The sequence below is a fragment of the Herbaspirillum sp. CF444 genome (genome assembly GCF_000282135.1).
In the GTDB taxonomy this organism is placed as follows: domain Bacteria; phylum Pseudomonadota; class Gammaproteobacteria; order Burkholderiales; family Burkholderiaceae_D; genus Herbaspirillum.
The window spans coordinates 1-56,501 of record NZ_AKJW01000083.1 but is presented as its reverse complement, the minus strand read 5'-3'; the positions used below and the strand labels follow the sequence as shown (position 1 = coordinate 56,501).

The 56,501-nt window shown below is 58.1% G+C and carries 57 protein-coding genes (1 of these 57 running past the window's edge); 16 read left to right on the top strand and 41 right to left on the bottom strand.

What is annotated here, in order from left to right:
• From PMI16_RS19270 to flgL, 4 genes are all read left to right on the top strand, one after another.
• Positions 1-1,070: the 3' portion of a flagellar basal body P-ring protein FlgI gene (locus PMI16_RS19270; protein ID WP_007882602.1), read on the top strand. 70 nt of this gene lie to the left of the window's left edge; only the last 1,070 of its 1,140 coding nucleotides appear in the window; the start codon falls outside the window, past its left edge; its stop codon occupies positions 1,068-1,070.
• 13 nt (positions 1,071-1,083) lie between these two features.
• Entirely contained in the window at positions 1,084-2,034 is a 951-nt protein-coding gene (flgJ, locus tag PMI16_RS19265; RefSeq protein WP_007882601.1) for a flagellar assembly peptidoglycan hydrolase FlgJ, read from the top strand.
• A 163-nt stretch (positions 2,035-2,197) separates the two neighbouring features.
• On the top strand, positions 2,198-4,459 hold the full coding sequence (flgK, locus tag PMI16_RS19260; protein WP_007882600.1) for a flagellar hook-associated protein FlgK: 2,262 nt from the start codon (positions 2,198-2,200) through the stop codon (positions 4,457-4,459).
• 19 nt (positions 4,460-4,478) lie between these two features.
• Positions 4,479-5,612 carry a flagellar hook-associated protein FlgL gene (gene flgL, locus PMI16_RS19255; RefSeq protein WP_007882599.1) on the top strand — a complete coding sequence of 378 codons (1,134 nt, stop codon included), beginning with the start codon at positions 4,479-4,481 and terminating at the stop codon, positions 5,610-5,612.
• A 49-nt stretch (positions 5,613-5,661) separates the two neighbouring features.
• Here flgL and PMI16_RS19250 read toward each other — a convergent pair whose 3' ends face one another.
• From PMI16_RS19250 to fliF, 16 genes are all read right to left on the bottom strand, one after another.
• On the bottom strand, positions 5,662-7,110 hold the full coding sequence (locus tag PMI16_RS19250) for an efflux transporter outer membrane subunit (protein ID WP_007882598.1): 1,449 nt from the start codon (positions 7,108-7,110) through the stop codon (positions 5,662-5,664).
• Positions 7,110-9,065: a MacB family efflux pump subunit gene (locus PMI16_RS19245; RefSeq protein ID WP_007882597.1), complete on the bottom strand. Its 1,956-nt coding sequence runs from the start codon at positions 9,063-9,065 to the stop codon at positions 7,110-7,112. Before PMI16_RS19245 ends, PMI16_RS19250 begins: the two co-directional genes overlap by 1 nt.
• Positions 9,066-9,076: 11 nt before the next feature.
• A complete protein-coding gene (locus PMI16_RS19240) occupies positions 9,077-10,291 on the bottom strand; it encodes an efflux RND transporter periplasmic adaptor subunit (RefSeq protein ID WP_007882596.1) in 1,215 nt (404 codons plus the stop codon).
• Between the two features lie 139 nt (positions 10,292-10,430).
• Positions 10,431-11,234 (bottom strand): flagellar biosynthetic protein FliR, encoded by an 804-nt coding sequence (gene fliR / locus PMI16_RS19235; RefSeq protein ID WP_007882595.1) that lies wholly within the window; start codon positions 11,232-11,234, stop codon positions 10,431-10,433.
• A 41-nt stretch (positions 11,235-11,275) separates the two neighbouring features.
• Complete coding sequence (gene fliQ, locus PMI16_RS19230; protein WP_007882592.1) at positions 11,276-11,545, bottom strand: flagellar biosynthesis protein FliQ; 270 nt, start codon at positions 11,543-11,545, stop codon at positions 11,276-11,278.
• Between the two features lie 9 nt (positions 11,546-11,554).
• Positions 11,555-12,301: a flagellar type III secretion system pore protein FliP gene (gene fliP, locus PMI16_RS19225; protein ID WP_007882590.1), complete on the bottom strand. Its 747-nt coding sequence runs from the start codon at positions 12,299-12,301 to the stop codon at positions 11,555-11,557.
• A 7-nt stretch (positions 12,302-12,308) separates the two neighbouring features.
• The gene (gene fliO / locus PMI16_RS19220; RefSeq protein WP_034381361.1) at positions 12,309-12,716 is read right to left on the bottom strand and encodes a flagellar biosynthetic protein FliO; all 408 of its coding nucleotides are present in this window, start codon (positions 12,714-12,716) and stop codon (positions 12,309-12,311) included.
• 53 nt (positions 12,717-12,769) lie between these two features.
• On the bottom strand, positions 12,770-13,216 hold the full coding sequence (gene fliN / locus PMI16_RS19215) for a flagellar motor switch protein FliN (protein ID WP_007882588.1): 447 nt from the start codon (positions 13,214-13,216) through the stop codon (positions 12,770-12,772).
• Complete coding sequence (fliM, locus tag PMI16_RS19210; RefSeq protein ID WP_007882587.1) at positions 13,209-14,222, bottom strand: flagellar motor switch protein FliM; 1,014 nt, start codon at positions 14,220-14,222, stop codon at positions 13,209-13,211. The genes fliN and fliM overlap by 8 nt, the downstream gene beginning before the upstream one ends.
• Before the next feature lie 4 nt (positions 14,223-14,226).
• Positions 14,227-14,751: a flagellar basal body-associated protein FliL gene (fliL, locus tag PMI16_RS19205; RefSeq protein WP_007882586.1), complete on the bottom strand. Its 525-nt coding sequence runs from the start codon at positions 14,749-14,751 to the stop codon at positions 14,227-14,229.
• Positions 14,752-14,893: 142 nt separating this feature from the next.
• Positions 14,894-16,138 (bottom strand): flagellar hook-length control protein FliK, encoded by a 1,245-nt coding sequence (locus tag PMI16_RS19200; RefSeq protein WP_007882584.1) that lies wholly within the window; start codon positions 16,136-16,138, stop codon positions 14,894-14,896.
• A 28-nt stretch (positions 16,139-16,166) separates the two neighbouring features.
• Positions 16,167-16,607, bottom strand: coding sequence for a flagellar export protein FliJ (gene fliJ / locus PMI16_RS19195; RefSeq protein WP_007882583.1), 441 nt, complete (start codon positions 16,605-16,607; stop codon positions 16,167-16,169).
• 37 nt (positions 16,608-16,644) lie between these two features.
• The gene (fliI, locus tag PMI16_RS19190; RefSeq protein ID WP_007882582.1) at positions 16,645-18,048 is read right to left on the bottom strand and encodes a flagellar protein export ATPase FliI; all 1,404 of its coding nucleotides are present in this window, start codon (positions 18,046-18,048) and stop codon (positions 16,645-16,647) included.
• Between the two features lie 42 nt (positions 18,049-18,090).
• Positions 18,091-18,789, bottom strand: coding sequence for a flagellar assembly protein FliH (gene fliH, locus PMI16_RS19185; RefSeq protein ID WP_007882581.1), 699 nt, complete (start codon positions 18,787-18,789; stop codon positions 18,091-18,093).
• An 83-nt stretch (positions 18,790-18,872) separates the two neighbouring features.
• Entirely contained in the window at positions 18,873-19,868 is a 996-nt protein-coding gene (gene fliG / locus PMI16_RS19180) for a flagellar motor switch protein FliG (protein ID WP_007882580.1), read from the bottom strand.
• Positions 19,861-21,624: a flagellar basal-body MS-ring/collar protein FliF gene (gene fliF, locus PMI16_RS19175; RefSeq protein WP_007882577.1), complete on the bottom strand. Its 1,764-nt coding sequence runs from the start codon at positions 21,622-21,624 to the stop codon at positions 19,861-19,863. Before fliF ends, fliG begins: the two co-directional genes overlap by 8 nt.
• Positions 21,625-21,892: 268 nt before the next feature.
• On the opposite strand from fliF, the gene fliE reads away from it, so the two are divergent.
• Entirely contained in the window at positions 21,893-22,234 is a 342-nt protein-coding gene (gene fliE, locus PMI16_RS19170) for a flagellar hook-basal body complex protein FliE (protein ID WP_443134899.1), read from the top strand.
• 139 nt (positions 22,235-22,373) lie between these two features.
• On the opposite strand, the gene PMI16_RS19165 is transcribed toward fliE, so the two are convergent.
• From PMI16_RS19165 to lexA, 10 genes are all read right to left on the bottom strand, one after another.
• On the bottom strand, positions 22,374-23,129 hold the full coding sequence (locus tag PMI16_RS19165) for a flagellar brake protein (protein WP_007882572.1): 756 nt from the start codon (positions 23,127-23,129) through the stop codon (positions 22,374-22,376).
• Between the two features lie 81 nt (positions 23,130-23,210).
• Positions 23,211-23,498: an EscU/YscU/HrcU family type III secretion system export apparatus switch protein gene (locus PMI16_RS19160; protein WP_007882571.1), complete on the bottom strand. Its 288-nt coding sequence runs from the start codon at positions 23,496-23,498 to the stop codon at positions 23,211-23,213.
• A complete protein-coding gene (fliK, locus tag PMI16_RS19155) occupies positions 23,485-24,663 on the bottom strand; it encodes a flagellar hook-length control protein FliK (protein WP_007882570.1) in 1,179 nt (392 codons plus the stop codon). The genes PMI16_RS19160 and fliK overlap by 14 nt, the downstream gene beginning before the upstream one ends.
• Before the next feature lie 2 nt (positions 24,664-24,665).
• Complete coding sequence (locus PMI16_RS19150) at positions 24,666-25,001, bottom strand: flagellar protein FliT (protein WP_007882569.1); 336 nt, start codon at positions 24,999-25,001, stop codon at positions 24,666-24,668.
• Positions 25,002-25,049: 48 nt separating this feature from the next.
• Entirely contained in the window at positions 25,050-25,469 is a 420-nt protein-coding gene (gene fliS, locus PMI16_RS19145; RefSeq protein ID WP_007882568.1) for a flagellar export chaperone FliS, read from the bottom strand.
• 27 nt (positions 25,470-25,496) lie between these two features.
• Positions 25,497-27,569 (bottom strand): flagellar filament capping protein FliD, encoded by a 2,073-nt coding sequence (gene fliD / locus PMI16_RS19140; RefSeq protein ID WP_007882567.1) that lies wholly within the window; start codon positions 27,567-27,569, stop codon positions 25,497-25,499.
• Positions 27,570-27,807: 238 nt separating this feature from the next.
• Entirely contained in the window at positions 27,808-28,167 is a 360-nt protein-coding gene (locus PMI16_RS19135) for a flagellar protein FlaG (protein ID WP_007882566.1), read from the bottom strand.
• A gap of 82 nt (positions 28,168-28,249) precedes the next feature.
• Positions 28,250-29,338 (bottom strand): flagellin N-terminal helical domain-containing protein, encoded by a 1,089-nt coding sequence (locus PMI16_RS19130; RefSeq protein ID WP_007882564.1) that lies wholly within the window; start codon positions 29,336-29,338, stop codon positions 28,250-28,252.
• Positions 29,339-29,670: 332 nt separating this feature from the next.
• Entirely contained in the window at positions 29,671-31,635 is a 1,965-nt protein-coding gene (locus PMI16_RS19125; RefSeq protein ID WP_007882563.1) for a tetratricopeptide repeat protein, read from the bottom strand.
• A gap of 193 nt (positions 31,636-31,828) precedes the next feature.
• Complete coding sequence (gene lexA / locus PMI16_RS19120; RefSeq protein WP_007882562.1) at positions 31,829-32,488, bottom strand: transcriptional repressor LexA; 660 nt, start codon at positions 32,486-32,488, stop codon at positions 31,829-31,831.
• A 253-nt stretch (positions 32,489-32,741) separates the two neighbouring features.
• On the opposite strand from lexA, the gene rpsF reads away from it, so the two are divergent.
• The 7 genes from rpsF to PMI16_RS19085 all read left to right on the top strand — a co-directional run bounded on the left by rpsF (position 32,742) and on the right by PMI16_RS19085 (position 37,673).
• Positions 32,742-33,110, top strand: a complete 369-nt coding sequence (rpsF, locus tag PMI16_RS19115) for a 30S ribosomal protein S6 (protein ID WP_007882559.1) — start codon at positions 32,742-32,744, stop codon at positions 33,108-33,110.
• Positions 33,111-33,144: 34 nt separating this feature from the next.
• On the top strand, positions 33,145-33,438 hold the full coding sequence (gene priB / locus PMI16_RS19110) for a primosomal replication protein N (RefSeq protein ID WP_034381299.1): 294 nt from the start codon (positions 33,145-33,147) through the stop codon (positions 33,436-33,438).
• A gap of 34 nt (positions 33,439-33,472) precedes the next feature.
• Complete coding sequence (gene rpsR, locus PMI16_RS19105) at positions 33,473-33,757, top strand: 30S ribosomal protein S18 (protein WP_007882558.1); 285 nt, start codon at positions 33,473-33,475, stop codon at positions 33,755-33,757.
• Between the two features lie 26 nt (positions 33,758-33,783).
• Entirely contained in the window at positions 33,784-34,236 is a 453-nt protein-coding gene (gene rplI / locus PMI16_RS19100; protein ID WP_007882556.1) for a 50S ribosomal protein L9, read from the top strand.
• Positions 34,237-34,416: 180 nt separating this feature from the next.
• Complete coding sequence (locus PMI16_RS19095) at positions 34,417-35,823, top strand: replicative DNA helicase (RefSeq protein WP_007882555.1); 1,407 nt, start codon at positions 34,417-34,419, stop codon at positions 35,821-35,823.
• 126 nt (positions 35,824-35,949) lie between these two features.
• Complete coding sequence (locus PMI16_RS19090) at positions 35,950-36,576, top strand: DUF47 domain-containing protein (RefSeq protein ID WP_007882554.1); 627 nt, start codon at positions 35,950-35,952, stop codon at positions 36,574-36,576.
• Between the two features lie 89 nt (positions 36,577-36,665).
• Positions 36,666-37,673 carry an inorganic phosphate transporter gene (locus PMI16_RS19085; protein WP_007882552.1) on the top strand — a complete coding sequence of 336 codons (1,008 nt, stop codon included), beginning with the start codon at positions 36,666-36,668 and terminating at the stop codon, positions 37,671-37,673.
• A gap of 83 nt (positions 37,674-37,756) precedes the next feature.
• Here the strand turns inward: PMI16_RS19085 and PMI16_RS19080 are convergent, their stop codons facing one another.
• On the bottom strand, positions 37,757-39,436 hold the full coding sequence (locus PMI16_RS19080; protein ID WP_007882551.1) for a PhoH family protein: 1,680 nt from the start codon (positions 39,434-39,436) through the stop codon (positions 37,757-37,759).
• 13 nt (positions 39,437-39,449) lie between these two features.
• On the opposite strand from PMI16_RS19080, the gene PMI16_RS26525 reads away from it, so the two are divergent.
• Positions 39,450-39,767 (top strand): hypothetical protein, encoded by a 318-nt coding sequence (locus PMI16_RS26525; protein ID WP_237719894.1) that lies wholly within the window; start codon positions 39,450-39,452, stop codon positions 39,765-39,767.
• 114 nt (positions 39,768-39,881) lie between these two features.
• Here PMI16_RS26525 and PMI16_RS19075 read toward each other — a convergent pair whose 3' ends face one another.
• The 9 genes from PMI16_RS19075 to PMI16_RS19035 form a co-directional block, all read right to left on the bottom strand.
• Positions 39,882-40,361 (bottom strand): peroxiredoxin, encoded by a 480-nt coding sequence (locus tag PMI16_RS19075; protein WP_272942502.1) that lies wholly within the window; start codon positions 40,359-40,361, stop codon positions 39,882-39,884.
• A gap of 51 nt (positions 40,362-40,412) precedes the next feature.
• Positions 40,413-41,357, bottom strand: a complete 945-nt coding sequence (locus PMI16_RS19070; protein WP_034381297.1) for a polysaccharide deacetylase family protein — start codon at positions 41,355-41,357, stop codon at positions 40,413-40,415.
• Positions 41,358-41,624: 267 nt separating this feature from the next.
• Complete coding sequence (locus PMI16_RS19065; RefSeq protein ID WP_007882548.1) at positions 41,625-42,680, bottom strand: bifunctional UDP-4-keto-pentose/UDP-xylose synthase; 1,056 nt, start codon at positions 42,678-42,680, stop codon at positions 41,625-41,627.
• Between the two features lie 14 nt (positions 42,681-42,694).
• The gene (locus PMI16_RS19060; protein WP_007882545.1) at positions 42,695-43,612 is read right to left on the bottom strand and encodes a formyltransferase; all 918 of its coding nucleotides are present in this window, start codon (positions 43,610-43,612) and stop codon (positions 42,695-42,697) included.
• On the bottom strand, positions 43,609-44,565 hold the full coding sequence (locus tag PMI16_RS19055; RefSeq protein WP_007882544.1) for a glycosyltransferase: 957 nt from the start codon (positions 44,563-44,565) through the stop codon (positions 43,609-43,611). The genes PMI16_RS19060 and PMI16_RS19055 overlap by 4 nt, the downstream gene beginning before the upstream one ends.
• A gap of 136 nt (positions 44,566-44,701) precedes the next feature.
• Entirely contained in the window at positions 44,702-45,823 is a 1,122-nt protein-coding gene (locus PMI16_RS19050) for a DegT/DnrJ/EryC1/StrS family aminotransferase (RefSeq protein WP_007882543.1), read from the bottom strand.
• Between the two features lie 148 nt (positions 45,824-45,971).
• Complete coding sequence (locus PMI16_RS19045; RefSeq protein WP_007882542.1) at positions 45,972-46,343, bottom strand: EamA family transporter; 372 nt, start codon at positions 46,341-46,343, stop codon at positions 45,972-45,974.
• A 15-nt stretch (positions 46,344-46,358) separates the two neighbouring features.
• A complete protein-coding gene (locus PMI16_RS19040; protein ID WP_007882541.1) occupies positions 46,359-48,086 on the bottom strand; it encodes a glycosyltransferase family 39 protein in 1,728 nt (575 codons plus the stop codon).
• A gap of 83 nt (positions 48,087-48,169) precedes the next feature.
• On the bottom strand, positions 48,170-48,544 hold the full coding sequence (locus PMI16_RS19035; RefSeq protein WP_007882540.1) for an Mth938-like domain-containing protein: 375 nt from the start codon (positions 48,542-48,544) through the stop codon (positions 48,170-48,172).
• 200 nt (positions 48,545-48,744) lie between these two features.
• Here PMI16_RS19035 and PMI16_RS19030 point away from each other — a divergent pair, with 200 nt between their 5' ends.
• On the top strand, positions 48,745-49,974 hold the full coding sequence (locus PMI16_RS19030; RefSeq protein WP_007882539.1) for a pyridoxal phosphate-dependent aminotransferase: 1,230 nt from the start codon (positions 48,745-48,747) through the stop codon (positions 49,972-49,974).
• A gap of 94 nt (positions 49,975-50,068) precedes the next feature.
• Positions 50,069-51,379, top strand: coding sequence for a homoserine dehydrogenase (locus PMI16_RS19025; protein ID WP_034381354.1), 1,311 nt, complete (start codon positions 50,069-50,071; stop codon positions 51,377-51,379).
• A 165-nt stretch (positions 51,380-51,544) separates the two neighbouring features.
• On the opposite strand, the gene PMI16_RS19020 is transcribed toward PMI16_RS19025, so the two are convergent.
• From PMI16_RS19020 to PMI16_RS19000, 5 genes are all read right to left on the bottom strand, one after another.
• Complete coding sequence (locus tag PMI16_RS19020; protein ID WP_157212708.1) at positions 51,545-51,967, bottom strand: surface-adhesin E family protein; 423 nt, start codon at positions 51,965-51,967, stop codon at positions 51,545-51,547.
• Between the two features lie 248 nt (positions 51,968-52,215).
• Positions 52,216-53,067, bottom strand: coding sequence for a hypothetical protein (locus PMI16_RS19015; protein ID WP_007882536.1), 852 nt, complete (start codon positions 53,065-53,067; stop codon positions 52,216-52,218).
• 39 nt (positions 53,068-53,106) lie between these two features.
• Positions 53,107-53,706 (bottom strand): penicillin-binding protein activator LpoB, encoded by a 600-nt coding sequence (lpoB, locus tag PMI16_RS19010; RefSeq protein ID WP_007882535.1) that lies wholly within the window; start codon positions 53,704-53,706, stop codon positions 53,107-53,109.
• An 87-nt stretch (positions 53,707-53,793) separates the two neighbouring features.
• Complete coding sequence (locus PMI16_RS19005; RefSeq protein ID WP_007882532.1) at positions 53,794-54,216, bottom strand: YcfL family protein; 423 nt, start codon at positions 54,214-54,216, stop codon at positions 53,794-53,796.
• A gap of 58 nt (positions 54,217-54,274) precedes the next feature.
• Complete coding sequence (locus tag PMI16_RS19000; protein ID WP_007882531.1) at positions 54,275-55,915, bottom strand: COG3014 family protein; 1,641 nt, start codon at positions 55,913-55,915, stop codon at positions 54,275-54,277.
• 179 nt (positions 55,916-56,094) lie between these two features.
• Here PMI16_RS19000 and PMI16_RS18995 point away from each other — a divergent pair.
• Positions 56,095-56,501: hypothetical protein (locus PMI16_RS18995; RefSeq protein WP_007882529.1), on the top strand; the 407-nt coding region annotated here is incomplete at its 3' end.

Here is a 56,501-nt window from a genome sequence, read left to right as displayed (position 1 = left end):
TGCTCAGCGCCGGCGTGGCGCATGCCGAGCGTCTCAAGGATCTCGCCAGCATCCAGGGCGTGCGGCAGAATCAACTGGTCGGTTACGGCCTTGCCGTCGGTCTCGACGGCAGCGGCGACCAGACCACGCAAACACCGTTTACGGTGCAAAGCGTCGTCAGCATGCTGCAGCAATTGGGCGTTAATCTTCCCAGCACCTCGACCAGCAACATGCAGTTGAAGAACGTCGCCGCCGTGATGGTGACGACGTCCTTGCCGGCATTCGCGCAACCGGGCCAGACGCTGGACGTCACCGTATCGTCCATCGGCAACGCCAAAAGCATTCGCGGCGGCACCTTGCTGATGGCGCCGCTCAAAGGCGCGGACGGTCAGATCTATGCAATCGCTCAAGGCAACATCGTGGTCGGCGGCGCCGGCGCTTCTGCCGCGGGCAGCAGCACCACCATCAATCAGCTGAGCGTGGGCCGTATTTCCGCCGGCGCGACGGTGGAACGCGCCGTGCCATCGGCATTGGGCCAGGGCGATGTCGTCAATCTGGAATTGAACGACAACGACTTCTCTACCGCCAGCCGCGTGGTGGATGCCGTCAACAAGCGTTTCGGCTTTGACACCGCGGTTGCCCAGGACGGTCGCGTGATTCGTATTCGCGCGCCGATAGGCAGCGGCGAGCGGGTCGCCTTCCTCGGTGCATTGGAAAATATCGATGTCATCCCGGCGCGTGTCAGCGCCAAGGTGATTCTCAATGCCCGTACCGGCTCGGTCGTGATGAACCAGTCCGTGACGCTGGACACGTGCGCCGTATCGCACGGCAATCTGTCGGTGGTGATCAATGCCGAAAACAGCATCAGCCAGCCGGGTGCATTGTCCGGCGGGCAGACGGCGGCAAATCAGAATGCCCAGATCTCGATCAATTCAGCGCCTGGCAAGGTGATGTACCTGAGGGGCGGCGCTTCGTTGGCCGATGTGGTCAAAGCGCTCAACGCCATCGGTGCGACGCCGCAGGATTTGCTGGCGATTCTGCAAGCAATGAAGGCCGCCGGTTCGCTGCGCGCAGAGCTGGAAATCATCTAATCGAGGCCTGTTCATGATCAACAACATCAAGCCGGGAAATCCGACTGAAAGCCTCGCTGTCGATGCCAACAGCCTGAACAGCCTGAAGTCGTCGGCGGCTCAGCAGTCGCCGGAGTCGCTCAAGGGAGCCGCCAAGCAATTCGAGGCTTTGTTCCTGAACATGATGATGAAGAGCATGCGTGACGCGACGCCGCAAGACGGCATGTTCGACAGTCAGCAGACCAAGATGTTTACCAGCATGCTGGATCAGCAGCTGAGCCAGAACATGGCGCAACGCGGCGTCGGCCTGGCCGACATGCTGGTGCGCCAGCTGTCGCACAGCCTCAACAAGCCATTGCCGACCGATGACGAAACATCGCAATCCGGATTGCCGCTCGATATCCCGTTGCTCAACGGTCTGAGCGACCAAGACAAGGCTCGCCTGGTGCAAGGCATCGGCAGCAATACCGACGATGCCTCGCAGGGAGGAGGCGGCAAGCGCAACAAGGGCGGGCAGCAGCGTCCGGCGCATATCGAGGCGTTCCAGAACCGTCTGCAGGCCGATGCGGAAGCCGCCAGCCAGGTGACGGGCATTCCGGCCAAGTTCATGCTGGCGCAAGCCGCCCTGGAAACCGGATGGGGCAAGAAAGAAATCCGCGCCCGCGACGGCAGCTCGGCACACAATCTGTTCGGCATCAAGGCAACCGGAAACTGGACCGGCAAGGTGGTCGAGGCCACTACGGTCGAATACGTCAATGGCGTGGCGCAACGCAAGGTTGAGAAATTCCGTGCTTACGACTCCTACTCGGAAGCCTTCCAGGATTATGCCAAGCTGCTGCGCAGCAACCCACGCTACGAAAAAGTCTTGGCAAACGCGCAAGACGCTCATGGTTTCGCCTACGGCCTGCAACGCGCAGGCTATGCAACCGACCCGCATTATGCGGAAAAGCTATCGCGTATCATCCGGCAATCCCTGTCGGCCTGATCGGGCATTCACATCGCAGTCGCCGGGGACGATAGCGTGCATGAATTTGCATGCGCCAGGGAACGTCGTCATCCCCGGACGCTCTCAAATTCATTGGCGATGGCTCCTAAAGTTTCGCTGCCGACTGCCGTTGACTAGGATATTCCGTTAAAGAAAATATCGTATGGCTACCAGTATCTTCAGTATCGGGCAAAGTGCACTCGCCGCGGCTCAGGCTGCACAGGCGACGACCAGCCACAATATTTCCAATGCGACAACCCCGGGTTACAACCGGCAGGTGGTGGTGCAAAGCACGGCCGGCGGCATCAATTACGGTTATGGTTTTGTCGGGCAGGGCACCCAGGTCGCGGAAATCAAACGCGTCTATGACGACTTCCTGTACAAGCAAGTGCTGTCCTCCCAGACGAGCGCCAGTTCGCTGGATTCCTACTATACGCAGATCAGCCAGATCAATAATCTGGTCGCGGATACGTCGGCAGGCCTGTCGCCGGCATTGCAAGATTTTTTCGCAAGCACGCAAAACCTGGCGTCGACGCCGAACAATGACGGCGCACGTCAGTCGGTGATTTCGGCAGGACAGACTCTGGCCGCGCGCTTTCAGAGTCTGAACGATCAACTGACGCAGAGCCGTAACGGCGTCAACAGCCAGATTACTTCAAGTGTCGACACGATCAATACTTACGCCAGCCAGATCCAGGCGCTCAACAATGCGATCCTGAAAGCTTCCGGCGGCAGCGGCGTGGCTCCCAACGACTTGCTGGACCAGCGCGACCAGGCGATTGCGGACCTCAACAAGATCGTCAAGGTCACGACCGTGCCGCAAGACAACGGTTCTCTGAGCGTGTTCATCGGCAGCGGCCAGCCGCTGGTGCTGGGCGATACCGTATCGACGCTGGTGACCACACCCGCATCCAACGATCCGACACGCCTGCAGATCGCTTACCAGACCAATGGCCAGAACGTCGTGATCCCGGATACGGCATTCAGCGGCGGCAGCCTCGGCGGCATCCTGCAATATCGCAGCGACACGCTGGATACGGCGCAAAATTCGCTCGGCCGCATCGCTATCGCCATGGCGACGGCATTCAATACACAGCACAAACTGGGGCAGGATCAGAACGGCAACCTTGGCACCGACTTCTTCAATGTCGGCGCACCGGTGGTGTATAGCGACACCAAGAATGCGGCTGGTTCCGCAGCGACCGCGACCATTACGGATCCGTCCAAGCTCACGACCAGCGATTACAAGCTGAGCTACGACGGCACCAAATACACATTCACCCGGTTGTCCGATAACACCAAGACCATCGTTGATCCAACCGCGACGCCGGCAGGCACGTTCCCGGTGACGATTGACGGCGTGACCTATGCTGCACCGACCATGTCGGCAGGCGACAGCTTCCTGATCAAGCCGACCGTGGCGGGCGCCGGCGCGATGAGCGTGGCGATCACCAATACGCAACTGATCGCGGCGGGTACGCCGGTGTTGACCTCCAGCAATGCTGTGACCGACATGGGGCTCGTCACTACGGGCAATACCGGTACCGGCGTGATCACGTCGGCGACGGTCGACAAATCGACATTTACGCCTGGCGCCACTCAAACCTATACGTATACCTCCGGCACGACTTCATTAGCTTTGGTGCCGGCAGCGGCGGTGACGGTAACGACGACCGCCGGCGTGACGACGACGTATGCGGCTGGTGCGGCAATTCCTTATTCGGCCGGTGCGACCATTTCCAGCGGCGGCGTCAGTTTCGTGCTGAGCGGGACTCCCGCCAACGGCGACGCGTTCAAGTTCTCTCCGGTTCCGGCCAATACCGGTACCGCGACAATTTCGTCCGGCACGATCGACTCGACCTATACGCCATTGGCGGCAGGCACCAAGTTTGCCTTCACGTTCAACAGTGCCACCAGCCAGTTCACGCCATCGGCGTCAGTCGGCGCCGTGGTGGTGACGCATACCGACGGCACGACGACCAGCTATGCAGCCGGTGCAGCGATCAACTACACGACCGGCGACACGCTCACCACCGCCGGCGCCAGTTTCAAGATCACCGGCCAGCCGGCCAACGGCGACCAGTTCTATCTCAGTCCGAACACCAACGGCGTCAACGACAACCGTAACGCGCAGGCATTGAATGCGTTGCAAACGGCCAATACCATCGGCAACACGTCATTCCAGGGATCGTATTCGCAACTGGTTGCCACCATCGGCAACAAGACCAATGAAATCAGCGTCACCAACAAGGCCGAAAACGCTCGTCTGACGTCCATTCAACAGCAACAACAATCCGAATCCGGGGTCAACCAGGATGAGGAGTTGTCGAACATGATCAAGAATCAGACCGCCTACCAGGCCGCAGCCAAAATCATCCAGGCTGCCAGTGACATGCTGAACGTCTTGTTCACTCTTGGCAGTTAAAGTTTGAAGGAAAATTAAAATGCGCATCAGCACCAACATGCTTTATCAGTTGAGCAATACCGATCTGACCAATATGCAAGGATCGATATTGAAGCTCACGCAACAGATCAATGCAGGCCAGACAGTCCTGTTGCCGTCGGATAGTCCGATTGCAGCCGCACGCGCTTTGGATCTGGCGCAGACGCAAGCCCTGAATACGCAGTTTGCGACCAACCGCAACAACGCCAACAGCTCGCTGGCGACGGTGAGCAATGCGCTGACCAGTGTGACTAACATGATGACCAAGCTCAAATCGGACATCATTCAGGCAGGCGACGCATCGTTCTCCAACGCCGAACGCGCCAACATGGCGACGGAACTGAAGGGCAATCTCCAGGAAATGCTGGGTTTTGCCAACTCGACCGACGGTCTGGGCAATTACGTGTTCGGCGGTTACAAGAGCGGCAGCGCGCCGTTCTCGTTCGATGACTCGGGCAATATCGTCTACAACGGCGACCAGGGCGCACAGACATTGCAGGTCGATTCGACGCGCCAGATGGAAGTCAGCGTGTCGGGACAGGCCGTGTTCCAGGGCAACGGCCAGGACACGTTCAAGATGATGCAGAATCTCATCACCTTGTTGGCCGTGCCGACCACCGAAGCCGCGAATAACGCCGACACCCAGGCGGCCAATACGTTTGAATATCCGGCCGGTTCAGGTTTGTTCCCGATTGCCGCGTACAATACTGCACAAGCTGCGCTGGATGCGGCTCAACCGACGGATCCTAATTACGCGACGCTGCTGACGCAGGCTGCCAACGCCAAGCTGGCGTCCGATAAGGCTGACGCGGCGCGTACGCCGATTGCCGGCAGCCAGGCCTCGCTGACGCGCAGTTTGAACACGCTCCATGCGTCGATCACTTCGCAGATGAGCAACATCGAATCCGCGACGGCATCGGTAGGTGCGCGCCAGAACGAGCTGGATAATCTCGACGCGCAAGGCAAGGTGCTGGATCAGCAATACACCCAGACCACCAATGATTTGTTGGGTCGCAACCTGAGCGATACCACTGCGCTGGTCAGCCAATTGAGCCTTCAGCAGCAATATCTGCAGGCTGCACAGAAAGTGTTTGTGTCGACCAGCAGCCTGACGTTGTTGAACTACCTCAAGTAATTCCCTCTGCCGGGTGGGCGCGCGCTCACCCGGTGTCTCGATTTTTCTTTCAGTTTCGCCCGTCCTGCAGCGTGTCTTGGGTGTCTTGCGGCGACATCGCTGCATGATTTTCATCTTGCATATCGCCGCCCAGCGCCTGGTACAGCGTCATCTGGTTATTCAGCCGGTTCAGGCGATTCTGCGTCAGCGACACTTCCGCCGTGCGACGTTTTTCCTGGGCATCCAGCCAGTCTTTCAGGGCGACATAACCGGTGCGATAGCGCAGCTCATAGAGGCGCTCGGTGGTCTGGGCTGCTTTCAGATTCTTTTCCAGCAAGGCTCCCTGAGTCGCATATTGCTCGCGCGCCGAGAGCGCGTTTTCGACGTCGGCGAGCGCCGTGTAAAGCGTCTGGCGGAAACTTACTACCGCGCTCTCGTAGTCGGCTTGCGAGGACTTGATGTTCAGCTGCATCTGATTCCACTGCAGAAACGGTAGCACCAACCCGGCGCCGAGCGTGCCGATGGGGTTCAGCAGCACGTTGCGCAGGTCCGGGCTGCTGCCTCCCGCCGCTGCCGTCAATGTCAGGCTGGGGTAGTAACTTGCACGGGTGTAGTCGACCGTGGCAAGCGATTCGCGCAGGCGCAATTCCGCTGCGCGCAGGTCAGGACGGCGACCCAACAGATCAGCGGGCAAGCCGGACTGCAAGCGCGGCAAGGCTTGCTCGGGCAGACGTTGCGGCGCCGGATAGCTTTTCCCGGGCGGGCCGTCGAAGAGCAGGGCCAGCGCATTGGCCGTTTCGACTTGCTGCTGCAGGAGTTCGGTATGCGTCGACTGTTGGGTGGCAAGGTTTTGTTCCGCTTCCAGCACTTCCAGCGACGACACGGCGCCGGATTGGTATTGCGTGCGGATCAGCGCGAGCGTCTTTTCTGCGTAGGCGATGCTTTCCAGGCTCAAGGCAACGCGCTGATTCAGATACGCGGTTTTCCAGTACAGATTGGCGGTGGTGCCGATCAAGGTCAATGCCGTACTCTCGCGATCCTGTTCGGTGGCGAGCGCCTCCCATTTCTTTGCGTCGTACTGGCTGCCCAGCTTGCCCCAAAGATCGGCTTCATAGCTCAGCGTCACTGCTGTGGAACTGTTCTTGTAGCTGCTGCGATCATTGCGCAGATAGCGGTTGTAGGTGGTGGAGGTGTTGGAGCTCAATGCGGGCAGACGTTCGTCGGCGGCAATGCCGGCTTGCAATTGGGCGCGGCGCACTTTGATGGTGGCGGCCGCCAGGTCGTTGTTGCGGCGCAGGGCTTCATCGATCAGGCGATCCAGATTGGCGTCGCCAAAATGCCGCCACCATTTTCCGCCATCGACTTCCGCACGGTTGTCGTCGTGGGCCCAGGTCGCGGGGATGGCCGTCCTGGGGGGGGCGTAGGGCGTCTGCACCAGTGAACCGCAGGCGCCGAGCAGGCCGGCGGACAACAGAATGACGACCATGGCCGCGGGGCGAAAGGGCGAGTGTTTCTTCATTATTCTCTCGACAGCGCGTCGACCGGATCCAATTGAGCGGCATTGCGCGCGGGAAGGAAACCGAATACGACGCCGATCATGGTGGAGCAGACAAAGGCGGAGACGATGGAGGTGATGGAATAGAGCATCGCGAAATTCTTGCTGAAGCTGGCGAAGAGGACGCCGAACGACAAGGCCAGCAAGACGCCGAGCAGGCCGCCCGACAGGCACACCAACATGGCTTCAATCAGGAACTGTTTCATGATGTCGCTCTGGCGTGCGCCGACGGCCATGCGCACGCCGATTTCACGCGTGCGTTCGGAGACCGAGACCAGCATGATGTTCATCACGCCGATGCCGCCCACGATCAGCGATATCACGGCAATCATCGACACCAGCAAGGTCAGCGTGGCGGTTGTCTTTTCGATGGTCTGGCGGATGCTGTCGGTATTGAAGACATAGAAATCCTTGGTGCGATGACGCATCGTCATCAGCTTGACGATGCCTTGTTCGGCGGCGGCAGGCGCGACGCTGTCGCTGATGCGCACCGTGATGCCTTTGAGGTAGTTTTGCCCCAGCAGGCGGCTCATGGCGGTGGTGTAGGGAACCCAGACATTGAGGCTGTCATTGTTGCCGAAGCCGCTTTCCTGCTTCTTGGTGACGCCGATGACGCGACAGGGAACGCTGCCGAGAAGGATCACCTCGCCCAGCGGATTGACGCCGTCTGCAAACAGTTTCGTGCGCGTGTTGGCGTCGATGACGACTTCCTGCGCGCGGCTTTCCACACTGGCGCGGCCGAAGCTTTGTCCGGCCGTCATGGCCAGTCCGCGCACGCGGAAATACTGTTCGCCGACGCCGCTGATCTGTGCGTTGACCGAGACGTTGCGATAGCGTACCGATGAGCTTGTCGACACGCTTGGCGTGACGCTGTCGACATAGCCTTGCTGCGCCAGCGCGTCTGCATCGGCCGGCATCAGCGTACGGATGGACGAGGCTTTCATGTCGCCGAAGTCGCTGCCGGGAAAGACGTCGATGGTATTGGTGCCCATCGCGCTGATGTCCTGGAGGATGCGTTCGCGCGAGCCGGCGCCGAGCGCCACCACCGACACCACCGAGGCAATGCCGATAATGATGCCCAGCATGGTCAGGAAAGTGCGCAGGCGATGCGCATTCATCGCCAGCAGCGACATATGAAAGGCTTCCGACAGACGATCGAGTCCGGCGCGCCAGGCACCGACGACGGGGGCCGTCTTTGCCGCCGGCGATGAGACGGCAGCCGGAGCCGCACTATCTTTGCGGCGATCGCCGATGATGACGCCATCGCTGATTTCGATGATGCGCTGTGCGTGTGCTGCCACTTGCATGTCGTGCGTCACGATGATGACGGTATGACCTTCGGCGTGCAGTTCCTTGAGGATGTTGATGACCTCCTGGCCGCTGTGGCTGTCGAGGGCGCCGGTCGGCTCATCGGCGAGGATCACCTGGCCGCCGTTCATCAAGGCGCGCGCAATGCTCACGCGTTGCTGCTGTCCGCCCGACAGCTGGCCAGGTTTGTGCCGCATGCGATCGGCCAGGCCGAGGCGCTGCAAAAGATCGGCTGCGCGGGCGTGGCGGCTGCCGCGTTCCTTGCCGGCATAGATGGCCGGGATTTCGACGTTGCCCAGTGCGGTCAGATCCGCCAGCAAGTGATAGCGCTGGAAGATGAAGCCGAAATGCTCGCGGCGCAGTTCCGCCAGCTCATCCGGACTGAGCCGGCCGGTTTCGCGGCCGGCGACGACATAGCTGCCGCGCGTCGGTTTGTCGAGGCAGCCGAGGATGTTCATCAGGGTTGATTTGCCCGAGCCGGAGGCGCCGACGATGGCCAGCATTTCGCCGGCATCGATGCGCAGATTGACGTCGTTGAGGACCGTGATCGTCTGCTCGCCCGCGGGGAAGTCACGCTGCAGGTTCCGTAGTTCCAGTAGAGGGGTATTCATGCGCATGCCGCTCACATCATCGGCGGCGGACCGCGGCGTGCGCTTGTGGAAACGGCATCGGCGCCGTTGCTGTTGCCGATGACCACGCGTTCGCCGGCGTTCAGTCCTTCAGTGATCTGCACCGCGGCATTGGTGTTGATGCCGATGCGTACCTTGCGCGGCGTTGCCGCGCCCTGGGCATCAAGCACGTGTACTGTATAGCGGCCGTCGGGATCACGTTCGCCCAGGGCGGTCGAGGGAATGACGACGGCGTTGCGCGCTTCCGCCAGAACAATGACCACCTGGGTGGTCATGGAAATGCGCAGCTTGCCGTCCGGGTTGGGCACGTCCAGCAAGCCGTTGTAATAGATGGCTGTCGAGGTGCTGCTGCTGGTGCTCGAGGTGGTTGAGGTGGTCGACGTATCGTCCTGCAGGATGGAGTCCGGCGCCGGTTCGATCGAGCGCAGGGTGGTGGTGTAGCGTTTATCCGGTTCGCCGAGAATGGTGAAATAGACCGGCTGTCCGGTCCTGACGCGGGTGACATCCGCTTCCGAAATCTGCGCCTTGACGGTGACCGTATCCATGCGGGCTACCTTGACGATGGTCGGGGTGCTTTGATTGGCGTTGACGGTCTGGCCTTCCTGCGCAACGATCGCGACGACGGTGCCGTCGATAGGCGACGCGATTTTGGTGTAGCCGAGCGTGACGCGCGCGGTGTCGACCGAGATCTTGCCTTTGTCGATCCGTGCCTTGAGCGCTGCGATGTCCGCCCTGGTGGTGTTGAGCGTGGCTTCGGCGGTTTCATAGTTTTCCCGCGAACTGGCGTCCTGCGCCAGCATCTGTTGCTGGCGCTGATAGGCGAATTCGGCCTGCTTCAAGGCGGCTTCCCTGGAGCGCAATTGGGCGCGCGTGTCTTCCAACTCGGCCTCGGCAGTTTTGAGCGCGTTTTCTTGCGTGAGGGAGTCGATCTCGGCGACCAGTTGCCCTTTTTTGACCTGATCACCCAGCGCGATCTTGAGCGACTTGATCTGGCCCGATGCCTGGGCGCCGACGCTGACTTGCTTGTAGGCCTTGATGGTGCCGCTGGCCAGGACGGTATCCTGAATATCGCGTCTGGCGGCCGTGGCGCTCAGGTAATCGGGTGCCGTCTTTGATGGAAAGAAGGTCCGTTTGGCAAGAATCGTCAGGGCAATGACGGCAACAGCGATGAGGAGGTATCTGAGTGTTTTATTTTGTCGGAATTTCATGCGTCGTGACAGTGGAAAATACCGGGAAAGTGGCGACAAGCGGTCCCGGCATGGATGCGAGGAGCATCAGTGTGCCTCCGATTGAGGCTTTCAACTGTAAAGGCGCGTAAAGCGGATGTAAGTTCGCTGTAAAAAGCGGTCAGTGTTTCGGCATCGGCGGGATGGTTGCCATGCCGCCCAGCATGCGTACCGTTTCGACGGTGTCGTTGAGGAAGTGTTGCATCGGTGTCAGCATGTAGGGCAGGCACACCGCAATCAGGACGAAGCCGGCTACCATCGTAATCGGGAAGCCGATACCGAACAGATTCAGCTGAGGCGCCGCGCGCGTGAGGATGCCCAGCGCAACGTTGGTGATCAGCAAGGCGACCAGCATCGGCAGGGACAGTTGCAGGCCCATGCTGAAGATGCGCGTGCCGGACAGGGCGAGATAATGAAATCCTTCGGCGGTAATCGGCGCTGCCGTGATGGGAAGCGTGTGAAAACTATCCGCCATCACCGCGACGAGGACCAGATGGCCGTTGATGCTCAGGAACACCAGCGTTCCCAGCAGCGAGAACAACTGGCTGATGGCGGATGTGCGGCCTTGCGATTGCGGGTCGAAGAACACGGCGAAGCCCAGCCCCATGGTGTTGCTCGTCAGTTCTCCCGCCATTTCGATGGCGGCAAACACCAGGCGCACCGCAAATCCCATGGCCAGGCCGATGAGCAACTGCTGGAGCAGGATCATCAGGCCGGTGATCGACATCGGATCGAGTGCGGGAGGTATCGGTACATCGGGGGCGATGACCAGCGAGATCATGACGCCCAGCAGAATTTTGACCAGCATCGGCACGCTGGCGCTGCCGAACGGCGGCGCGATCGATATCAACCCGAGGATGCGGGTCAGGGGCCAGATGAAGGAGGCGATCCAGATGGCGAGCTGGTCGCTGGTGAAGTTGATCATGTTTTATCGGATTGCACAACGAAGCGCAATCGCCGCCGGTGCTATTGCACCATCGCGGGTATACCGGTGAACATCAGGCGCATGTAGTCGAGCATGACGCCGATCATCCAAGGGCCGGCAATGATCAGCGCCAGGAACACGCCAACCAGCTTGGGAATGAACGACAGCGTGGCCTCATTGATCTGCGTCGCCGCCTGGAAAATGCTGACGAGCAAACCGATTACCAGTGCAGTAGCCAGCATCGGCGCTGCGATCATCAGGGTGATTTCCATGGCATGGCGGCCAAGGGACATTACGCTTTCAGGAGTCATGATCTAACCTTAGTAAAAACTTTCCGCCAGCGAGCCGATCAGCAACTGCCAACCGTCGACAAGCACAAACAGCATCAGCTTGAACGGCAGCGACACGATGGCGGGCGACATCATCATCATCCCCATCGACATCAGGATACTGGCGACGACCATGTCGATGATCAGAAACGGGATGAAAATGGCAAAACTGATTTGGAATGCGGTCTTGAGCTCGCTGGTGATGAAAGCCGGAATCAGCAGGCGCAGCGGCACGTCTTCGGGGCCTTGCAGGTCAGGGCTGTGCGACAGCTTGACGTACAGCGCCAGATCGGACTGGCGCGTTTGCTTGAGCATGAATTCTTTGAGCGGACCCGAGCCTTTTTCCATGGCATCGATCATGGAAATCTTGTTTTCCGAAAATGGTTGGTAAGCATCGACGTAGATTTTGTCGAAAACCGGCCCCATCACGAACAAGGTCAGGAACAGCGACAACCCGACCAGCACCTGCGTCGGCGGCGTCGACTGCGTGCCGAGCGCCTGGCGCAGCAGCGACAGGACGATGACGATGCGGGTGAAGCAGGTCATCATCAGCAAGGCTGCGGGAATGAACGACAGCGACGTGAGGAACAGCATCGTCTGGATGCTGAGGTTGTAGGTCTGGCCGCCGCCGGCGGACGGCGTGCTGGTGAAGGCCGGCAATCCTTGTGCCGAAGCCGCAAGCGGCAGGCAGAGCAACAAAACCGGCAGCATGCGCAGCCAGCGAGGTAAATGCGCCATGAATGTTCTAACTGCTGCCATTACGCTTATCGATAGTTTGTTTCAGCCAGGAGGCAAAATGTCCCGACGCCGTTGATGACGGCGCCGCGACATGCTCCTGACGCGGCATGGTGGCCAAGGTGTTGACGCGGCCGGGAGCGACGCCGACAACGATCCACTGGTCGGCGACTTCGATGACCATAACGCGCTCACGCGTGCCGACGCTGACACCGCCAATGATTTTTGCCACCGCATTGCCGTTGGTGCCGGGCGCCAGGCCGCTGCGCTTGAACAGCCAAGCGATGCCGACCATGAGCGCCAGTACGGCGATCAGGCCCAATAGCATGGTGAAGATGCTGCCAGTCGTGGAAGGGAGGGCGGCGGCCGGTTGCTGCTCCGCCGCCTGAACCGCACCGGCAGCGAGCGCTGCCGGCATGACTGCGATGAGGCTGTAAAACGTACGAGCCAGAGTGGGGTGGCCGGGACGGTTCATCTATTCAGTTTGCGAATACGCTCTGCCGGCGTGATGATGTCGGTGAGGCGGATACCAAACTTGTCGTTCACCACCACCACTTCGCCTTGGGCAATCAGGCAGCCGTTGACGAGCACGTCCATCGGTTCGCCCGCCATGCCGTCGAGTTCCACCACCGAGCCCTGAGCCAATTGGAGCAGGTTTTTGATGGCGATCTTGGTGCGACCCAGTTCGACCGTCAGTTGTACCGGAATATCGAGGATGAAGTCGATGTCGTTCGGCGTATTGGTTTGCAGGTCGGCAGCGCTGAGATCCTTGAAAATCGTCGCCTCAGCCGGCCTGGCGGCGATGCCTTCCTCTTCTGGAACCTTTTTTTGCGATTCTTCAGCCTGCGTTTGTTCGGCCAACGCGGCACCCCACGGATCGTCTTCCGCCGCTGTTTGGTCAACGTTGTCTTCAGCCATTCTGCTCTCCTTGAATACTTTCCGGTGTTTCGTTTTGCGTGATGGACAGCAGCTTCTCGACGCGCAATGCGTATTGGCCGTTCAATTTGCCGTAGCTGCATTCCATCACGGGGACGCCATCGACCTGCGCGGTGACCGGTGTCACGGTATGCAGCGGGATGACGTCGCCGACCTGCATGTTCAGCAAGTCGGTAAATGTGACGCGGGCGGTGCCGAAGTTGGCGATGAGCTCCACTTCAGCGGTCTGGATCTGTTGCTTCATCAGGCGGATCCAGCGCTTGTCGACTTCTAGCGCTTCACCCTGCATGCTGCTGGTGAGCTTGTCGCGGACCGGCTCGATCATCGAGTACGGCGTGCAGATATGGATTTCGCCGCTGACCGGACCCAGTTCGACGGTGAAGGTGGTCGAGACCACGACTTCATTCGGCGTCGCGATGTTGGCGAACTGCGTGTTCAGTTCGGAGCGGATGTACTCGAATTCGATCGGGTAGATCGGCTCCCACGATTTTGCATAGTTTTCGAAGCAGATTTCCAGCACGCGCATGATGATGCGCTGCTCGGTCGGCGTAAATTCGCGACCTTCGATGCGGGTGTGGAAACGGCCGTCGCCGCCGAACATGTTGTCCACCAGCAGGAACACGAACTGCGGATCGAACACCACCAGGCCAATGCCGCGGAACGGTTTGATGTGGACCAGGTTCAGGTTGGTCGGCACGACCAGGTTGCGAATGAATTCGCTGTACTTGGCGACCTTCACCGGACCGACCGAGATTTCGGCGGTACGGTGAATGAAGTTGAACAGGCCGATGCGGAAGAGACGGGCGAAACGCTCATTGATGATTTCGAGCGTCGGCATGCGGCCGCGCACAATACGTTCTTGCGTCGCAAGATTGTAGTTGCGTACCGTACCGGGAGCTTCTTCGACGCTCTTTTCTTCTTCGTCGTCTCCCGTCACTCCTCTTAGGAGTGCATCGACTTCTTCCTGGGATAGAAAGTGTTCGGCCATGATGCTACTGCTGTTGAATCACGAAAGAAGTATAAAACACGTCGGAGACTGTCGGACCCTTGCCGCCGCCGGCAAATGGTTCACCCAATTGATCGATGATTTCATCGGTCAGGTTGCGTTTGCCTTCGCTGGTCATCAATTCGGATGCCTTTTTGCTGGACAAGACCATCAGCAGGCGGCTCCGTACTTGCGGCATGAAGACTTTGAGCGTTTCCGCAGTTTCGGCATTCGGCACTTGCAGCGTCAAGGCGACTTGCAGGAACTGGTCGCCGGTCTCTTGCTGCAGGTTGACCACGAAAGGTTCGATCACGACAAAAACAGGCACCTTGGAGGTCGCTTTCTCTTCAGCATGCTCCTCGGCGCCTTTCTTGGCTTTGCTGCCCATCATCATGAAGGCCGCGCCGCCGCCGCCGATGACCAGCAACAGGACGACGCCCAGGATGATGAAGAGCATTTTTTTCGATTTCGGTGCCGGCGCTTCTGCTGCTTCCGCCCCCTTGGCTGCCGGTTTTGCTGCTTTTGTTGCCATCTATTTTTCCCTTTCGTGGGTGCCTACGGTGCACATAAAATTACTATCGGCAAGAATCTGCTGATATTGAATGCTGCTGTCCGGACACCTGTTTCTTTTTGAATTTTGTTGAAGCTGACTGGTTGCAGCGCCTGGCCGCAAATTACGCAAATGTGTCCACGAGACCCTGGCCGCCGGTTGCGACCGGACGAGGAACAATGGCGACGTTCACGTCGGCGTCATCGACACCCGCGCCGAACTGCGAAGAATTGCTGCCGCGCGCCTGTTGCTGGTTGGCGCCCTGTTGATTCGGGTTGCCGGTGTTGACGGTTGCCTGGCCGAGCTGGATGCCGGCCTGATCCATCATTTCGCGCAGCTTCGGCATGGCGGCTTCGAGCGCTTGCTTGACTTCAGGTTGCGCCGTAATGAAGGTGGCGTCGGCCTGCTGGTTGTTCACATGCAGGACCACTTGCAACGGACCGAGATCCGGCGGATTCAAGGTCAGCGAGGCGCTTTGCGTGCCGTTGGTTGCCATCCACATGACCTTTTGTCCAACGGCTTGATCCCATCCCTTGCCGCCTACCGGTGGGGCAAGACGATCCACCGCCTGGCCGGCCATGGCCGCTTGCTGGCTCAATGTCATGGTTTGCTGCAAGGCCGGAATGACGGTGGCGGCGCTTGGCTGAGCCGTTTCGACAGGCTTGGCGACTGCTTCGGGCGTCACCTTGGCCGCACGTGCAGCGTTGGCGGCATCTTGCAGATCGGCTTGGACGGCTTTGGTGCTCACCGGGGATTCCGGTTGAGTCTTGTCTGTGGCTGAACGAACCTGGAAGTCCGGTTTGTCTTTGCCGTCGGCAACTTCCTTGCTGTCCGACATGGCGGAAATATCGAGTTTCTTGCCTTTGCCATCATCCTGCGCTTGCAGGTCGGCCAGGTCTTTCTGGTCTTTGGCATTGATGACGGAAATGCCTTTTTTGCCGCCTTTTTGGTTGGCCAGAGCATCCATGTCGGCATCGCTTGTCTTCTTGGCGACCGGCTGAACGGCGATCTGGCCCAGATTGGCGACCAGCGCCAGCATCTGTGCCGACGCGGCGTCGGTGGTGTTCTGATCGTCGGCCGCGGTCTTGTCTTCGTCGCTCTTTTCATCTGTGGACGCGGTCTTGGTGCTGCTGTCCGAACTGGCAGCCGTGCTTGCAGCAGGCGTTGGCGTCGCAGGCTTGGTCGCGTCGGTCGCGGTGTCCTGGGCGGTATTGTTCGGCTTGCTTTGATTTTCGGTATTACGGTTGCTGACTTCCTTGTTCAACACTTGATTGAACGGAACATCGGCCGTAAAGGAATCGGCTTGCGTTGCCGGGCGAGCAGAATTCTGCAGGCTTGCGACATTAAGTATCGGCAATTGTGTGTTCATCGTTTCCGCCAGTCCTTGCTTACCGTTCTTACCGTTTGTAAAACGTGATACGCGAAGCATGTTCATCGGTCTGCTTCTGATCACGTCGACTTTCGCGCAATTGCGCAGTTTGCTTGGCGCGTGTCGCCAGCGTGCCATACGACATCCGCTTGCGTTCGCATGCTTGCCATGCCGCCCGAGCGTCGGCGACACGTTGTTGCGCATTTTTGACTACGTCTTTTTGTCCGGCAATGGCAGTATCGATTTTTTCAATGAACAACTGAAAATTGCGATAGCTCATTGCCGTCAAACCAGATGATAAGCTTTCCTGGAAGCGCAAAGCATAATCATCGCGATACTGTTCCAAAATAACAAGTTTTTGCTGTGCTTCTTCACTTGTGCGTACGGCCCGTCCCAAGCGCTTGGTCGCTTCGTCGGTTTCTTTGGTCGCCAATTCAATCAGCGTCTCGAGGGCAGAGGTCGTAGCCATGGTAACTTTGATTATATTTTCCGGGCCACACGCTCAATCACTGGAATAGAGCGGTAAGTTGCCCCAAGCTCTCGGTAACACCGGCTCTTTCCGGGATTCCCTGCTGCAAGAACGCTTCGATGCGCGGCAAAAGCTGGATCGCCTGGTCCAGGACCGGGTCGGTTCCTGCGGCGTAGGCGCCGACGCTGATGAGGTCGCGATTGCGTTGATAGCGGGAGTACAACTGTTTCAGGCGGCGCGTATCGCGCTGATGTTCCATGGACGTGATGCTGTGCATGGCGCGGCTGATCGATTGTTCGATATCGATGGCCGGATAGTGCCCGGCTTCCGCCAGTACGCGATTAAGCACGATATGGCCGTCGAGAATCGCGCGCGCCGCGTCGGCGATCGGATCCTGCTGGTCGTCGCCTTCCGTCAGCACGGTATAGAACGCCGTGATCGAGCCGCCGCCGACGTCGCCGTTGCCGGCCCGTTCGACCAGTGCCGGCAATTTGGCGAACACCGATGGCGGATAACCCTTGGTTGCCGGCGGTTCGCCGATGGCGAGAGCAATTTCACGCTGGGCCATGGCGTAACGCGTCAGCGAATCCATGATCAGGAGGACGTTTTTCCCTTGATCGCGGAAGTATTCGGCGATGGCGGTGGCATAGGCGGCGCCTTGCAAACGCATCAGCGGCGGCGTATCCGCCGGCGCGGCAACCACCACTGAACGCGCCAGTCCTTCGGTGCCGAGAATGTGTTCGATGAATTCCTTGACTTCGCGTCCCCGTTCGCCGATCAGGCCGACGACGATGATGTCGGCGCTGGTGTAGCGGGCCATCATGCCGAGCAACACGCTCTTGCCGACGCCGGAGCCGGCGAACAAGCCCATGCGCTGGCCGCGTCCGACCGTCAGCATGCTGTTGATGGCGCGCACGCCGACATCGAGGATGTCGACAATCGGCGCGCGGCCCAGCGGATTGGCGGCGCGCACGCTCAGCGGCGCAGAGATTTCGGTATGCAGCGGCCCCAGATTGTCGAGCGGGCGACCGGCGCCGTCGAGTACGCGACCCAGCAACTCATTGCCGACCGGCAGGCGGCGGCTGTGTTCGTCGCTGCGGCGGATGTAGGCGATCGGGCCGGTGCGCGGCGGCGGCTTGACCGGTTCCACCGGATACACGCGGGTGCCGGGAACGATGCCTTCGACGTCGCTCTGCGGCATCAAAAAGAGTCTATCGTCCTGGAATCCCACCACTTCTGCTTCGATCAGGTTGCCATTCGGCAGGGGGACGGTGCACGGGCTGCCGACCGGCAGCTTGAGGCCGACGGCTTCCATGACGAGGCCCGCCACGCGCGTGACGCGGCCGGAAATTTGCGTCGGCTCGGTCATTCCCACCAGGCCGCTGCAATTGTGCAGATAGGCCTGCCAGCGGCTAAAGTGGGAGGGCATCGGCGAATTCATCGTTGCACCTGTGAATGAGGATTGCCGGGTGCGGTCATGCTGCTACTCCAGCCAATCGAGTTGCTTGCTGAGCGATTCCGCGATACGGCGCCAGCGCGTCTGCGTCGTGGCGTCGACCTGGTTGGTGCCGGTTTCGATGCGGCAGCCGCCGCGGTCGAGTTCGGGATCTTCGACGATGCGCCAACCGTGCTGGCCGAGATCGTCTCCCATGTTTTCGCGCACCAGGGTCGCATCGGCAGGGTGCAGATACAGCAATGCCGGCAATTGCAGGCTGGGCAGGGAGTGGATGGCCGCGCTGATGGTCGGCAGGATCAGTTCCGGCTTGACCTTGATAACTGTCTTCAGCATCGCCTTGGACAAGTCCAGTCCCAGGTTGAGCAGCTCGGGGGCCATGTTTTCACTGCATTGCGATACTTCGGTGCCGAACGAGACGGCAATCTGGCGCAAATGCTGGATGGTTTCGTTGACTTCTTGCTGGCCTTGCTGCAGGCCGGCCATGTAGCCTTCCTGGCGACCTGCCTGCAGGCCTTGATGCTGGCCCTCCGCGTAGCCTTCCTGGCGGGCCTGTTCGCGGATGGCGTCGAGTTCTTCTGCCGTCAGCGCCGGCGGTGGAGGCGGTTCATCGATGTGATGTTCTTCTTCGACCGGCGGCAATTCTTCCGCTTCGTCGAAGGACGCCAGTTCCCACCGCTGATAAGGCGTCATCTGTTCTTTGGGAATGATGTTGTTTCGTGATGCCATTTCAGATCCGGTAAAGCTGGGTGATCACAACCGATGCGGCAATGCCGGGGCCGGGCAGGCCGCACGCATCGGTCGTGGCGACCTTAGATGAACGCATCTTCGCCCTTGGCGCCGAGCACGATCTGGCCTTCGTCGGCCAGGCGACGAACGATTTGCAGGATGGCCTTTTGTTGCGCGTCGACTTCCGACAGGCGCACCGGCCCCTTGGACTCCAGATCTTCCCGCATCATTTCCGCAGCACGCTGCGACATGTTGCCGAAGATCTTGTCGCGCAGGCCTTGCGATGCACCCTTGAGCGCGACGATCAGCGATTCGGACTGGACTTCGCGCAGCAGCAGCTGGATGCCGCGGCCGTCGATGTCGATGATGTTTTCGAACACGAACATTTCGTCCATGATCTTTTGCGCCATGTCTTCGTCGTAGGCGCGCAGGTTGTTCATGACGGATGTTTCGTTCTCGCCCGACAAGAAGTTGAGGATTTCCGCGGCAGTGCGGATACCGCCCATTTGCTGTTTCTTCAGGCTTTCGTTGCCGGTCAGCAGTTTTGTCAGAACGTCATTCAATTCTCGCAACGCCGCCGGCTGCACGCCGTCGAGGGTGGCAATACGGAGGACCACGTCGTTGCGCAGGCGTTCCGTGAAGTTATTGAGAATGTCGCAGGCGTGGTAGCGCTCAAGGTGGACCAGGATGGTGGCGATGATCTGCGGGTGTTCGTTGCGGATCAATTCCGCCACCGACTGCGCATCCATCCACTTCAGGCTTTCGATGCCGCTGGCGTCGCGACCGCCCAGAATGCGGTTGAGCAGGGAGGTGGCCTTGTCGTCGCCCAGCGCCTTGGTGAGCACGCTGCGGATGTATTCGTCGGAATCGAGGCCGAGCGAAGAGGCCTGGCCGGTTTCGCCGACGAACTCGATCAGCACTTCGTTGATGGCTTCGAAGCTGATGTTCTTCATGGCCGACATGGCGGCGCCGAGCTTTTGCACTTCGCGCGGACCGAGGTATTTCATGACTTCGGCGGCCTCGTCCTCGCCCAGAGCGAGCATCAGGATGGCACCTTTTTCAACGCCTTCGTTACTCATTGTTCACCCATGTCTTAATGATGCTTGCCACCAGTTTAGGATCATTCTTGGCCCATTGCTTGGCAGTCTCGAGATTGGCCTTGTACGCGGCGCGTTCGTCGAGTTCTGCATCGCCGGAAAGATTGACCACGGCGTCCGGATTGTCCGGATCGTACATGGCGGCAGCGGCGGCGGCAGCCTCGGCGGCCTCGGCCTCGGCGCGGGCCTGGGCTTCTTTCTCTTCCTTGCCGGTGATCTTCCAGATGATCGGGCGCAAGACGCCGAAGTAGAGGTAAAGCAACACGGCGGCCAGCAAGACGTATTTGCCGATTTCCTTGGCCAGCTGGATCATGTCCGGCTGCTTCCACAATGGCAGTTCCGGTTCTGCATCGCTGCTGAATTGCGTATTGACAACATTGAGCGAGTCGCCGCGATCCTTGTTGTAACCCATTGCCTCCTTGACCAGATCGGAGATCTGGCTACGTTCGGCTTCGGTCAGCGGCTTCATGACGATCTTGCCGGTCTGGTCAATCGTACGCTTGTAGTTGACCACCACCGCGACGGTCAGGCGCTTGACGCCGCCCATCGGTTGCTGGACATAGCGCACGGTCTTGTCGACCTCGTAGTTGATCGTTGCGTCTTTGTGCGAAGTGCCGTTGGTCGTTGCCGGCTGGGTTGCGGCATTCGCGGTGCCTGCCGCTGCGCCGGCAACCGGCGGGTTGGTGATCGGCGCGGTAGCGGGAGCGGGCGGCTGGTTGGTCAGCGCGCCGGGAACGCCGGAAGTGCTCGAGCTGCCGTTTTGCGATTCGCTGCTTTGCTTGCTGCGCACCGCTGCGGTATCGGCGGTCTGATTCGGCTTATAGGTTTCCGCGGCCTGTTCGCTGCGCGAGAAGTCGACGTCGGCCGTCGCTTCGGCGCGCACGTTGCCGTTGCCGACGATAGGCGCGATGATCGATTCGACGCGCTTGACGATGTCCTGCTGCAGATCCTGGACATATTTGAGCTGCGTCGGATCGAGGCTGTTGCCGGGTTGTTTGGTCGTCGTGTCCGAGAGCAGGTTGCCGTTTTGGTCGACGATGGTCACCGCCTTGGGGGACAGCTCGGGAACGCTGCTGGCCACCAGGTGCACGATGGCGCTGACTTGCTGAGGGTCCAGCATGCGGCCTGGATAGAGGCTGAGGATGACAGAGGCAGTCGGTTTTTGTTGATCGCGAACGAAGACGGAAGCTTTGGGCAGCGCCAAGTGGATGCGGGCAGCCTGGACGGCGGAAAGGGACTGGATCGAGCGGGCCAGTTCGCCTTCAAGGGCGCGCTGGAAGTTGACTTGTTCGAGAAACTGCGAAACGCCAAGCTTCTGGTTTTCCATCAACTCGAAGCCGACATTGCCGCCCTTTGGCAAGCCTTGGGCGGCCAGTTTCAGGCGAGCATCGTGCACCATGGTTTCAGGCACCAGGATGGCGCTGCCGCCTTCGGAATACTTGTAGGGGACGTTCATCTGCTGCAGCGAGGCAACGATGGCGCCGCCGTCGCGGTCGGAGAAGTTGGAGAACAAGACGCGGTATTCGGTCTTTTGGCTCCACATCCAGATACCGATCATCAAGGCGATGACCGCTGCCGCCGCCACCATCAGCAGGACGCGACGCCCTTGTGGCGACTGGGCGTAACCGACAACGCCGCTACGTCGCATTTCCTGAGACGACATGTCGCCAGGAACCGCGCCGTCGGTGGCGGTGGTATTGCCGTCGTTGGTCATCGTGCCATCGGCTGCTACCGCCATGATTTCCCCTTGCGTGTGCCGCCGAGCTTGTGGCTTTGTATGATTTGCTTCACTGCTTCCCTACCCATATAGGTTTTTTGCTTAGTGTGGATTGTCCTGCCAGAGCCGAAATTTGATCTCTGGAACAGAATGGCTATTTCCCCGCTTATTGTTGCGAGTCGCGAAGGCTCGCGTGGTAATCTGCCGTTGTAGAAGCGGGAAGTGTGATTGCGACGTGCAATCATCTGTCGCGGAATTGAATTCGAAGAGGTGCAAATTGGCCGTCAGTATGATTGATACTAGCAGAATCGATGCAATGGTGGCGCAGTTGAAGGCCGCTGCTGCCCGCGCACAGGGCAATGTCGCGCCGATTGAAAGCATTACCGGAAGCGAAAAGCCGGCCACGCGCGTCGATTTTGCCAGCGTATTGAAAAATTCGCTCGATGAAGTCAATGCGTCCCAGGAAAAAGCGGGGAAGATGTCGCAAAGCTTCTCGATGGGCGACGATAACATCAATTTGTCGGATGTCATGATTGCCATGCAAAAGGCGAGTATTTCTTTTCAGACAAGTGTCCAGGTGCGTAACAAGCTGGTTTCCGCCTACCGCGACATCATGACGATGCAGGTGTAGCCGTTGCCTTGATTTGCCGTGTCGATGTGAAAAAAGCTGCCGTTGGCAGCTTTTTTGTTTTGGTCGTCGTTTCCGGATGGCGGGTCAGGCATGAAAAGGCTGCCGGCAAAAGCCGTGGCAAGCCTCACGCTTCCACCGGTTACATCATGCCGGATGCTTTGGCATTTTGTTCGCGTTCCAGCTTCGTGATGAAGCGCTGGATTGCCGCGAGGACGGCGCGGGGAATATCGACGAATTCGCACCCGAAGCGGTTGACGGTCTTGCCGGAGGTCAGTTTGACTTCCTTGCAGTCGCGGATCTGCAGCTTGACGGTGACGACGGTATTGTCGGTCATCTCAAGCGAGCAGTCTTCATAAATACGCCCCAGCGACGTATCGAGCAGTTTCTTTTCATCGGTGATGCCGACGCCGCCGGCGCTGATGTTGTTGAGCAAGGTCACGATGGTAGTGAACGAACCGTCTTCGCGCGTGACGCGGAAGGTGCAGCGCAATGGCTTGGCGATCGGCGTAGCTATGCGGAAATACTCGCGGCGCTGCAGACGCACCAGGCTGTTCGGGATGGCAATCTTGAGCGCGGGGCGCTCCTGAAACAGGCACTTATGGGCCTTGTCGACGTTAAAAGTGATGCGGATGTTGTTGTATACCGCTTCAAAGCCGATGCGATTGCTTTGCAGGATACTTTCGTTGAGCATGGTGCTTGGCGCAGCGTCGATCACGACACTGTCGTCGTCGTCGTCGATATCCAGAATCGACGTAATGATGGATTCCGAGCCGCCCTTGATGAGCAGGCTCAGCAGCTGATTGCGCTCCATCATGCTGGTCAGCAGCGACACAATCTCCCGTCGGGAGTGTACTCGAAACGGGCTGTCGTCTTGGATCTCGTCGTTGTTTGCCATCTGTGCGTCTATGCGTCTCAAATCAAAGGATGGAAGGATGAACTTTCATCCCAAAGGGGGAGTTGCTAATCTAACCCCTAATCATACATCACTGTGGTCCAATTGCATATTTTCAATGCGATACAACCAGGCCAAAAGTTCCGCTACTGCGCGATAGAGCGCGGGAGGGATTTGCTGGTCAAGGTCGACCTGCATCAGCAGTGAGACGAGTTCCTTCGATTCGTGTATATAAACACCGCTTTCCTTGGCGCGCGCAATGATGGCTTCGGCGATTAGTCCACTGCCTTTGGCGACGACCCGGGGGGCCGCCTGATTGGTATTGTAGGCCAGTGCGACCGCGTTCTGAAGAGGGAAATTAGGTTTTTGCATCCCGCTTCACAATCAATGAGTCAAGAGAAGACCCGGCTGCGGCCATGGCGTCGGACAGCATGCTGCCGTTGGCGCGTAAAGCTGCAGCGGTAACATCGCTGTCGGTGCGGACTTGCATGTGGATTTGCTGCCCGATCAGACGAATCGAGGCGGAAACGCTACCCAGATGGGCAAAGTTGAAGCGCACCACGCTATGCCAGCTGGGCGTAGGAGCGCCATCCTGCTCGCTTTGCTGGGAGGTGTCGGACGTATCCCTGCCGACTTCCCATTCCATCTGCTGCCCCGGCCAGACTTCGCCATGCCAGACGATGCGTTGCTGTTCCAGCGCATTGAGCTGGAGATTGATGATCTGGCCTAGCTGCGTATGAGCGGGGTCGGAGCTGTTGAGCAAGTCCGACGTGGTGGCGCTCTGCGTTTGCCGTGCGAGTTGCGCCTGGGGTTCTTTCTGAAGCTCTGCAAGCGGTCGCCTGCCTTCCGCCCATTCCGCGACGTGCGCCTCATAAAAAGTGCCGCTGAGGGCGATCGAATCGTGCAGGGCGCCGGCGAGTCGGGAAGTGTCGGTCGGCTTGCTGACAAGCGGTGCATTGGGTTTGATGGCGCTGGGCAGTTCGCTTTCTTCGGAAGCATGGAGCAGGGCATCAACCAGTTTGCCGGCAGTGCTGAGTGAGGTTTTGGTGCTTTCCGGTGCGGTGCCAGGCGTCTGGCCGGCCTGCTGGCCTTCTTCGTCGGTGAGTTGTCCGTTGCGGCCGACGATGGTGGGCAGGCCGGGCTGCATCGTTTTGAGCGACTGCAAGTCCTTTTCCATCATCTTGCCGGCCACGCTGAGCGACACGGCAGCATCTTCCTCTTCCAGGTTGTCGGCGCTGGTTTCGGTGAGCAGGAAAGTCGGACGGGGCTCTTTGCTGACCATCGTCAGCAACAACGAGTCTCCGGTTTTTGTCGCGGTCGGCAGAACCATCCGGGCCGCCGTGTTGGCGATCCGGACCAGGTAGCTGCCGTCGTTATAGGTGGAGAGAACTTTGCCCTGCAACTGTTGACCGATGGCAATTTGCGCCAGCCGACTGAAGGCCTCCTGCTTTGCATCGGCGACCGAAACGATCGACGTCGGCGCCTCAACGGCAGCTACGGGCTGGACAGTGTTGGCGATGTCGGCCCGGGGTATCATCACTAACCTCGTTGATTGGAGCCGTAGGCTTTAACCAGTTTGCGTTCCGTACTGGTGCTTTGAATCTGGGATGCGAGTTTTTTCAGTCCGGGATCGGTCAGATTGCGGATGTCGCGATCATCTTCCAGAATTTTCTTCAGGATCTCGATCTTGCGTTCGCGTCTGTCGTCGGTCAGCGTCACCGTCGCTTCATTCTTTTTTAAGATATCCACAACGTGGGCGCAATCCGCTTCAAGTCTTGAGAGCAGGTCCCATTCTTCCCGCCGTGCGGCTGCCAGCATCTGGTCGGTCAGTTCTGCAACCGATTCATATAGGGAGATGACTTCTGCACCGTCCATTGTTGTGCTTTCGCGAGTGTTTGTTGCGAATTGTCGAAAGATTGCAGCTTAGGCTGCAACCTGAGCCTGATTGGTGCCGTTGGGGCCGATGGCTTCCCAGGCGTCTCTCAGGCCGTCCAGCAGGCCGTGGACTTCTTCCAGGATGTCCTGGGAATTCTCGACATTGGCGGCAAACAGGCGTCTGCCCATGTATTCGTATAGGGCGTCCAGATTCAGGGCGATTTCGCCGCCGACGTTTTTATTCAGGCTGGCGCGCAGACCGCTTTCGATGATCAGAATTGCCTGCGTGATCGATTCACCCTTTTTTTTGATATCGCCGGCGCTCATGTATTTTTGACCCATGGCAATCGCCACCAAAGCGCCATCAAACAGCATGGTGATCAGCTTGTGCGGACTCGCTGCGACGACACCGGTCTCCACGCCAATATTTGCGTAGGCATTTGCGCCACGTTGCATGGTTCCGAACATTCTCTTCTCCCGCCTTCAATGTAACGACTAGCTAGCCTTCGGCAAATTGGCCAATTGTTGCGTCAGATAACTTTGTGTCGACGCCATGCTGGCCAGGGTAACGTTCAGTGCATTGAACTGGTTCGTGTACTGGTCCTGCATGTTGCTTAAGCGTGTATTAATAACAGTCTGGCGATCGCTATTGATTTTCAGGCTGGCTTGCAATCCCTTGGTTTTGGTATCAATGATACCGCCATCTGCGAGAAAACCGTTTACCAAGGTTTGCAAATTTGTCAGGATGCCATTGGTGCCTGTTGTATTTGCCGTGCCGTCGGCATTGGTGCCCGAGGTCGAAGTAAACAGATTGGCAATGCCGGCGAAGTTATTGGTGGTAGCCGTCGTCAGTTTTGCTGCATCCAGCGCCAGCGTGCCGTCTTTTTGGAAGCCAATGCCGATGTCTGTCAGTGAGCTGATGCCGTTGCCGCCGGCGACGCTTCCCAGAAGAGCGTTGCGCAACTGGGTCATGATGCTTTGGACGGACGATTCGCTCGCCAGTGGCGACGAACTGCCGGCTTGACCCAGGGTTGTCGACGGTGTTTGTTGCGTCAGTCCGGTAATCGCTTTTTCCAGCGCGTTGTATGCCGAGACAAACGTGTTTGCCGTGCTGGAGACGCCGCTGGTGTCGTTGCTGATGTTCAGCGTGAAGTTGTCCGACGCGGTCGTGACCTTGGAGAGATTGAGGGTAACGCCGGAAATCGCATCCGTCACCTTGTTGGTCGGGCTCGTCACGCTGACGCCGTCAATGCTCAGCTTGGCGTCCTGTGCCGCTTGCAGTTGTCCCATCGTGCTGCCGGTCAGGGTGGCGAAATCGCCTGTGCCAGTCAGCGAGACAGGGCTGGTGGCGCCTGAACCCGAAGGCGTCAGCACCAGATGATCATTCGTGCCGTCGTTGGTGATGCTTGCCGTCACGCCTGCATTGGCGGTGTTGATGGCGTCGCGGATATTTTGCAGTGTTTGACCGGCGCCGCTCAGTGCAATGGTGGTTGCCGTGCCGCCGACATTCAGCGTCAGGCCGCCTGCCGTGGCGTCAAATGTCTGTCCGGTCGCAACGTTCGGCGAGGTGTATTTTCCGCTCGGGTCAAAAGACAGCGATGAGTAATCGCCTGTACCGGTAACGCGGATCGAATTGGAGGCGCCGCTGTCTTTGGCGGCAATCACCAAGTGAGCATTGGTGCCGTCGCTGACGATCGTTGCACTCACGCCCGCATCGCTTGCGTTGATGGCGTCGCGTACACCGGCCAGTGTGTTTGTCGTTGGCTTGATGATCGCTGTGGATCCGTTGCCGGTCTTGATCGCCAGAATGCCGGAATTAAACGTTGCCGTGGACGAGAAGCCGGCAGAGGTAATCTTTTGCGCTTGCGCCAGTTGGGAGACGGAGACCGTGTAGTTGCCGGATGCGGCAACAGTCGCATCGCGTGGCGCCTGGATCTGGGTTACCGTGCTGGACGTCGCGCTGGAGGGGTCGTAAGCCAGCGAGGCCAAGCTGTTGTTGGCCTGAACTTTAATGGTGTTCGCCGTACCCGCGGTATTCGATTCCAGAACCAGATGGTCGCCGGTTCCGTCAGTCGTGATGCTGGCGGTAACGCCCGCTTTTGCTGCGTTGATGGCGTCGCGCACACCCGCAAGTGTTGCATTTGCCTGCAAGGTGACAAAGGTCGGAGGATTTGTGCCGACTTTGATCGCGACGGAATCGCCCGCATTGAAAATCTGCGAACTGCTAAAACCTGCCGATTGAATTTTTTGCGCCAGTACTTTTGTCGAGTCGTCGGTATTGACGTCGGCGGTGAAGGGATCGGTAGTGAGGGTTGTTCCTGTGCCGCTATTGGAAACAGCGGCTTTTTGTGCACTGAAACTTGCTGCGGTGAGACCGGTCAATGCACTTTGATATGTCGAAATCGCACTCTTGAGGCTGCCATAGGCCGAAATCAGGCTGTTGTAGCTGCTGGCCTGCTGCGTCAGCGGGGTGAGAACGCTGCTTTCAGCGCTCATCAGCTTCGAGACGAGGGTGGCGACGTCAAGGGGACCGGCTGAGGTCGTAATTGTCCCGGTGGAAGTGGCCATGAGATCTCCTGATTTCTAAATGCAAATGCGACGTGCTGATTTCGGAGGCCCTGGCGATAAACGCTCAATCGGGCGTGCTTCGGTGTGGCCCGAGACTTATCCGCAAAGGACTTCCGACACTATCCTGCACATACGAAGCGATATGAATCCGTTATGAATTGCCGATGCGAAATATAACATGCGCAAATATTTTGTTTGCGCATGCATATTTCTGGTGCGCCAGCAGTTCGTACCAGACTCAGACTTTGTGATTGATCAGCAAACCCTGCAGTTTGTCGATCGACTTCGCGATTTCAATTGCTTCCTGGCTTGGAATCTGACGAAGAACTGTATTATCCGCTGTATCAATGACCTTGATGACGGTCTTGCCGCTATCCTGGTCCTTCGAGAAGGTGATTGCCGACGCATTTTGGCTTGCGAAGTCATTCAACTTGTTGACGGCATGTTCAACATCGCTTTCGCTGGCGCGTTGCGACTGTGGTGTTGCCGCAGGTGCAACAGTCGATACCACCGGATCTGGTTTTGTAGTTGAATTCTGTGCTGGCGTATAAGAGCCAGAATCGCCAGCTGCAGTGATATTAAGTGGGGAAATCGACATGGTGTTACTCCCTTAAAGGAACGTGCGGAGAATACGTACGCATACATATTCCCCGCACTTTCATCCTACATAGCTCTTAAGACTATTTCAACAGCGACAGGACGCTTTGCGGTGCAGAGTTCGCCTGTGACAACATCGCCGTACCTGCTTGTTGCAGAATCTGTGCACGTGTGAGGTTCGCAGTTTCTGCCGCGTAGTCGGTATCCATGATACGGCTGCGCGATGCAGTGATGTTTTCGCTCGAAATCTGCAGGTTGCTGATAACGGCGCTGAAGCGGTTCTGAACAGCACCGAATTCTGCACGCTTGGACGAGATCAGGTTGATCGCCTGGTCCAGGTTCTTGATCGCCTTTTGCGCATCGCTTTGTGCCGATGGATCAGAAATTGCCTTGTCCAGAGCCAGTTTGGCGGTGTCGATAGCTGCTTGCAGAGTCACTGCCGATGCTGCCAGCGCTGTGGATGTCATGGTCGAACCTGTTGCGAACAGGTTGTCCAGGGCAGCCTTGGCCGAAGTGTAGGTCACTTGAGCAGCGTCAACCGAAGTTGTCACGCCCAGACCGATCAGGCCCTTGGCGCTTGTACCGATAACGTTGGCGATGGTCGAAGCGTTGGACAAGTCGGACAGCGAGATGCTGATCTGGTCATTCAGCTTGTTGTCGGTAACGTTGGCGCCGACTTGGAAAGTCAGTGTCAGCGAAGCCGAAACGTTGGCCGAATCGGAACCAGTACCAGCGCTGGCGCCGGAACCGATACCTGTGAACAGGTTTTGACCGTTGAACTGAGTACCATTCAGAATACGGAAAGTTTCGTCCGACAGCTGTTTGTATTCGTCGTTCAGGGTCTTGCGGTCTTGTGCGCTGTTGGTGCCGTTCGATGCTTGAACAGCCAGCTCACGCATACGTTGCAGGTTGTCGGTAACCGTGCTCAGTGCGCCTTCAGCGGTTTGAGCCAGGGAGATACCGTCGTTGGCGTTACGTTGTGCTACTGCCAGACCTTTGACCTGCGCATTCATACGGTCGGCAATTGCCAGGCCGGCGGCGTCATCCTTTGCGCTGTTGACGCGCAAGCCGGAAGACAAACGTTGAATCGAAGTATTCAACGACGATTGCGAGGTGTTCAGGTTGCGTTGCGTGTTAAGCGACGCAATATTGGTATTGATGACTGATGCCATATTAGTTCTCCTAAGATTTGAGGCCGATAAATCCGAGTTTCAGTGCTTAACTTTGGTTTTTACCTAAAGCCTCAGGCGTTCAAACCGCTGTTGTTAGCTATATCGGACGGTATCGGAAAAAGTTTAATGTTTATCGCAAAAAATTTTTTTCCAATGCTGTCCGACCTAAAACTGCGTGCTTCTATACGTCAAGCAAATCTTATTTCGACGGCATTTCAGAAAACTTTAGCGGGTATTTTTGTAAAAGTTCCCGAAATGTTGCTGAGGAGGAGCGCATTGCGTCACTGGATAAAATTGACGCAATGCAATTGCGGCGGAAGATAAGTCTTTGATTAGGCGAGGTTTTGCTTCTTTTTGTCGCGCAATACGGCAAGCTCGGATGCTACTTTGGCAATAACGGAGGGCCAGTCGCCGCGGTCTTGCTGCCTGAAAAGTCGCATGCTTGGATACCAAGGGGAATCTTCTCTGTCGTTTAGCCAGCGCCAGTCCGGCGTATGTGGCAAAAGCGTCCATGTCGGCCTGCCAAGTGCGCCGGCGAGGTGGACCACGGAAGTATCGACGCTAATGATCAGATCCAGATTTGTCATGGCCGCAGCCGTGTCGGCGAAATCGTTGAAATTGTCGCCAATATTGAAAACGGGCAATTCTGGCGCCAATTTGGCCAGTTCGGGTGTCGCGTGGCCTTTCTGGATCGAAAAGAACTTGACGCCGGGAACATGAAAGATGGGGGCAAACGTCTCCAGCGGGATCGAGCGTTTGCGATCGTTGCCGTGTTCCGGATTGCCGGCCCAGACGAAACCGACGCGCAAGTCGGTTTGATTGCCCGACAGCGCGTCGATCTTGTCGGCCCACTTTGCAATATCCGCCGGATCCGCCGAAAGATAGTAGGGATACGACGGAATATCCTCGACATGGTTGGTTCCGAGGGCATGCGGCAGGCTCATTAATACATAGGCGCAATCGCACTTCGGCAGCGGATCGTTCTCCCTGACGAGGGTAACCTGGTCTGAAACGCTTTTGAACAGTCGCGCAAGCGGATCTTTGACGTGCAGCGCCACGCGCGCACCTTGTTCCAGCAGCATGTGCACATAGCGGACAAATTGGATGCTGTCGCCGAAGCCTTGTTCGTGCATCAGCAGGATGTATTTTCCCTGCAGGGAGGATAGGCCATCCCATTTGGGGATGATGCCGAACAATTTGTGGATCAGCTTATATACATAGCGCCGCTCTTTGACGTCCAGCCGGCTCTCGTGGTTGGCCCAGCCCTCTTTGAGATCGCCGGCCAATAATTGCCCCAGGGCAAGGTTGTGTTGGGCGGTCAGGTAATTGGGTTTGAGGGCTAGCGCATCTCTGAAATATTGCAGCGACGTCTTTGTTTCCCCATAGTCATACATGGTGGCGCCGATGTTGTTCAGCGTCAGTGGATGCTTGGGGTCGATTTCCAGAGCGCGATGAAAAATTTTCATCGCGTCTTCATAGCGATCCTGATTCGAGAAATAGCTGGATGCCAGCTTGGTGTAGCTGTTGGGATCTTTGGGGGCTAGTTCGATGACGCGCTCGTAGTGTTCGTGCGCCTTGTCAAATTCCTTCAGTTTTATATAGGTGTCGGCGATCTTGTACTGCGCGTAGATGTCGGTGGGGTCCAGCAATAGCGACGTTTTATGGCATTCCAGCGCGTCGTTAAGCATGTTCATTTCTTGAAATGCAATGCCGAGATTGGTGTGCGCCGGGGCGAAATTGATTTGGAGCTCCAGCGACTTGAGCAGAATGCCGACGGCTTCCTGGTATCTTTTTGCGTCGATCAGGGCTTTTCCCAAATGGGAAAGTGGACCCGGCGCATCGGGAGCGCGCCGGGCCGCTTCTTCGAAATACGCGATGGATGCGTCGGCGTCATTCTTTTCATGCAGCGCGTTTGCCAGGCCAATACGGGCCTCTTTGTTCTCCGTATTGATCTCAATGGCTTTTTCGTAAATGGCAATGGCTTCGTCAATGCGGTCCTGGTTAAGGACCGCGCCACCCAGGTTGGTCAGGTATTCGGCATTTTCGGGATCCGCCTTGATGGCTTTGCGCAGTGCCTTTTCTGCCTCTGCATAGTTGTTTTCATGCATGGCGATCAGCCCCCATGCATGATTGGCGAAGACCAGATCAGGGGCGCGTTTGAGCACTTGGGCGCACAGTTCTTTTGCTTGGGCAATCTTGTGGTCGTCCAGAAAGCTGAGGCATTCGCGAACGGCAAGCAGATCTTTGAGATTATGGGAGGTGTTTTTGACGGGCTTGTTGCTGCTACGCGTTGACATTGGAAATCCTTGGCAGATGATGACGTCCCAAGGCGACCTTCTTCGCTCATGATCTTGCGGAAGGGGGATCGCCATTGCGACGGCGCAATTAATCAGTGCATATCATATGATGCAATTTCTCATTTGATTGCGCAAACAGACGTAAAAAAGCCCGCAATTAGCGGGCCATGGCGGACTTTCAAGACCAGTATCGTCAGTTCCAGCTGCGCAGCAAACCGACGGCCAAGCCTTCCAGTGCAAAATTATCTTCCTCTGCCGACACCTTGATGATGTTGAAATCGGGATTTTCCGGCAGCAGCTCAATCAGCGAGCCTGTTTTGCGATAGCGTTTGACGGTGACGTCATCTCCCAGGCGCGCCACCACGATCTGACCGTTGCGGGCCTGATCGGTTTTTTTGACCGCCAACAGGTCGCCGTCGAGAATGCCGGCGTCGCGCATCGACATGCCGCGAACCTTCAGCAAATAGTCCGGTTTGGCGGAAAAGAGGGCGGGGTCGACGGTGTAATTGCTCTCTATATGTTCCTGCGCCAGGATGGGCGAACCGGCAGCGACGCGTCCGACCAGGGGCAGCGACAGTTGCATCAGGGCCGGATGCGGCAGCGCCATCTGGCGGCCGGCGTTCGACAATGAGCTCAGGGAGCTGTCGCGCAGGCGGATGCCGCGCGATGTTCCCGGCGAAATTTCGATGGCGCCTTTTCGTGCGAGCGCCTGCAGGTGTTCTTCAGCCGCGTTGGCGGAACGAAAGCCAAGCTCGGTTGCAATCTCTGCGCGCGTCGGTGGGAAGCCGGTATTTTCAATGGCGTCTTTGATCAGATTCAGGATCTGTTCCTGGCGAGCAGTCAGTTTGAGCATGTTGGCTTTCGAGGAAGTTATGCTGGTTGCATAAACAGTCTGTATTTTTATACAGTTATAAGGCAGTGTCAATCTGCAATATTGAAATCATGGCATCGGCATTGGCCGCCGCAGTGTGGCGCCGATCAACAGCAAATGCCTGAATGTATTGAGGTTTTTGGCTTTGTGTTGTATGATTGCGGGCTTTCCTCTTCCCACACTCGTCTTGACGCCGAGGTGGGCGATTTGTTAATCAGTCCATAAAGGAGTCTACATGCGTCATTATGAAATCGTATTTATCGTCCATCCGGACCAAAGCGAGCAAGTTCCAGCGATGATCGAGCGTTACAAGGGCATCGTTACTGCACGCGGCGGCAAGATTCACCGTGTCGAAGATTGGGGCCGTCGTCAATTGGCGTACCAAATCCAAAAACTGGCAAAAGCGCACTATGTTTGCCTGAATATCGAAGTTGACGGCGAAACTCTGGCCGAAATCGAAACCGGCTTCAAGTTCAACGATGCTGTGTTGCGTCACCTGACAGTCAAGATGAAGAAGGCCGAAACCGGTCCTTCGCCAATCCTGAAGGCTGTTCAAAAGGAAGATGCGGCAAAGAGCAATCGCGCAGAAGCACCAGCAGCGTAATTGCTGACAGTGCGATAGAAAAGTACCAGGGAGAGTGAACCAGTTTCAGTTTGTCGCCAGCATCGCCGAGCGTGACGTCATACGTTACACCCCGGCAGGCATTCCGGTAGTGACTGCAAAATTGCAGCACCAGTCGGAGCAGACTGAGGCAGGCATCAAGAGATTGGTCGAGTTTGAAATCACTGCATTCGCTGCAGGCGAAATTTCAGGCCGGCTTAATCGGGCCGGTCTCGGCGAGATGTTCAAATTCACCGGCTTCATGGCACGCAGAAATCGCAACAGCAAAAGCCTCGTGTTTCACATCGTTGATTTTGAATCCGTAGTTTAGAACCACTCAATTTTTAGATATCAGGAGCCGCAAAATGGCATTCGGTAAAAAGTTCGATAAAAGCAAGTTGAAGCAAAAACGCCAACAGCAAAACCCGCTGTTCAAGCGCAAAAAATTCTGCCGTTTCACCGCAGCAGGTGTTGAGCAAGTCGACTACAAGGACGTCGACACCCTGAAGGATTTCGTGCAGGAAAACGGCAAGATCATGCCAGCACGTCTGACCGGCACCAAGGCACACTATCAGCGTCAAGTCGACACTGCGATCAAGCGCGCACGCTACCTCGCGTTGCTGCCATACACTGATCTGCATAACGCGTAATTGACGACGAGATATAGGAGAAAAATATGCAAGTTATTCTGTTGGAAAAAGTCGTTAATCTCGGTGGCCTGGGCGAAGTTGTCCGCGTCAAAGACGGTTATGCACGTAACTTCCTGATCCCGCAACGCATGGCTCGCCGTGCTACAGCAACAGCGATCGCTGAATTCGAAGCGAAGCGCGCTGAGCTGGAAAAAGCAGCCGCTGAAAAGCTGGCGGCAGCGCAAGCCCAAGGCGAAAAGCTGAGCGGCCTGACTGTTCAAATTTCGCAAAAGTCCGGCGTTGACGGCCGTCTGTTCGGTTCCGTGACCAACTTTGACATCGCAGAAGCGCTGGCAAAGCAAGGTTTCCCGGTCGAAAAGGCGAACGTTCGCCTGCCACAAGGTCCTCTGAAGATCGTTGGCGAGCACGCTGTTTCGGTTGCTTTGCACACCGACGTCGTGGTTGACGTGACTGTTGCAGTAGTGGGCGAGCACGCGTAATTTTTACGCCAAGTCTCTCTTTGCTCTGAATAAAGAAGCCGGGTTCGCCTGGCTTTTTTATTGTGCCGGATTTGCCTTGTTGTCTTCGGTGCAGACCGGCGCAAAGCTTTACCGTTTTTCGTTTGTCAAAACCGGCTAAATTCGCCGCCGCTCCTGAAGCGACCACTCTTAGCAGGTATAATGCGCGCCATGAACGCATCTCCCGATCCGCAAATAGAATCCCTGCGCGTCCCGCCGCACTCGATCGAAGCCGAACAATCCGTTCTGGGTGGTTTGCTGCTCGATAACGCCGCGTGGGATCGTATCGCTGACTTTGTCAGCGCAGACGATTTTTATCGCTACGATCACCGCATCATCTTCCAGCACATCGTCAAGCTGATCAACGAAAGCAAGCCGGCGGACGTGATTACCGTCTATGAAGCAATGTCGACCAGCGGCAAGGCCGAAGAGGTTGGCGGTTTAAGTTATCTCAATGCTCTGGCGCAAAACACGCCGTCTGCGGCGAATATCCGCCGTTACGCCGAAATCGTGCGCGACCGCGGCGTTCTTCGCAAACTGATCACTGTCTCCGACGAAATCTCCGGAGACGCCTTCAATCCGCAAGGCAAGAACGTCAAGCAAATGCTGGACGAAGCGGAGTCGAAGATTTTTGCCATCGCCGAAGAAGGCTCGCGCGGAGCACAAGGCTTCCTGGCCATTCAGCCGCTGCTGACCCAGGTGGTCGAGCGCATTGATGAACTGTACAACCGCGACAGCACCAGCGACATTACCGGCGTGCCGACCGGCTTCATCGATCTCGACAAGATGACTTCCGGCTTGCAACCGGGCGACCTGATCATCGTAGCCGGCCGTCCTTCCATGGGTAAAACCGCGTTTTCCATCAACATCGGTGAAAACGTTGCCATCGACAGCGGACTGCCGGTTGCGGTGTTTTCCATGGAAATGGGCGGTGCCCAGCTCGCGATGCGTATGTTGGGTTCGGTTGGCCGTCTCGACCAGCACCGTCTGCGTACCGGTCGCCTCATCGACGAAGACTGGCCGCGCCTGACGCACGCCATCCAGAAGATGAACGACGCGCAGTTCTACATCGACGAAACCCCCGCATTGAGCCCGATCGAATTGCGCGCACGCTCGCGCCGTCTGGCGCGTCAATGCGGCAAGCTCGGCCTGATCATCATCGATTACCTGCAACTGATGTCGGGCAACGGCGGCGGCAACAGCGGCGAAAACCGCGCCTCTGAAATTTCCGAAATTTCCCGAAGCCTGAAGGGGCTGGCCAAAGAGCTGAATTGCCCGGTGATCGCCTTGTCGCAGTTGAACCGCGCGCTGGAACAGCGTCCTAACAAACGTCCCGTGATGTCCGACTTGCGCGAATCCGGCGCTATCGAGCAGGATGCCGACGTCATCTTGTTCATCTATCGTGATGAAGTTTACAATCCTGATTCACCGGACAAAGGCACCGCCGAAATCATTATCGGCAAACAGCGTAACGGTCCGATCGGTAGTATCCGCCTCGCCTTCCTGGGGCAATTTACCAAGTATGACAACTACGTCGGCAGTCTGGCTTCGCCTTACGGCGGCGACTGACGGTCCCGGCTTGCGGAGTTTTGCGTCCGGTTTGATCTGGACGGACAAATGCAGGCAATGCAGGCCGCTTACAAGGCGGCCCTTATTGTGTAAGTGCAGCACCAATTAATCATAAGAGAGTGGAACATGTTTGGACGCCTGATGCCCACCGAGGGCAAATTTTTTGATCTCTTCAACCAGCACGCCGAACTTGGCGTGAAATGCGCCAAGGAAATGGTCGCATTGATGACCAATTTCGACGACCTGGAAATTCGCGTACATGCGATCGAGACCCTGGAAAAACAGGCGGACAAAGTCACCCACAACACGATTGAACTGCTGCACAAGACTTTCATCACGCCGCTGGACCGCGACGACATCCATCAACTGATCACCCGCATGGACGACATCCTCGACCTGCTGGAAGACGGCGCGCAGACTATTTCGCTGTACGACATCAAGGCCATTACGCCCGAAGCCAAGCGCCTGGCGGAACTGTGCCTGGCCTGTGCCGAAAGGGTCAAGGCAGCCGTCGGCCTGCTGCACAACATGGACAACTCGCGCCAGATCCTGGCGATCTGCGGAGAAATCGACCGTTTCGAATCGGATGCGGATCACGTCATGCGCGCCGCGATGTCCAAGCTGTTCCGCGATGAACCGGATGTGCGCAACCTGATCAAGCTCAAGGCCATTTACGAAATCCTGGAAACCGTTACGGATCGTTGTGAAGACGTCGCCAACATCATCGAAGGCATCATCGTTGAAAATGCCTGATTTTCACTAGTGATCGCCATTGATTGCGCCGGTTGCACCTGCCGGCGCGACGCAATGTTGCCGATGCCTCCCAAGATAACGGTTCATTCATGCATACAGTCCAAATTAGTTTTCATATTCTTGCCTTGCTGATCATCCTGGCGTTGCTGTTCGACTTCATGAACGGTTTCCACGACGCGGCAAATGCGATTGCGACGGTGGTGTCCACCGGCGTGTTGCGCCCGCAGACCGCGGTGGCGATGGCCGCATTCTTCAACCTGGCCGCCGTGTTCGTCTTTCACCAGTTGCACGTTGCCGCTTCGGTCGGCAAGGGCACGATCGATCCGGCCGTGGTCGATCATGTCGTGGTGTTCGGTGCGCTGGTCGGTGCGATTTTCTGGAATCTGGTCACGTGGTATTACGGCATTCCATCGTCGTCGTCGCATGCGCTCATCGGCGGCCTGGTCGGCGCCGCGGTGGCCAAGGCGGGCACCGGTTCGCTGGTGTCCTCGGGACTGATCAAGATCGTCATCTTCATCGTGTTGTCGCCGTTGCTGGGCTTCATTCTCGGCTCCATCATGATGCTGCTGGTGTCGTGGATTTTTGTGCGCTCGACGCCGCGCAAGGTCGACGGCTGGTTCCGGCGCGCGCAGCTGCTGTCGGCGTCCATGTACAGCCTCGGCCATGGCGGCAACGATGCGCAAAAAACCATCGGCATCATCTGGATGCTGCTGATTGCCGCAGGCTATTCCGGCACCGACAACCCGCCGATGTGGGTCATCATCAGTTGCTATTGCGCGATCAGCCTGGGCACCTTGTTCGGCGGCTGGCGCATCGTCAAGACCATGGGCCAGAAGATCACCAAGCTCAAACCTGTCGGCGGTTTTTGCGCGGAAACCGGTGGCGCCATTACCTTGTTCATCGCTACGGCAATGGGCGTGCCGGTGTCGACGACGCATACCATCACCGGCGCCATCGTCGGCGTGGGAGCATCGCACAAGATGTCGGCAGTGCGTTGGGGCGTGGCGGGCAATATCGTCTGGGCATGGATCTTCACGATTCCCGCGTCGGCATTTGTTGCCGCGATCGCCTGGTGGATCGGCATGCATATCCTGTAAGCCGGTTTCTTCGGACAACAAAAAAGCCACCTTGCGGTGGCTTTTTTGTTTGCTGCGGATGTTTCGGTGTATCTTGCAGACCCTTACAACACGTCGCTCGCATGATCTGCCAGACGCGAACGCTCGCCGCGCGCCAGCGTGACGTGGCCGCTATGCGACCAGCCTTTGAAGCGGTCGACCACATAGGTCAGGCCGCTCGATCCTTCGGTCAGGTAAGGCGTATCGATCTGCGCGATGTTGCCCAGACAGACGATCTTGGTGCCGGGACCTGCACGGGTGACCAGCGTCTTCATCTGTTTCGGCGTCAGGTTTTGCGCTTCGTCGATGATCAGGAACTTGTTGACGAAGGTGCGGCCGCGCATGAAGTTCAGCGATTTGATCTTGATGCGCGAGCGGATAAGGTCTTGCGTTGCCGCGCGACCCCATTCGCCGGCGTCGCCGTCGGACTTGTTCAGGACTTCCAGATTGTCGTCGAAGGCGCCCATCCACGGCCCCATCTTTTCTTCTTCCGTGCCGGGCAGGAAGCCGATGTCTTCGCCCACCGGCACGGTGACGCGGGTGACGATGATTTCGTTGTAGTTCTTGGTTTCCAGCACTTGCGCCAGGCCCGCCGCCAATGCCAGCAAGGTCTTGCCGGTGCCGGCCTGACCGAGCAGCGTGACGAAGTCGCATTCCGGATTCATCAGCAGGTTCAGCGCGAAGTTTTGTTCGCGGTTGCGCGCCGTGATGCCCCAGACGCTGTTCTTGGTGTGACCGTAGTCGCGCAGCGTTTGCAGCACTGCGGTCTTGCCGTTGATTTGCGTGACCTGGCCGTAGAAGGCCGGTTCGCCGTTCTTCGGCTCGATGAAGACGAACTGGTTCACCAGCATCGACGGCACGTGCGGACCGGTTACACGGTAGTACGTGTAGCTGGTGCCGTGCTTGTTTTCCTGCCACGACTCCATGCCTTTGCCGTGCTTGTTCCAGAAATCGTCCGGCAATTGCTGAATGCCCGAATACAGCAGGTCGGTGTCTTCCAGCACATGGTCGTTGAAATAATCTTCCGCCGGCAGGCCGATGGCGCGCGCCTTGAGGCGCATGTTGATGTCTTTCGACACCAGCACGACAGGGCGCTCAGGATATTGCTGGTCGAGCGCACGCACCACGCCGAGGATCTGGTTGTCGGCTTTCCCTTCCGGCAGGCCGTCAGGCAGCTTGGCGTTTTGCAGCTTGGTCTGGAAGAACAGGCGGCCCTTGGCGTCCTTGTTGCCCAGTTTGGACAGCGGGATGCCGAGGTCGATGGCGTCTTCGGCGATGTCGCTGACCAGCGCATCGAGCGAACGCGAAATCTGGCGTGCATTGCGGGCGACTTCCGACATGCCCTTCTTGTGGTTGTCGAGCTCTTCCAGCGTGATCATCGGCAGATAGATATCGTGTTCCTCGAAGCGGAACAGCGAGGTCGGATCATGCATCAGCACGTTGGTGTCAAGCACGAACAGCTTCGACACGCCGAGCTTGTCGGCGGTGCGGCTGGTGGTCGACTTGGCGCGCGATTCGACGGCCTTGGGCGCGGTGCGCGGCTTTTCGACCGGACTCTTGCCGGTGATCTTGGCTTGCGGCGCTTCGACTTTCGGAACAGCCTTGGCAACCGGGATGGCGACAGGTGCGACAGGTTCTACTAATGCGATATGGGGTTTGACAGGTTTATTACCGCGTTCGGCCTTGGGATAGTCTTTGGGTGCTAATAAAGCAGCTGGTTTACTCGGCAGTTTGGGCAGGGGCATCAGAACCTCGGTAGTGAATGGAGAAAAAATGCCGCTTTGTCAGAGCGAACAGGTACTGCAGGGGGAACAACAACGAAGGACGGCTGCCGCTAATAAAACCCTTCTTGGTGCAGGCATGCATCGCCGACGGATGCAGGAAAAGAGGAAGGAGGGCTTGATTAGTGGAAGAACTGCTGGGGTTGAACAAGACACCGTTAGCGCGGGAGGCAACGTGATATGGCGCTGGCATCGGCGTCGGGCTGGCAGCGCTAAATTGCAAAGTAAAAAAGCCGTTTTGGCAGGTTCGCGACCTGATCCAAAAACGGCTTCTCAAAAACGGTTTTCTATTTGAATTCAAAGGCTTATCTAAAATAACCGCATCTTTCGGCTAGCCGCGGCAAAACGACTTTTCAGATCAGTCTTGCCACCGCTCCGGGAAACGTCGTCCATCGTGGGGAAACGTCTCTTAAGCAATTGTCTTCACAAAATCCAGCACCTCGTCGACATGCGATGGCACCTTCACTCCACGCCATTCTTTCACCAATGTGCCCGCGCCGTCAATCACAAACGTACTGCGTTCGACGCCGCGTACTTTCTTGCCGTACATGTTCTTCATTTTCATCACGTCGAACATGATGCAAACCGTTTCGTCAGGGTCCGAGATCAGTTCGAAAGGCATGTCCAGCTTGGCTTTGAAACCTTCGTGCGATTTCAGGCTGTCGCGGCTGATGCCGAAAATTTCAGTGTTGTGCTTCTGGAATTCCGGGTGCTTGTCGCGGAACTCGAGGCCTTCGGTGGTACAGCCCGGCGTGTTGTCTTTCGGATAAAAGTACAGCACCAGGTTCTTGCCTTTGTAGTCCGACAGCGAGAAGGTTTTGCCGCTGGTCATCGCTGCGGAAAATTCAGGTACGGTCTTGTTCAGTATGGATGGTGTGTCGTCAGTCAAAATAGCGCCCCGAGGTAAGTGTTCGTATTGTGTCGTCGAGAGTGATGGCAATCATGCGGCCTGCAGGATCATGTCTCCGGAACGTCCCGGCAATTCACCCCAGGCGATGGGAAGAATCGGCAGAACGTCGTCTTTCACGGTCTGGTAGTAGTCGCCCATGGAGACCAGATCGTAGCCCTGTGCGCGCCAGCCAAGCAGCAATTGTTCGAAGATGGGGGCAAGTTTCTGTCCTTCAAGTTCCGCGTGCAGCGTGAATACATGATCGCGCTGCTGACGTTCGGTCAATCGCAACAGCATAGCCGCGACATTTGACGTATCCATGACAACGCCGTTGATGGTGCGTCCAAGCAGTTCGTCCAGCGTCGGCAACGTGGTCGGCAATTGCACGCAGGACAAGCTCTTGCCCGGCACGGACAAACGATGCGGGCCGGCCGAAGCGTCTTCCAGCGAGCCGTCTTCTTTCAACACCGCGCGGCCATCCGACGAATAGGCGATGCCGAATTCGTCCAACTGTGCGAAGGCGTAATCGTTCATCTGCCAGCCGGCGGCGCCGTGCGTGACGGGGGAGTGGCCGAAGATGTCGTGGAAGCGCGCATACGAGCGCTGCATCACTTCTTGCGTCCATGCCGCATCGCGGATGCGCACATTGTCTTGCCAGACGCGATGGTCCCAGGTGTGGATGCCGCATTCGAAGCCGGCGTCACGCACCGCGCGCATGTAGTTGCCACAGGTTTTTCCGATATCCGGCGCCGGCAGCAAGGTGCCGTACATCAGCGTCTTGATGCCGTAATGCTCCACCACCGACGTGCGCGACACCTTGCTGAAGAAGCCCGGGCGGAACACTTGCTTGAGTGCCCAGCCGGTGTGGTCGGGACCGAGCGAAAACAGGAAGGTGGCGTTGGCGCCATGGCGCAGCAGTTGCTGAACCAGGTTGGGAACGCCTTCGCGGGTGCCGCGATAGGTGTCGGCATCGATTTTGAGAGTGATCTGAGGCAAGGCGTCTTGCTTTCTGGATGGGAAAAGAAAAATGTGCTGTCTGCCGTGCAGAAGAGTCGCTGTGGCAGTTCCTGTTGCCGGATGGCTAAATTGTGGCACGAAAGGCGCAGCGAATAAACCCATTTTGAGGATTCATTCTGGTTTGCCTGAGGCGCAGAGGACGTGGGCGAGGTAACGCCTGAATACGGTATAGCGCAACGATGCCGGAAATGAAAAAAGGATTCGCCCGGATGGAGCGAATCCTTTTTTGTCGAACCGTCGGGATGCTTAGTCGACCAGCGCGCGTGCTTCGGCCACCTGACCGCGGTAAGCGTCGAAAATATTGCGCAGGGTGTCGGCCATGGTGAAGGTCGGCTTCCAGTTCAGTTCTTCGCAGGTGTTGGTGATCTTCGGCACGCGGTTCTGCACGTCCTGATAGCCCTTGCCGTAGTAGGCGGCGGAAGTGGTTTCCACCAGTTTCACCTGCTTGGCGGAATCGGCGTATTCAGGATATTCGGCTGCCAGCTTCAACATCATGCCGGCCAGATCCTTGATCGAATAGTTGTTGGTCGGGTTGCCGATGTTGTAGATCTTGCCGGTGGCGACGCCGCCTTCGTTGGCGATGATCTTCATCAGGGCATCGATGCCGTCGTCGATGTAAGTGAAGGCGCGTTTTTGCTGACCGCCGTCAACCAGCGAGATGTTTTCGCCGCGCACGATGTGGCCGAAGAATTGCGTCACGACGCGCGAACTGCCTTCCTTCGGCGTATGGATCGAATCCAGGCCGGCGCCGATCCAGTTGAACGGACGGAACAGGGTGAAGTTCAGGTTGTCTTCCATGCCGTAGCCCCAGATCACGCGATCCATCAACTGCTTGGAGCAGGAGTAGATCCAGCGCGGCTTGTTGATCGGGCCGCAGATCAGTTCGGACTCTTCGGAATCGAATTCGTCGTCGTGGCACATGCCATAGACTTCCGACGTCGACGGGAACACCAGGTGCTTGCCGTACTTGGCGGCTGCACGCACGATCGGCAGGTTGGCTTCGAAGTCCAGTTCGAACACGCGCAGCGGCTTGTTGACGTAAGTCGACGGCGTCGCGATCGCCACCAGCGGCAGGATGACGTCGCATTTCTTGACGTGGTATTCGACCCATTCCTTGTTGATCGTGATGTCGCCTTCGAAGAAGTGCATGCGCGACTTGTACGCCTCGTTTTCCAGAATGTCGGTGATGCGGTCGGTCATCATGTCCATGCCATAGACGTGCCAGTCTGTGGTTTCCAGAATGCGCTTGGACAAGTGGTGGCCGATGAAGCCGTTGACGCCGAGGATTAGGACTTTTTTCATAATAAGGGGATGGCTTACACGGCCATGTATTTCAGATAATTGTTAAGAGAGACATCCTGATCGTTGATCTGGATGCCCAGGATTTGCAGGTAGTTGCCGTCGCCGCAGCGAGCATAGAGGCGGCCGCCTTCAAAGAACTTGTCTTGCGCGCCGTGCGATCTTTCCAGCGTCGGACGGGCGGAGGCCGGAACCATCCGCGTTCTCACCAGCGTGATTTTATCACCTGAGATTTCTTCGAAGGCGCCGGGATAGGGGGGGGCGACGGTGCGGACCAGATTATGCACGTGTTGCGCCGGCTTTTTCCAGTCGATACGGCCATCTTCCGGCTTGCGGCCGCCGAAGTAACTGCCCTTGGTCAGATCGTTGGGCAGCTTGGGCGTGCGGCCGGCCAGCATCAGCGGCAGCACGCGCCACAAGGTTTGCTCGGCGGCAACCACCACCTTGCCGAACACTTCGAACGCGGTGTCGTCCGGCAGGATAGGGACGGCGGTCTGGGCGACGATGGCGCCGGCATCCGGCTTGGCGGCCATTTCATGCAAGGTGGCGCCGGTTTCGGTTTCGCCGTGCAGCACAGCCCAGTTGATCGGCACGCGACCGCGGTATTTCGGCAGCAACGAACCGTGCATGTTGTAGGCGCCGTGCTTGGCCAGCGCCAGCAGGTTCACCGGCAGCATGTGGCGGTAGTAGAAGCTGAAAATGAAGTCCGGTTGCGCCGCCTGGACTTGCGTCAGCAACTGCGGCGATTTCGGATCTTCCGGCGTGATGTAGGGGATGCCGTATTCGCGGCAGACGCCGGCAACCGAGCTGAACCAGATGTTTTCGGTCGGGCTGTCTTCATGCGTGACCACCAGCGACACGCGTACACCGCGCGCCAGCAGCACCTTCAGGCAGCGCACGCCGACATCGTGATAGGCAAAGACGACGGCGTTCATGAGCTTTGCTTGCCCTCGTCGGAGGATTGCTCAAGGATCGCCTGCACCACATAGCGTGGACGCGCACGCACCTGCAGGTAGATGCGGCCGATGTATTCGCCCAAGAGGCCGATGCCGAACAGGATCACGCCGATCAGGAAGAACGTGATGGCGAACAGCGTAAATACGCCTTGCACTTCGGCGCCGAGGATGAAGCGGCGGATCACCATCAGGATGAACAGCGCCGCCGACGCGAACGACAGGCCGATGCCCAGCAGCGAGAAGAATTGCAGCGGCACCAGCGAAAAGCCGGTGACCAGGTCGAAGTTGAGGCGGATCAGGCTGTATAGCGAATATTTGGATTCGCCGGCCGCGCGTTCTTCGTGCTCGACGATGATTTCCGTCGGTTTGCGCGCAAATGTATACGCCAGCGCCGGCACGAAAGTGTTGACTTCGCGGCATTGGTTGACGAGGTCGATCACGTTGCGGCTGTAGGCGCGCAGCATGTTGCCCTGGTCGGTCATCTTAATGTGCGTGATTTTTTCGCGCAGGCGGTTCATGGCTTTGGAAGCCCAGGTGCGCCATGCCGAATCCTGGCGCTGGCGGCGGATCGAGCCGACGTAGTCGTAGCCTTCGCGCATCTTGGCGACCAGGTTGCCGATTTCTTCGGGCGGGTTTTGCAGGTCGGCGTCGAGCGTGATGACGATCTCGCCGCGCGTGGCTTCGAAGCCGGCCAGGATGGCCATGTGCTGGCCGTAATTGCCGTTGAAGAGTACAACGCGCGTCACGTCCGGGCGGGCGCGATATTGTTCGGCCAGAATGGCGGCCGATTTGTCGCGGCTGCCGTCGTTGACGTAAATGATTTCATACGCGATACCCAGCGCGTCCAGTGCCGGATAGAGGCGCGCGAACAACTGGGCAAGGCCGGATTCCTCGTTGTACACGGGGATGACGATGGAAAGTTCTGGTTTCATCAAAGCCTGATAATGAAAAATTGCTGTACTGAAAGCGATAATGTAATACATGCAAGCCGCATACCATCCACGGGCTGGCGGCTTGTCGCGGCGATCAGTCCGAATATTGCTTTTCGGACATGCTTATGCCGTCAAATTATGCGAGCACGGATTTTACCGCGCCGACTGCGCGTTCGACATCTTCTTTACTCATCGCAGTAAACATCGGAAGGGACACGATCAGGCGGCCGACGCGTTCGGCAATCGGGAACATGCCTTCCCTGAAGCCGCGGTCGCGGTATAGCTTGAGCAGATGGATAGGCGGATAGTGATAGCCGATGCCGATCTGGCGCTCCATCATTTTTTCCATGAAAGCAGCGCGGGTGATGCGTTCCGGCAGCACCAGCTGGAACATGTGCCAGTTGCTGTTCTCGAAGTCGGCGACCGGCAGTTGGGCGCCGGTCTGCGCTTCGAAGTCCGGACCGAACATCTCGAAATAGTGTTGCGCCAGGCCGCGGCGTTTTTCCGTGATGGCGTCGATATGCGCGAACTGGCCGAGGCCGATGGCGGCGGCGACGTCGGTCATGTTGAATTTGCTGCCCAACACGTCGACTTCCAGACCGTCGAAGCCGCTGCGGGTCACGCCTTGCAGGCGATATTTTTCGGCCAGGCGCGCTTCGTCGGCATTGTTGACGACCAGGCAACCGCCTTCGGAGCTGGTGACATTTTTGTTGGCCTGGAAGCTGAACGAGACGAAATCGCCAAACGCGCCGATACGCTTGCCTTTCCAGGTCGAACCCAGCGCCTGTGCGGCGTCTTCGATGACGCGCAGATTGTGCTTTTTTGCGATCGCATACAGGCGGTCCATGTCGACCGGCAGGCCGGACAGGTAGACCGGGATCACGGCCTTGGTGCGTGGCGTGATGGCGGCTTCCAGCTTGTCGAGATCGATGTTGCGCGTGATCGGATCGATATCCGCGAAGACAGGCGTGGCGCCGGTTTCGATGATCACGTTGGCCGTTGCTACCCAGGAAATCGGTGTGGTGATGACCTCGTCGCCCGCGCCGATGCCGGCGATGCGCAAGGCGATTTCCATGGTGCAGGTGCCGGAATTGAAGGTGCGCACGATGCGGCCGTCCAGATAGTCGGACAAGGCTTTTTCGAACGCCTGTACCTTGGGGCCGCTGGTGATCCAGCCGGAGCGCAGCACGTCGCCGACGGCGGCGATCGTGGCTTCATCGATGGTCGGTTTGGAAAACGGTAAAAACGACTGGGTCATGGAATGCTCGCAATGAATCGGATAAAAGTTGGAGAAGACGCGTATCCGGGTCTGAAAATGAAATGCTGTCGCTTAGCGCGGCGTCAAGTATCTGGCATCTACATACCGGCGCGTATTGTAAATCAGCCAATTCGCGCACGTCAGCAAATTAGCTTCGGGTCAACAAGATGACGCCGACAATGATGACACCGATCGCTAGCAAGCGCTGCGCCGACACGGCCTCGCCGAGGAAATACCAGGCGCCGACGGCATTGATGATATAGCCCAGCGAAAGCAAAGGATAAGCCACGGTCACGTCCACGCGCGACAGGCCGATGATCCACACGCCGACCGAAATGACATAGCAGGTCAGACCGCCGATGATCGGCAATTGCGTCGCCAGCTTGATGCCGGTCGAGAACCAGTTCTCGGCGGTCAGGTGGATGGCGCCGACGGCGTTGGTGCCGGCCTTGAGCAACAGCTGGGCGACGGCGTTGAGGCAGATGCCGACGAAAATGAAGCCGAACGTAGCGAGATTCATGGTGTTGCTTTCTTCTTATTTATTGCCGGCTGCGCCGGCATTGGTGCTGCCTGCGTTGTCAGGGTTATTGGCGACGATCACGCGGCGCGGATCCTGGCCGATCAGGCGCATCGGGATGCCGCGCTGCTTCAGGTCGGCATAGATGGCGGGATCCATGATCGCGATGTCCTTCTTGCCGGCGGTGTGGTCGGCCGCCCATTGGGCGACGAAGGCATCGACGGTCGGCAGCCACAGCTGGGGTTCCTGTTTCAAACCGAATTCCATTTCATCGGCGTGGCGCACCAGCGTCATCGTGCGCTGGAGATAGAAGGGCAGCGCCTGCTCGTAGCGGCCGACCAGATACATCGGCGTCTCCGGCGTCAGTTCCGCCTGCAGCGCCGGCACGTAGTCGACGCCGGCCGAATAGCGGCCTTGCGGTTCATGGCCCAGCATCAGCAACTGGCCGCTGATGAAGGCGCCGGCCGCCAGGCAGACCATGGCCAGGTCCTTGTTGCTGCGCGCAAAACGGATCGCCAGCACCGCGCCGATGAAGGCGACGATGGTCGCGGCATAAATCCACGGTACGTGCGCGGTCACCAGCGGCAGCGAATAGGCATCCTTGGCCAGCGACGGCACGCGCGGGATGAAGGCCATGGCAATCGCGCAGGGCACGGCCACGATCGATGCCGACAGCACGATGGCCTTGAACGTCGCGCGTTCCACATAACAGGCGATCAGCAGCGCCAGCGTGGGGAAGATCGGCAGGATGTAAGACGGCAGCTTCGAGCTGGAAATGCTGAAGAACACGAAGATGAACACCGACCAGATCAGCAGCATCTTGCGCGGCTGGAACTTGCCGCTCGACAGGCTGTTGAAGCTGCTGCCGCTGTGTTCTTCGCGCGCGCCGGTCAGCAGGCTCTGCACGAACACGCCCAGCCACGGAATGATGCCCAACAGCAGGATGGGAATGAAGTAATACCACGGCCCGGTGCGGCTATGGATCTTGGTCGTGAAGCGCTGGAAGTGCTCGTGAATGAAGAAAAATTGCGGAAATTCGGGATTCTTCATCGACACCAGCACAAACCACGGCGTGCAGATGGCGAAGAACAGAATCAGCCCCTTGACCAGGTGCAGGCGTTTCCAGATCGCCCAGTCGCGCGAAAACAGCGTGTACAGCACCAGCGCCGCGCCCGGCAAGACGATCCCGATCAATCCCTTCGACAGCACGGCCAGCGCCATGCCGGCCCAGCACAGCAGCATCCAGTTGCGCTGTTCGTCGCGGTTGGCGTCGTTGCGCTGCGCCAGCAGCAGGGCGCAGATGCTCAGCGTCATCATCGCTGCCAGGCCCATGTCGAGCGTGTTGATGTGACCCATGCCGGCCCAGAACAGGCTCGAGCCCAGCACCAGCGGCGCATAGAAACCGACGCGTTCGTTGAACACGCGACGGCCGGTGTAAGCCACCAGGCCGATGCCGAACAGGCCGCACAGGCCGGTCCACAGACGCGCCTGCCATTCGCCGAGTCCGAACAGTTCGAAGGTGACGGCGTTCATCCAGGTTTGCAGCGGCGGTTTTTCGAAGTACTTGATGCCGTTCAGGCGGGTGGTGATCCAGTCTTGCGTCGCTACCATCTCGCGCGCCATTTCGGCGTAACGGCCTTCATCGGTCGGCACCAGGGTGCGCGCGCCCAGCATGTAAAACCAGACCAGCAGGAAGAGGATGAGCAGCGTCCAGACGAACGCCTTGGATTTATACAGTTCGCGCATCAGGCGAGGTCCTTAGGGTAAATGAGTCGTGCCAACAAGCGGTGTAAAGCGACATCTTCGGGTAGTGCGATGCCGGTGCGGATTCAGTGTTCAATGATCAGCGCCAGCGCAACTTTACGGCCTTCCGCCATCAGAATGTTGTAGGTCCGGCATGCCGCCTGATTGTCCATGCATTCCACGCCGATGCGGCGCGATGTCAGGGAGGCGGTCAGTTTGGGATGCACGAAGCGTTGGCGCCGTCCGGTGCCGAGGATCACCACATCCGGCCCGGTCGCGTCGATCTGTTCGAAATGCCCGGCGGTCAGCTGGTCGAACGACGCTACCGGCCAGACCGCCGGAGGTGTTTCCGGCAAGACAAGCAAACTGTGATCGAAGCGGGTGGCGTTGATTTCGACGCCGCTGTCGTCATAGGACGTGACGGTCTGGTATTGCTGGGTTTCTGTGGAATGGAGCTTCATGGCGCGCAGTGTCGAATTGCCGTTCGCGACAGCGCGGTCAGGCAAATTTCGGCAATAAGGTCTTAAAGTGCTGCATTGTAGCGTTTTCCTGTTCCGGACTCTGTTTTATTCATTGATAAAATGAAGGGCTTTCGGCAAAATGGCCGGTTCCGGCGGCTCGGCCGGGCCGGCCTGATTGGCTCATTCTAAGGATTTGTACTGTGCGACCGATTCAAAAATCGAAAAAACTGGCGGATGTCTGTTACGACATCCGTGGACCCGTGCTGGAAAAAGCGCGCCAGATGGAGGAAGAAGGTCACAAGATCATCAAACTGAACATCGGCAACCTGGCCGCCTTCGGTTTCGATGCGCCGGACGAAATCGTGCAGGACATGATCCGCAACATGGGCAACGCCTCGGGTTATACCGATTCCAAGGGGCTGTTCGCGCCGCGCAAATCGGTCATGCATTACACCCAGCAAAAGAACATCCAGGGCGTCGCCATCGACGACATCTACCTCGGCAACGGCGCTTCCGAGCTGATCGTCATGAGCGTCAACGCCTTGCTCAACACCGGCGACGAAGTGCTGGTGCCGTCGCCCGACTATCCGCTGTGGACCGCCGCGGTCAGCCTGTCCGGCGGCACGCCCGTGCACTACGTGTGCGACGAGCAGGCCGGCTGGCAACCCGACATCGACGACATCAGGAAAAAGATCACGTCCAATACCAAGGCCATCGTCGTCATCAACCCGAACAATCCGACCGGCGCCTTGTACAGCACCGATGTGCTCAAGGAAATCGTCGAAATCGCGCGCCGGAACCAGTTGATCATCCTGGCCGACGAAATCTACGACAAGGTCTTGTACGACGGCAACACGCATACCTCGCTGGCTTCACTGGCGGACGACGTGCTGTTCATCACCTTCAACGGCCTGTCCAAAAATTATCGCTCGTGCGGCTATCGCGCCGGCTGGATGGTCGTGTCGGGCGAGAAGAAGCACGCCAAGGACTACATTGAAGGCCTCAACATGCTGGCCTCCATGCGCCTGTGCGCCAATGCGCCGGGGCAATACGCGATCCAGACCGCCCTGGGCGGCTACCAGAGCATCAACGACCTGGTCGGTCCCGCCGGGCGCCTGACCAAGCAGCGCGATCTGGCGCACAAGCTGTTGACGGACATTCCCGGCGTGACCTGCGTCAAGCCGAAGTCGGCGCTGTACATGTTCCCGCGTCTGGATCCAGCGGTGTATCCGATCAGGGACGATCAGGAGTTCGCCTACGAATTGCTGGCCGAAGAGAAGGTGCTGATCGTGCAGGGCACGGGTTTCAATTGCCCGACGCCGGATCACTTCCGCGTGGTGTTCCTGCCCAACACCGACGACCTTGCCGAATCGATGGGACGCATTGCGCACTTCCTCGAAGGTTATCGCCGCCGTCACGGTACGTCCTGATTCCGGTCGGCTGGCAGTTCCGGTTTTACCGCAGTACCCGTCGTGGAATCGTCATGACGGCATTTTTAGTATGTTTATCAACCACGAAGACAATATGAAATCCATCAAAGTAGGTTTGCTCGGCATCGGCACCGTGGGTTCCGGTACTTTCAATGTATTGAAGCGCAATCAGGAAGAAATTGCGCGGCGCGCCGGACGCGGCATTGAAATTACCATGGTGGCCGATCTGAACACGGAGCGCGCCACCGAGCTGACCAATGGACAAGTCAAGGTGGTGAACGACGCCAATCTGGTCGTCAACGATCCGGACATCGATATCGTCATCGAACTGATCGGCGGCTACGGCCTCGCCAAGGATCTGGTCCTGAAGGCGATCGCCAACGGCAAGCACGTGGTCACCGCCAACAAGGCGCTGATTGCCACGCACGGCAACGAGATCTTCAAGGCCGCGCAGGAGAAGGGCGTCATGGTCGCGTTCGAAGCGGCGGTGGCCGGCGGCATCCCCATCATCAAGGCGCTGCGCGAAGGCCTCACCGCCAACCGCATCCAGTGGATCGCCGGCATCATCAACGGCACCACCAACTTCATCCTGTCCGAGATGCGCGACAAGGGCCTGGACTTCGACGTCGTGCTCAAGGAAGCGCAACGCCTGGGTTATGCGGAAGCCGATCCGACCTTCGACATCGAAGGCGTCGATGCGGCCCACAAGCTGACCATCATGGCCTCGATCGCTTTCGGCATCCCGGTGCAGTTCGACAAGGCGCACGTGGAAGGCATCACCAAGCTGCAGGCCACCGACATCCGCTATGCGGAACAACTGGGCTACCGCATCAAGCTGCTGGGCATCACGCGCCAGACCGCCAAGGGCATCGAGCTGCGCGTGCACCCGACGCTGATTCCGACCGGCCGCCTGATCGCCAACGTCGAAGGCGCGATGAACGCCGTGATGGTGCGCGGCGACGCCGTGGGCGAGACGCTGTACTACGGCAAGGGCGCCGGTTCCGAGCCGACCGCTTCGGCCGTGATCGCCGATCTGGTCGACATCACGCGCCTGGCGACGGCCGATCCGGAGCACCGTGTGCCTTACCTGGCGTTCCAGCCGAACGCCATGGCCGACACGCCGGTCCTGAGCATGCAGGACGTCACCACCAGCTACTACCTGCGCATGCGCGTGGCCGACAAGCCGGGCGTGCTGGCCGACGTCACGCGCATCCTGGCGGACTCGTCGATTTCGATCGACGCCATGCTGCAGAAGGAGCCGGCCGAAGGCGAACAGCAGACCGACATCATCATGCTCACGCACCAGACCCAGGAGCGCAACATCGAGGCCGCCATCGCCAAGATCGAAGCGCTGTCGACCGTCATGGGCAGCGTCATGAAGATTCGCCTGGAAGAGTTGAGCTGATCCGGCTGTTGCAGGGAGAAATAAAAAAGGGAGTCTGCGGACTCCCTTTTTTCATCTTCGATTTTTGTGCGATCGGGCCGGCTCTTCAGCTGCGCCGAGAAAATGCAAATAAAAACGGGTGCCGCATGCACCCGTTTTTATTGAAGGCCGGCATCAGCCGAAGCTTTATTTTTTCGCAGCCGGAATTTCGTAGCCGCACACCAATTGCACCATCGCATCGGCGACGGACAGCGGCTTGGGTTTGGTGAATTGCATGTTCTTCAGTGCATCGGAATGATCGCGGCTGGCGCCCTTGCCGTCGTTTTCGGCGTAGATGATTTCTTTGGTCAGCTTCAGCGATTGATCCTTGCAGTTGTACTGATGCATGTCCTTGTAGGATTTCAGCGTCGGAAACGAGCTGTCGTTGTTGTTGCGCGCCTCCTTGAAATTCCACAACGACCAGGCTTCGCGGATGCCCTTGTTTTCCTTGATGGAGTCGACATCGATCGACAGTTCTGCGGTGTCGGAGCCGCCAACGTTTTGCCAGGTCTCCGCATGTACTGCACCGGCGCTGATCAGGCACAACATCAAAATCCATTTTTTCATCATGTATCCATTTCTGTTCAGAGTGGAGCGCGTGCATGGCAGTGGCCGCCGGCGATCCGTGAGTGAATATGCAGAGAAAACCGCGCTTGCATACGCTTCAGGGCAGTCAGCATAGCGCGCCGGACGGTTGCTTACAACCCCGGTAACGTTTTATTTCACTTCGTCAGGAAGGAGAAAGAGAGCGGGCGAGGGCGCGGGACGCGCTGCAGGAAGGAGGGCCGGCGCGGCGGATTGCGCGCCGGTCAGCTACATCATTTGAAGATCACGGTCTTCTGTTCTTGCACGGTTTCCGACTGGCGCTCAATGCGGCGCGAGCTGCGGGTGGATGCCGCCGGATTGAACTGCGCCTCCATCTCGGCTGCGACCGCGTCACCCAGCGAACGCGACACTTCTTGCATCACCTTGCTCTTGTTGAGCGCGATGACCGTGCCGGCTGCATTGGCCAGGCGGGTGTCGGAACCTTCGCCCATGGCCGAGAAGGCCGCCTTGATTTCATAGGTCCTGGTATTGATCAGCGAAAACTCGCCCACCAGTTCCAGCGCCAGCGAGAACGAGACGGCATTGGAACCCTGGATGGGATTGCTCTCCTGGCGGAAGTCGATGTTGTTGATCGTGCCGAACAACACGTAATCCGCACCGGGGTAATAACCCTTCTTGATGCGGTCGATGATGTCGTACAGCTTCTCGGTGTTTTGCTGTGTCCATGGCTTGCCCTGCACCAGGCGATAGGCGCCGGACTTCAGCAACTCGCCCTTGATGTCCGCAGTGAACTTGCGCAGTTCGCCGCGGCTGATCATAGTGATCGACCCGGACGCAGCGATCACCGAGCTTTCGCCGCGACTGGAGGCGCGCTCTGACGACGAGCCCGAGGAGCTCAGGTTGGAGTCGCGCGAGCGTTCGCTGGCGGAGTAGCTGTTGTTGTGCTTTTCGCGCGCTTCGAAGTATTGAAAATACTCTTTCACCTTCTCTTCGTACGACAAGTCGGTGACGGCAATCTTGGGCAGGTTCTGTGCATGCAATGCAGGCGCTGCAACGGTCAGCGACAGGGCGGCGAGCATGGCCGCGAGCAGCGCTTTGAACATCTTGGATGGCGATGTCGGCATGATGAAATTCTTTCTATAGGCGTGATGGCCGGCGAATGATCAACGCTTGGAAGTCTTGCGGATTTCCTTCTCGTCAGCCCATTCGATCGTGCCCGATTCGATGTTGGTCATGATCAGGCTGAATTTGTAGTACACGTCCTTCATGTCGTTGTTGCGCTTGACGATGGAAGTGATGTTGCCTTCGATGCGGAACTGGGCGCCTTCCATCTTGCCGACTTTGGCCGCGGCGGATTTCTTGTACATGCCGCTGTTGTTCTGGCGGACCAGTTCGTCGGTCTGGTTCTGCATGCCGGCGATGTCGGTGGCGAAGCGCATGGTGCCGCCCTTGAGCAGTTGCACGCGGATCGAGTCGGTGATCGAACGCGTATCGATGTATTCGCTGGTCTTGTTCTTGACGTCGGCGATGGTCACCAGCGGCTTGCTCTTGTAGCCGGCGGCCGATTGGCCGAGCGAACGCGCCATCGACTCAGCGATGGTTTGCAGGTCGGTCGAACCGAATTCGTTGGTGACTTGCTCGACTGCCTTGGCGTCGCCGTACTGCACGTTGCCGCCGACGGTCGGGGTGCCGGTTTGCGCACAGCCGAACATCAGGGCGGAGATGGCGGCCAGGGTGGTGTAGCGGAGTGTGTTGTTCATCATGGAAATATCCTCGTTGATTCTTGCAATGATTTCGTTTATCGATGCGCTAATGCGTACTTGGCAACGCATGCATGGCGCCAAGCCGTTTTAGCGGCCCATATAAGGGGCGTCGCTGGTCGACAACGACTTGTTGATCGTGGCGCTGAACTGGATCGTGAAATCGCGCGCCTTGGTGGTCGGCGAGACGATCTGCAGCGTCAGCTTTTGCTCGCCGTTGATCAGCAAAGGTTTCCACGGTTCGTCGTCCCAGACCTGGAAGCCGGTTTCGTCCATCCATTTGACGCGGTAGTAAGCCGTGTGCGGTCGATTGTCGCGATTGGTGACCTCGGCCTGGACATTCAGCAGGCCGTTCTGGTCGCGCATGCGCAGGCCGGTGAATTCCAGCGAGGCCGGTGCGCCCAGCAGTTCGATTTTGGAGGCGATGGTTTGCGCCTGTGCCGGTGCAGCCGGCATGCCCAAGGCGAGTGCGGACGCCAGCGCGCCTGCAATGACGGCGGTATTGATCTTCATGTTGTTGACTGCTCCCTGTTATCCCAGACTGCTTGTTCTTGTTGCCGTATTGGACGCATCACGGTGCGGTGACGCTGGCCGATACCGGCACGATGGCTTTTTTCTTGCTGTTGGCGACGGTGGCGGTTTTATCCGCGGTGTTGTTTGTCGCACCGGCAGCAGCGGCAGTTGCATTCGCATTCGTTGATGCATTTGCAGCTGTCTTTTTTGCTTTTCCCTTGGCGGCGGTCTTGGCTGGTGGAATCGGTTTGTCCGGTGCCGCCATCGCCAATGCTGCCTGCTCCGCATTATAGGGTGTCTGCGCCAGATAAAGCGAGGGGCCGGAGGTGCGCAAGGCCACCAATGCGTATGCGCCCGAGACGCCTACTTCGCGCAGCTGGGGACCGGTTGCGGTCGGCAGCAGGATCTTGTGCATGCCCGGCGACAGCTTGACGCGGGCGACCGAGAAGAAGCCGGGCAAGGTGCGCCAGGTGCGTTCGTCGGCCACTTCGCTGACGACGGTGCCGACCTTGGCGGCGATGCTCAGCAGCGAGCCGAAGGCGCCCATCGAGCCGGCGTTGTCGTCGATGGCCTTTTGCGCCACGCCCTTGGTGATGGCACGAATCGACGAGCGCGCGATGATGCCGGGCATTTCATCCGACAGCGCGCGGCGGGCCATCTGGTCGACGCTGGTCAGCAGCGAAACGGGCACCGGCTTTTCATCCACCGTGATGCTGGCCGGGACGACGGAATTGTCGGCGGCGCGGATCACCGGCCAGGAGATCGGCGTGGCGATCAGGCTGATGCCGCTGCGACCCGGAATCGGCAGAATGATCGGCAAGGTCATTGAACTGATGGCCGGCGCGCTGCCGGATTCGATGACGATCAGCGTGTCGACCAGTTTCGGCGAACGTGTGCGTACGCGGCCGTCCAGGCCTTTGAGGCCGTCTTCCAGCAAGGCCTGGCCAGGACGCATTTCGATTGCCTTGCGGTAACCGGCGGCGGCCAGCGAGGGTTCGCCCAGCCCTTCGTACACGAAGCCCGCCAGATAGTTGGCGAAGGCCGATTCATACGAGTTCTTCAATGCGCGCACGGCGGGATCTTCCAGCGTTTCCACAGGATAGCCGTTGAGTTCCTTGAACGAGGTCGTCTTCAGGCCTTTCGATTCTGCGCTGCTCTTGGCGGCGTCGAGTTCCTTGCTGCGGAAATTGGAAATGATGGCTTCGCGCTCATGCATTTTCTTGATCTCGGTGCGCGCCGAATCCCAGTCGCCGATGGCCAGATGGTCCAGCGCCAGTCGCAAATTGATGAAGACCTTCTCATAGTCGCGGCCATCGTAGCGGCGCGTGGTGTCGTTCAAGAGCAAGGAGCCGACGTCGCCCAATAGTTTGGAGGGATCGGTCTTGACCTGATCTTCCCAGCCGCGCACTTTTTCGTCTGCAGCCAGCCAGCTTTCCTTGCTGCTTTCATAGGAACCCTTCATGCGCAGCAACTCGCCTTTCTCCATGAAATAGAGCAGGTCTTTGTCTTTGTCCGGATTTTGCTGTTCCAGCGCTTGCAGAGCCAGTTCCGCATTGCCGGATTTCATGGCGTCGACTGTCGTGGTCGCTTTGCGATCGTAGCCTTGCGTGGCGCAGCCGGCCACCAATGCTGCCAGGCAAGCGCTGCTGCCGATGGTTTTTCCGAGCCGTTTGATGACGGATTTGTTGTGTTCGAGCATTTTTTATCCTCCCCAGGATGCAGGCGCTGCCGAAAGATGCCAGCAGGCATTTTTTTGTTGCATCCATTGTAAAGATTGCCGGCGAAAAAAACCTCATCTGTTTGAATGAGGACGGTAAATGTTCTATGCTCAGGCGCAGGGAAAGTCGCACCAAAAAAAATAGAGCGATAGGGGGTCACATGACAATGGGGAACAGCGGGGGAAACAGTGCAGGAAACCGCGCGGAAAGCCCGGAGCAACGCTTCGGGCAACTGATCGAGCTGATCTACGACTCGGTGCAGGACCCGAATCAGATTGCGCCGGTGATGGAAATGATGTGCCGCGAACTGGGCGCCATGGCAGGGCACTACGTCCAGATGGATATGCAGAGCCGCGAAGTCATTGCCTCTTGCGTGAGCAACAACGACTACCAGGCGGGCGATTTCGAATACAAGGAATACTACAGCCAGGTCGACGACCGGCTGGGCTGGCTGGCGACCGGAAACGTCGGTGAATGGCGCGCGGATCATCAGCGTTTCGATGAACGCTTCGTGCGCAAAAGCGAGATCTACAACGATTTCCTGTTCAAATACGGCGGCCGCCACAT

What these genes read in the sequence shown, in the direction of transcription:
- fliP (WP_007882590.1), bottom strand. Translation starts at nt 12,301, where the DNA reads ATGGCGCATTTACCTCGCTGGCTGCGCATGCTGCCGGTTTTGTTGCTC.
- rplI (WP_007882556.1), top strand. Translation starts at nt 33,784, where the DNA reads ATGCAAGTTATTCTGTTGGAAAAAGTCGTTAATCTCGGTGGCCTGGGC.
- PMI16_RS19015 (WP_007882536.1), bottom strand. Translation starts at nt 53,067, where the DNA reads ATGCCGACATCGCCATCCAAGATGTTCAAAGCGCTGCTCGCGGCCATG.
- flgJ (WP_007882601.1), top strand. Translation starts at nt 1,084, where the DNA reads ATGATCAACAACATCAAGCCGGGAAATCCGACTGAAAGCCTCGCTGTC.
- fliS (WP_007882568.1), bottom strand. Translation starts at nt 25,469, where the DNA reads ATGTTCGGAACCATGCAACGTGGCGCAAATGCCTACGCAAATATTGGC.
- fliK (WP_007882570.1), bottom strand. Translation starts at nt 24,663, where the DNA reads ATGATACCCCGGGCCGACATCGCCAACACTGTCCAGCCCGTAGCTGCC.
- fliR (WP_007882595.1), bottom strand. Translation starts at nt 11,234, where the DNA reads ATGATCAACTTCACCAGCGACCAGCTCGCCATCTGGATCGCCTCCTTC.
- PMI16_RS19245 (WP_007882597.1), bottom strand. Translation starts at nt 9,065, where the DNA reads ATGAATACCCCTCTACTGGAACTACGGAACCTGCAGCGTGACTTCCCC.
- PMI16_RS19060 (WP_007882545.1), bottom strand. Translation starts at nt 43,612, where the DNA reads ATGAACGCCGTCGTCTTTGCCTATCACGATGTCGGCGTGCGCTGCCTG.
- PMI16_RS19035 (WP_007882540.1), bottom strand. Translation starts at nt 48,544, where the DNA reads ATGAAGCTCCATTCCACAGAAACCCAGCAATACCAGACCGTCACGTCC.
- fliE (WP_443134899.1), top strand. Translation starts at nt 21,893, where the DNA reads ATGATTGATACTAGCAGAATCGATGCAATGGTGGCGCAGTTGAAGGCC.
- lexA (WP_007882562.1), bottom strand. Translation starts at nt 32,488, where the DNA reads ATGCTCAAACTGACTGCTCGCCAGGAACAGATCCTGAATCTGATCAAA.
- PMI16_RS19055 (WP_007882544.1), bottom strand. Translation starts at nt 44,565, where the DNA reads ATGAAACCAGAACTTTCCATCGTCATCCCCGTGTACAACGAGGAATCC.
- PMI16_RS19045 (WP_007882542.1), bottom strand. Translation starts at nt 46,343, where the DNA reads ATGAATCTCGCTACGTTCGGCTTCATTTTCGTCGGCATCTGCCTCAAC.
- PMI16_RS19065 (WP_007882548.1), bottom strand. Translation starts at nt 42,680, where the DNA reads ATGAAAAAAGTCCTAATCCTCGGCGTCAACGGCTTCATCGGCCACCAC.
- fliQ (WP_007882592.1), bottom strand. Translation starts at nt 11,545, where the DNA reads ATGACTCCTGAAAGCGTAATGTCCCTTGGCCGCCATGCCATGGAAATC.
- PMI16_RS19000 (WP_007882531.1), bottom strand. Translation starts at nt 55,915, where the DNA reads ATGCTCGAACACAACAAATCCGTCATCAAACGGCTCGGAAAAACCATC.
- PMI16_RS19050 (WP_007882543.1), bottom strand. Translation starts at nt 45,823, where the DNA reads ATGACCCAGTCGTTTTTACCGTTTTCCAAACCGACCATCGATGAAGCC.
- flgL (WP_007882599.1), top strand. Translation starts at nt 4,479, where the DNA reads ATGCGCATCAGCACCAACATGCTTTATCAGTTGAGCAATACCGATCTG.
- PMI16_RS19160 (WP_007882571.1), bottom strand. Translation starts at nt 23,498, where the DNA reads ATGCAAAAACCTAATTTCCCTCTTCAGAACGCGGTCGCACTGGCCTAC.
- PMI16_RS19135 (WP_007882566.1), bottom strand. Translation starts at nt 28,167, where the DNA reads ATGTCGATTTCCCCACTTAATATCACTGCAGCTGGCGATTCTGGCTCT.
- PMI16_RS19025 (WP_034381354.1), top strand. Translation starts at nt 50,069, where the DNA reads ATGAAATCCATCAAAGTAGGTTTGCTCGGCATCGGCACCGTGGGTTCC.
- fliD (WP_007882567.1), bottom strand. Translation starts at nt 27,569, where the DNA reads ATGGCCACTTCCACCGGGACAATTACGACCTCAGCCGGTCCCCTTGAC.
- PMI16_RS19095 (WP_007882555.1), top strand. Translation starts at nt 34,417, where the DNA reads ATGCGCGCCATGAACGCATCTCCCGATCCGCAAATAGAATCCCTGCGC.
- fliM (WP_007882587.1), bottom strand. Translation starts at nt 14,222, where the DNA reads ATGGCCGAACACTTTCTATCCCAGGAAGAAGTCGATGCACTCCTAAGA.
- fliJ (WP_007882583.1), bottom strand. Translation starts at nt 16,607, where the DNA reads ATGGCTACGACCTCTGCCCTCGAGACGCTGATTGAATTGGCGACCAAA.
- fliL (WP_007882586.1), bottom strand. Translation starts at nt 14,751, where the DNA reads ATGGCAACAAAAGCAGCAAAACCGGCAGCCAAGGGGGCGGAAGCAGCA.
- PMI16_RS19085 (WP_007882552.1), top strand. Translation starts at nt 36,666, where the DNA reads ATGCATACAGTCCAAATTAGTTTTCATATTCTTGCCTTGCTGATCATC.
- PMI16_RS19130 (WP_007882564.1), bottom strand. Translation starts at nt 29,338, where the DNA reads ATGGCATCAGTCATCAATACCAATATTGCGTCGCTTAACACGCAACGC.
- PMI16_RS19250 (WP_007882598.1), bottom strand. Translation starts at nt 7,110, where the DNA reads ATGAAGAAACACTCGCCCTTTCGCCCCGCGGCCATGGTCGTCATTCTG.
- PMI16_RS19240 (WP_007882596.1), bottom strand. Translation starts at nt 10,291, where the DNA reads ATGAAATTCCGACAAAATAAAACACTCAGATACCTCCTCATCGCTGTT.
- fliH (WP_007882581.1), bottom strand. Translation starts at nt 18,789, where the DNA reads ATGGCATCACGAAACAACATCATTCCCAAAGAACAGATGACGCCTTAT.
- PMI16_RS19005 (WP_007882532.1), bottom strand. Translation starts at nt 54,216, where the DNA reads ATGAAGATCAATACCGCCGTCATTGCAGGCGCGCTGGCGTCCGCACTC.
- PMI16_RS19125 (WP_007882563.1), bottom strand. Translation starts at nt 31,635, where the DNA reads ATGTCAACGCGTAGCAGCAACAAGCCCGTCAAAAACACCTCCCATAAT.
- PMI16_RS19020 (WP_157212708.1), bottom strand. Translation starts at nt 51,967, where the DNA reads ATGATGAAAAAATGGATTTTGATGTTGTGCCTGATCAGCGCCGGTGCA.
- PMI16_RS19165 (WP_007882572.1), bottom strand. Translation starts at nt 23,129, where the DNA reads ATGGCAAACAACGACGAGATCCAAGACGACAGCCCGTTTCGAGTACAC.
- PMI16_RS19040 (WP_007882541.1), bottom strand. Translation starts at nt 48,086, where the DNA reads ATGCGCGAACTGTATAAATCCAAGGCGTTCGTCTGGACGCTGCTCATC.
- fliI (WP_007882582.1), bottom strand. Translation starts at nt 18,048, where the DNA reads ATGAATTCGCCGATGCCCTCCCACTTTAGCCGCTGGCAGGCCTATCTG.
- PMI16_RS19090 (WP_007882554.1), top strand. Translation starts at nt 35,950, where the DNA reads ATGTTTGGACGCCTGATGCCCACCGAGGGCAAATTTTTTGATCTCTTC.
- PMI16_RS19150 (WP_007882569.1), bottom strand. Translation starts at nt 25,001, where the DNA reads ATGGACGGTGCAGAAGTCATCTCCCTATATGAATCGGTTGCAGAACTG.
- flgK (WP_007882600.1), top strand. Translation starts at nt 2,198, where the DNA reads ATGGCTACCAGTATCTTCAGTATCGGGCAAAGTGCACTCGCCGCGGCT.
- fliG (WP_007882580.1), bottom strand. Translation starts at nt 19,868, where the DNA reads ATGAGTAACGAAGGCGTTGAAAAAGGTGCCATCCTGATGCTCGCTCTG.
- fliO (WP_034381361.1), bottom strand. Translation starts at nt 12,716, where the DNA reads ATGCCGGCAGCGCTCGCTGCCGGTGCGGTTCAGGCGGCGGAGCAGCAA.
- fliN (WP_007882588.1), bottom strand. Translation starts at nt 13,216, where the DNA reads ATGGCTGAAGACAACGTTGACCAAACAGCGGCGGAAGACGATCCGTGG.
- lpoB (WP_007882535.1), bottom strand. Translation starts at nt 53,706, where the DNA reads ATGATGAACAACACACTCCGCTACACCACCCTGGCCGCCATCTCCGCC.
- fliF (WP_007882577.1), bottom strand. Translation starts at nt 21,624, where the DNA reads ATGGCGGTAGCAGCCGATGGCACGATGACCAACGACGGCAATACCACC.
- rpsR (WP_007882558.1), top strand. Translation starts at nt 33,473, where the DNA reads ATGGCATTCGGTAAAAAGTTCGATAAAAGCAAGTTGAAGCAAAAACGC.
- PMI16_RS19080 (WP_007882551.1), bottom strand. Translation starts at nt 39,436, where the DNA reads ATGCCCCTGCCCAAACTGCCGAGTAAACCAGCTGCTTTATTAGCACCC.
- rpsF (WP_007882559.1), top strand. Translation starts at nt 32,742, where the DNA reads ATGCGTCATTATGAAATCGTATTTATCGTCCATCCGGACCAAAGCGAG.
- PMI16_RS19200 (WP_007882584.1), bottom strand. Translation starts at nt 16,138, where the DNA reads ATGAACACACAATTGCCGATACTTAATGTCGCAAGCCTGCAGAATTCT.